The following is a 52,100-nucleotide window of genomic DNA, read 5'->3' as shown; positions in this document are numbered from 1 at the left end:
ATGGAGTGGGAACACACGAAACTGGACACCGATAGGAGCCGTGATGCTGAACCCAGAGCGGTCAGAACCAGAAGAAAAACAAGCGGCTTAAAACAGGGTTACGCGACAACTATCTTGAAAAACGCCGACCCTTGCATAGCGCACCTTGCCATCAGGGCTTGCTATCACTCCCCGAACTAAAAATGCCGACCCTGGGGTCGGCATTTTGCTTTTAGAGGCGCAGGTCTGGCGGCATATGCTCAGATCGCAGCTGACCAGATGCTCACACTCGCCATTTCGGCTGAACTTACTGGCTAAAGACCGTCTGCCCGCGAAAGACGGTGCGGGTGACCTTGGTATCGGCGATCTGCTCCGGTTTGCCGGCGGCGACCAGCTGGTAGAGATCCCGATCCAGCACGATAAAGTCGGCCGATTTGCCCGCTTCGATGGAGCCGCTGACGGCCTGCTGGCGCACCGCGCGGGCGCCGTTGATGGTGTAGGCATCCAGCATCTGGTCGAGGGTGATGCGCTGGCTCGCCCGAAAGTCATCGCCGCTCTGGGGTGCATGGTTGACCCCGGCGGCCATATTGGCGAAGGGGCGCGGATCGCGGCTATCGACCGGCGCATCGCTGCCAGCCACCAGAATGGCCCCCGCCTTGCGCGAGCTGGCCACCGGATAGAGCGCCTGCTTGAGATACCCCTTGGGATCGTACATCGCCTCGTGCAGGGATTGCCCCTTGCGGGTCGGCTGGATAAAGGGGGTGACCAGCATGTCGTATTCGGGCTGGGAGTTGGTCCAGGCGTAGGTGAAGGTGAGGTAGAGGCCAAGCTGGCCGAGCCGCTGCTGATCGTCCGGATGCACCACCTGCAGATGGGCGAGGGTGTGGGGAGTGCCGTGATCGCCGTTGCTGGCGCGGGCCGCCTCCAGCGCATCGAGGGCCATGCGGGTAGTACGATCGCCAATGCTGTGCATATGGATGCTAAAGCCCGCCTTGTCGAGCGCCCCCACGTAGCGGTTCAGATCGGCGGCGCGGTAGTTGACCAGCCCCTTGCTGCCGGCATCCTCGCTGTTGGCGGTGATGGTGACTTGCTCGCCCCCTTTATCCGCGGCGAGGTGGGGGGTCTGGTAGTTGGCCAACATGCCGGCGTTGGGCAGGAAGGGGGGCGTGCTGAAAGGGTCGCCTTCCAGTACCCCGTCGAGGAAGATCTTGACCGCATCGGCCTTGATCAGCGGATCGCCGGCAAACTGGTCGCGCACCCGGTTGGCCTTGGCCAGATGGCCGCCGATATCGAGCTTGCCGCTGTAGTCATCCTCGTGAAAACAGGTGGCGGCGGTGACCCGCATATTGAGCAGCCCCTTGTCTTCCATCTCCCGCAGGCGATCGCGGATAAAGTCGGTGGCGCAGGCATCCTGAATGCTGGTGATGCCGCGCGAGGCCATCAGGGTCGAGACGGCGGGCAGGATCTGGCGATACTGGTTCGCCGCCTGCTCGTCACGGGCGCTCAGCAGGCCGCTGTCGGGGGAGGGGATGGCGCTGCGGGCCCCCTCGCGAATGACGCCGCTATCGAGATCCACATAGGGTTTGAAAGGGGCAAAGAGGCCGCCCGGCGCCAGGGTGGCGGCGGTGAAGCCAACCTGTTTGCCGCTCTTGTCGGTCGCCAGCGCCAGTGCCCGCGAGTTGTAGGCGCTGGCGTGGCCATCGACCCCGGCCAGCACCACCGGATTGTCGGGGGCGGCGGCATCGAGAGCCGCCAGCACGGTTTTATAGGCGGCGGTGGGGGCGTTGCCCTCGTAGGGAGACCACTGGTTGATCACCAGCCAGTCGCCAGATTTGGGGGCGTAGCGGGGCAGGCAGCTCTTCACCTTGGCCGCCAGCTCGCCGAGATCGACCGGCTTGCCGTCGAGATCGCACATATCGAGCGCCACCGTGCCCAGCAGGTGGATATGGTTGTCGTGCAGCCCCGGCAGCACCATCTTGCCCTGCAAGTCGACCACCTGGGTGTCGGGGGTGGTGAGCGCCTCGGCGCCCTGCCGGTTGCCCACATAGAGAAACTGGCCGCCGCTCACCACCATGGCCTCTGCCACATGCCGTTGACCATCCTGAGTGTGGATCTTGCCGTTGAGATAAAGAGTGCGTGCGGCGGTGGGCGGCTGCCCCTGCTGGCAACCCGCCAGCGTGGCGGCCAGCAGCGGGGCGAGCAGCAAAAAAGTGCGGGAACGGGCGTGATGTGGTGCCTTGCAATCCATGCAGTGATCTCCTTGAGGGTCGGGTTTTGTGCAGTGTTTACTGCACATTTCGCGATCTCTTTATGGCTGCCCGGTCAAAAAATACCAGCAATTGCTGCAAATATTTAACGTTTTGTTTACCATGTCACATCAATCGGTGGCGAGCGGGGCGCAGTCCCCGCTTTGCTGAGGTAGCAAGATCTACCGCCAGAGCGCCTTGCCGATGGCCAACAACAGGGAGGAGTGATGTCAGAGGAGTCCGTGACCGAGGGGCCGTTACCCCAAGTGTTTGCCATGCGCCGCCAACCCAAACAGCAGCGCAGTCAGGCGGTGGCCAGCCGCATCGAGGAGGCGACCCTGAGCCTGTTGCAGGAGCAGGGCTTTGCGGCCCTTAACACCAATGCCATCGCCGATCGGGCGGGGGTGGGGATCAAGTCGCTCTACCACCTCTATCCCAACAAGGAGGCGATCATCGGCCGCCTCGCCATGGGGTGGCTGGCGGCGGTCTGCGAGGCGCAGGAGCAGATCCGCATTCAGGCGACCAGCTGGCCGCAGGCGCTGGTGCTGCTCGACGAGGCACTGGAGGCGCTGGAGCGCCGCTTTGTCGGCTATGGCGCCCTCTGGCATGCGATGGATCTTATCCCCGAGCTGCATGCGCTGGAGCAGCAGCACGAGCGGGGCCAGATTGACTTTTGGTCATCCCTGCTGCGTGACTTTGGCTGCCGCTGGCCAGAGCCCGAACTCACGACGCTGGTGCGCTACTTCTATCGCACTGCCGATGTTACCAAGCAGTGCACCCGGAGCGATGGGGATCTCGGCCAGCAGATGTGGCTGCTGCACCGCCACTGGAGCGAGCAGCTGATCGCCGCCGCCATTGCCGAGCCCGACCCCGAGCGGGTGTGGCAGGCAAGGCCAGCGCTGCTGCTGGGTACGGAAGTCCCGGCGGCCGACAAGTGGCGGCGATAAAGCGCGCACAAGCGTAGCGGGTTGGCGCTCTTTGTCCTGATCGGCGTGGCTCTCTCTGGCGCAATATCCCTGCAAGGCGGCGCCGTATCGGCCTGATTGTTACGCAAGTGAAATGATGTTTCTTGATAGTGTTTCGCTGGTGAAACAGTGCTATTGGCGGCAAGTCGAACACAGTGTTTGTCGCGCCTTGTTTATGCCCTCCGATCCGGGCGATGCAGCGCGGAGCTGATCGCAGGTTTTCGCCGCGCGGGATCAGCAGGCGCGCTGATGGCCGACGGCGCCAATAGCAAAGCGCCAACCCTTGGGTCGGCGCTTTGCTGGTTGCGGTCAGACGGGGCTGAACCGTGCGGAATTGGCATTACCGCGCTTACTTGTCTGCCTTGCCAGCGGCATCGGCAAGTTTGGCCAGCTGTTTGTCATACCAGGCCACCGGACGGTTCTCATCTTCCGCCCGCTCCTTGCGCCGGATGGCGTTGCGCACAGCCATGGCCCCCAGCCAGCGAAAGGGTTCGGGCGGAAAATAGCCGCGCGGGCCGCTGACCAGCGCGCAGTCGCGCCACGGCTTGTCCGCTTCCCGCACTTCATCGCGCACCAAAGCCGCCAGGATCTGGCCACCGATCCAGCTCTGCGCCACCCCGTTGCCAGAGTAGCCGAGGCCATAGACGATATTGGGCTGCCCTCGCCAGTGGCCGAAGAAGGGGAGGCCATCTACCGAGCGGTCGGAGGCGCCGCACCAGCTGGCGGCGATGGGCACCTCTTTGAGCGCCGGAAAGAATCGGCGCAGGGTGCGGGTGAGGGGGGCAAGATAACGGCTCGGCGCATCGAACTCGGCCAGATGGCGGTTGGCAAAGGCGAAGGTGTTGCCCCCCTTGCCCAGCATCAGCCGCCCTTGCGGGGTGGAGCGGTAGTAATGGACAAAGGTGCGGCCATCCACCACGGAGCGGCCGTGCGCAAGCTGCTGGGCGGCCAGTGCATCCGGCGCGGGGTCGGTGATCACCATATCGGAGGAGACCAGCACGATACTGCGGCGAAACTCGCGAAAGTGCGCCACCATGGCGCTGTTGAGGGCCAGCACCACCTTGCGGGCACGCACCTCACCCTGCGGCGTTTGCACCCGTGCTGGCTGGCCCGCCTCAAGGCGCTGCATGGGAGAGTGCTCATAAACCTCGACCCCCAGTTCCCGCGCTACCCGCAGCAGGCCGCGCACCAAGAGCGCCGGTTGCACCGAGCCCGCGTGGGGGCTGTAGAGCCCCTCCAGATGAACGTGGGAGCCGCTCTGGCTCGCCAGTTCACCCTCTTCAATCGCCTGCCACTGGTTAAGGTCGGCTCGCTGTAGCTCCCGCAATACCGGCTCCATCAGGCCGCGCTGCGCCTCGCTGGTGGCGGTGTAGCAGGTGCCCTCGACCCTCAGCTGCGCCTCTATGTTGTGCGTTTCGCAGAAGCGGGCAATCTCGTGCACCGCCTGCTCAGATCTTTGCACCAGCCAGGCGGCCTGCTTTTCGCCAAAGAGGCGCTTTAACGTCAGATATTTGGCCGACCAGGTGAGCAGGCAGCCGCCGTTGCGCCCGGAGGCGCCGCTACCGCAGCGATCTTTCTCCAGCACCGTGATGCGTAAGGCAGGCTCGGCCTGTTTAAGGGCGATGGCGCTCCACAGCCCGGTAAAGCCGCCACCGACGATGCAGACATCGGCCTCGTGGTGGCCGTGAAGGGGCGTGGGCGGCGCGGGCTGTTCGGCGGCGAGCGCCTCGGCCAGCCAGAAGGGGAGAGTGGACATGATGACTCCTCGATAAGGTTATTGGTGGCGCCAGCGCTGGGTGCGATCCAGCAGGGCGCGGCTCAAAAAGAGCTGGAGCAGCTTGACGGTGGCGGCGGCCAGCAGGATCAGGGTGGCCATGGCGGCGGCCGCGGCGGTATCGCCGGAATCCTCCATATTGAGCACGGCGATGGAGGCGAGCACGCTGTCGCTCGAATAGAGGAAGATCACCGCCGAGGTGGTGGTCATGGCGTTGACGAACAGATAGATAAAGATCTCCAAGAGCGCTGGCAGGGAGGCGGGCAGGGTGACCCGCAAGAACGCCTTCCAGAGCGGAATGCGCAATGAGATGGCCACCAGCTCCAGCTCCTTGGGCAGCTGCTTGAGGCTGGTCAGCGCCGTCATATGGCCCACCGTGTAGTAGTGGATGACGCAGGAGAGCACCATCAGCGGCAGAGTGCCATAGAGGCTGCCAAAGAGCGGATTGCCGTTGAAAAAGAAGATGTAACCCAGCCCCAGCACCATGCCGGGTACCGCCAGCGACAGCATGGCGAGCAGATGCAGCAGCTGGCGCAGCGGCGCGAAGTGGCGCCCCTTCTCCTGTGCCCAGGCCAGCACCATCACCAGCACGGTGCCGATCAGCGCGGTATAGAGGCCCAGCTGCAGGGTATTGGTAAAGGGCTGCCAGCCATAGACGCTGTTGCTGTCAAAGGCGTAGTGATCCAGCGTCAGAGCGAGGTTGTAGGGCCAGAACTGTACCAAGGATCCGTAAACCGCCATCCCCACCAGCGCCAGAAACAGCAGGGCCCAGAGCGTGCACCAGCCGAGCGCCAGCAGATCCCGCAGCCGATGGGGTTTGGGCTGATAGGGCACCGCCTTGGTGCTGCTCTGCTCCTGCATCTTGCTGCGCACTCTGTGCTCCAGCGCAAAGCTCAACAGTGCCGGCAGCAGCAGGGTGACGCTGGCAACGGCGCCCAGCGAGAAGTTCTGCATCCCGATCACCTGCCGGTAGATATCGGTGGCCAGCACGCTGTACTGGCCGCCAATCACCTTGGCAACCCCGAAGTCGCAGATGGTGAGGGTGAAGACGGCGATGGCGGCGCTGAGCAGGCCATAACGGGCGGTAGGCAGGGTGACGGTGACAAAGGTACGCCAGCCGCTGCTGCCGAGCACCCGGGAGGCTTCATAGAGGCGGGCGTCGCTCTGACCGAGCGCCGTGATAAGGATCATCAGGGCGTGAGGGAAGCACCAGAAGCCAAGACCGATGACGATGCCGATGGGGCCGTAGATGCTCTCGCCGCCGAGCAGCCCCTTGGCGATCCCCTGATTGCCAAACCAGTAGACCAGACTGATGGCGGGCAGCAGGGAGGGCATCAAGAGCGGAATAAGGCCGATGAGGCGAAACAGGGGCTTGCCAGGCATGCAGGTGCGGGTGAGGGCGTAGGCGTAGCCAAAGGCGATGGTCACCACCAGTGCGGTGATCAGTACCCCGAGCCAGAGGGTGTTGCCGATGGTGCGCCCCAGATGAGGGGAGTCGAAGTAGGCGCTGAAGTTGGCAAGGCCCACCCAGAGGCCGTTCTCATCCTGCAGGCTCTTTTGCAGCATGGTGAGCAGCGGCAGCAAGAGACCCCCCACCAGCAGAGCGATGCCGAGCGCAAGCAGGAACAGCTGCAGCAGCTGATCCCGGCTCCAGCCGCGACAGAGCCGCTGCCAGCGGCCGTCTTGCCGGGCTGTCGCTGGCGGCAACAGGGAGGAGGTTGCAAAGGGGGCAGTCATGGGCGCTCTCCTTCAAACAGCTGCATCGCTCCGGCGGGCCAGTGCAGCGAGCAGCGCATGCCGCTGCGCCAGCCACCCTGTTCGTGACGGGGCAACTCGTGGGTCGGGCGCTCCACCAGAATTTGCTGCGGGCCCAGATAGGTGTCGGCGGTGCAGATAAGGCGTTGGGCGGCGCCGAGAAACTCCACCTGATCGATGGTTGCTTCAATGCCATGTTGCCCAAGATACGGCTCGCTCGGCGCACTCAGGGTGATCGCCTCGGGGCGGATCGCCACCTGCAATTTGCTGCCGGCCGCGGCCCGGTTGGCAAGTGTCAGCGGCTGCTCGTTAAGGCGCACCTGAGTGGGGCTCAGCACCAGGGTGTCGAGGAAGTTCATGGTGCCGACGAAGCTTGCCACGAAACGGCTGGCAGGCTGGTGGTAGATCTCCTGCGGGGTGCCCACCTGTACGATGCGGCCGCCTTCCATCACCACGATGCGATCGGCCATGGTCAGCGCCTCTTCCTGATCGTGGGTCACCATGATGGTGGTAATGCCAAGACGCTGCTGCAGGGCGCGGATCTCGCTGCGAAGGTGGGTGCGCACCAGCGCATCCAGCGCGCTGAGCGGTTCGTCCAGCAGCAGCAGGCCGGGGGAGAGGGCGAGCGCGCGGGCCAGCGCCACCCGCTGCTGCTGGCCGCCGGAGATCTGGCTCGGGTATTTGTGGGACTGGGCCGTGAGATCCACCAGCCCCAGCCAGTGATCGACCCGCTCCTTGATGAGATCCCGTGCCAGCCCCTGATTCTCAAGGCCGAAGGCGATATTCTGGGCCACCGTCAGGTTGGGGAAGAGGGCGTAGGATTGAAACACGATGCCAAAGTCGCGCTGCTGGGGTGGCAGCCGGGAGATATTGCGCCCCCCTTGCCAGATCTCGCCGCTGTCCGGCAGATCCAGCCCGGCGATGGCTCTGAGCAAGGTGGTCTTGCCGCAGCCGGAGGGGCCGAGAAAGCAGATAAACTCCCCCGGCTCAATGGTCAGAGAGATCCCCTTGAGGGCCTGAAAAGCACCGAACTGCTTGTTGAGATGTTGAATGTCCAGATAGGGCTGGGTCATGGTTCGACTCGCTACTGATTTGGTATATACCAGTTTGAGTGTGAAGTGTGACGGTCAGGTGATCGGGGGATGACAGCTTGATGACAGTCAAATGACATCGGGTCACCAGCAAGTGGCTTGGCACTATGCGAATGGACTAAGCATCGCTAATTGAAGGCAATGCAAACTCGGGAAGTTAAAACCAAAAAGCGAAGGCCAACCCCTGTTGGCCTTCGACTGGCAGTTTATTGGCAGTGGTGTGTCTGGCGTGAACAAACTGCCGCCCTTCACGCTTACTGTTTGGCTTCGGTCTTGCCGTCGAAGCTGGCGCTCCACTGGGCCAGGATGGCGTTACGCTCGCGGGCTGCCCAGCTAAAGTCGTTGTCGATCATCTGGCCTTTGATATCCGCCGGATAGCCCGCTCTCGGTTGGGCTACATCGGGGATGGCGACCACTGCGAACGACTTGTTGTAGAGGGCGTTGGCCTGTTCGGTGGCGGCAAAGTCGATCAGCTGTTTGGCGGCTTCCAGCTTGGGGGTGCCCTTGATGATGGCGGCGGCTTCCATATCCCAGCCCGACCCCTCTTTCGGGAATACCACCTCGATGGGGGCACCCTTGGCCTTGAGGCTGGTAGCCGGGAAGTCGAAGGAGATACCGATCACCGTCTCGCCGCTGGCGGCAAGCTTGCAGGGGGCGGAGCCCGAGTGGGTGTAACGGTCGATGTTCTGGTGCAGGCCGTTCATGAATTGCCAGCCCTGCTGCTCGCCCATGGTCTGCAGCCAGCCAGCAACGCTCAGGTAACCGGTACCGGAGGAGCTTGGGTTGGGCATGATCACCTTGCCCTTGTAGATGGGCTTGGTGAGGTCGGCCCAGCTGGTGGGAGCCGGGATCCCCTGTTTCTCCGCCTCTACCTTGTTGAAGCAGATGGCGCTGAAGAAGGCGTCCAGACCGATCCAGTGCGGCTCGGCCTTGCTGTCGCGAAAGCGGCTGTCGAGCTTCTCCAGCCCTTTCGGTGCATAGGCATTGAGCATCTGCTGCTGATCGAGCTGCATCAGGCTGGTGGCGGCCAGTCCCCACACCACATCCGCTTTGGGCTGGGCTTTTTCTGCCAGCAAGCGGGCGGTGACCACGCCGGTGGAGTCACGCACCCACTTGATGTTGATGTCCGGATGCTGGCGCTCGAACGCGGTTTTCAGCTCGTTGAGCTGCTCCGGTTCGAAGGCGGTGTAGACGGTGAGATCGGTCGCGGCCAGTGCCGGGGCGGTCATGGCAGCCAGCACGGCGGCGGCCAGCAGATGGGTTCCCTGTTTCATCCTCTTCTCCATATAAGTTGGCTTGGTATAAACCAGATTGGTCGAGAGAGAGGCTAGGGGATCTTTATGACGTGACCGTGACAGCCCCGTGACGTTTTGCCGTTCCTGATTTGTCCGTGACTAATCCTGGGTATCCACCTCGATCTCCAGACTGTCGTGACGCCAGTACTCCAGATCGAAGTCGAGCACCCGGCCGTGCTGATCGAAGTTGAGTCGCTCAAGGCGCAGGGCAGGCAGGCCGGCGGTGGCCCCCAGCGCCTTGGCCACTTCGTCCGGCAGGGCGGTGGGAAAAAAGCGCACCTGCATGCGGGCGTAGTGGAGATCGTAATGGGCCTGGTAGATCTCGGTCAGGCTGCCGTTGAGATCCAGCTCCAGCAGGCCGGGCACCCGCTCTGGCAGGCAGTGGTTCTCGCAGTAGCAGATGGCGCGCCCGTTGGCGTAGCGCAGTCGCTTGAGCAAAAAGAGGCTGTCGAACGGCTTGAGCTGCAGTTGCGCCATCAACGCGGGCGGCACCGCCTGACGGCTTTTCTCCAGCAGCTCGGTGCGCGGCTCACCCCCTTGCTCCTGCACTATCTGGTGAAAGTTGGAGGTGCGTCTGGGGTTCAAGCGAAAGCGCGGCGGTGTGACGAACCAGCCGCGGCGATCCTCCCTATAGATAAGGCCGTTCGCCTCCAGCTGCACCAGTGCCTCGCGGATGGTAACCCGGGTGGTGCCATAGAGTTCCCCCAGCAGCCGCTCGGAGGGAAGCTTGTCGTTGGGGGCCAGACCCCCTGCCAGGATCTGGTTGGCGAGGGCATCCTTGATCTGCAGATATTGCGGTTTGCTCATGAAAATCCCTGGTTTTGCAATAAGTTGTGCAATGAGTTGGGCAATGGGCTGGGCACTGGGCAGGTCATCTGCCCGGTGGTTAAACGGCGACATCAACATGTATTGGTAGATACCAGTGCGCCCTCTGCTGTTCAGGCTTCCTAGATTATCGCGATCCCGGCGCTGAAAATGAATTTTTTGTTGCACGTAGCGCCACCCCTTTGACCTTGGCGGGGCAGTTACCCACAATGCGCTCATTCTGGTATATACCAAAAAGGAGCGAAGTCATGACCCATATTCCTGCGGCCCCCGCCGCTGTCGATTACCTGCTGCTGACCCCGGGCCCCCTCTCGACCACAGCCACGGTGCGCGCCGCCATGCTGCAAGACAGCTGTACCTGGGATGCGGACTACAACCAGGGTGTGGTGGAGCCCATCCGCCGCGAGCTGGTGCGCCTCGCCACCGGCCCTGAATATGAAAGTGACTACAGCGCCGTGCTGCTGCAGGGGAGTGGCAGCTATGTGGTGGAGAGCGTGCTGGGCTCGGCGATAGGTGTCGATGAGTGTCTGCTGATCATCAACAACGGCGCCTACGGTGCCCGCATGGGGGAGATGGCCCGCTGCCTTGGCCTGCGTCACCACGAGCTCGACTGCGGCGAGACAACCCGCCCGGAACCCGCCGCCATTGAGGCGATGCTGGCGCGCCACCCCGAGATCACCCACTTGGCCATGGTGCACTGCGAGACCACCACCGGCATGCTCAATCCGCTGGAGGAGGTGGCCGAGCTCTGCCAGCGCCGCGGCATTCGCCTTATCGTCGATGCCATGAGCAGCTTTGGTGGCATCCCCATCGACATGGGGCGCCTTGGCATCGAGTTTCTCATCAGCTCGGCCAACAAGTGCATTCAGGGGGTGCCGGGTTTTGGCTTCGTCATCGCCCGCCGCGCTGCGCTCACGGCCTGCGCCGGTCGCGCCCGCTCGGTCTCTCTCGACCTGCATGCCCAGTGGCAGACCATGGAGCAGCAGGGGGGCAAGTGGCGCTTTACCTCGCCCACCCATACCGTGCTTGCCTTTGCCCAGGCCCTGCGCGAGCTGGACGAGGAGGGGGGCATTGAAGCCCGCCATCGGCGCTACAGCGAGAATCAGCGCACCCTGGTGGTGGGGATGGCTGAGCTCGGCTTTGCGCCACTGCTGCCAGAACAGTGGCAATCCCCCATCATCACCGCCTTCTACTCTCCGGCCCACCCTGACTACCGCTTCGCCGATTTTTACCAGCGGCTCAAGGCGCAGGGCTTTGTCATCTATCCGGGCAAGGTCTCGCAAGCCGATTGCTTCCGTATCGGCAATATCGGTGATGTGACCCCTGAGCGGGTGCGCTGCCTGCTCGCCGCCATGGCCAGCGCCTGCTACTGGCAGGGGGCTGCGTGATGACCAGCATGGCGCCACACGGTTGCGTTCAGCACGACCATAAGCTGCACGGCAGCGGCCGCGCCGACAGCGAAGGGGATATCAACCTTGGCGAGGGGCGGGCGCGCTGGTGGGCGGGTCAGAGCGAAGATGTACAGGCCGGATTGGCGGAGGATAGCCGCTACTTCCTCCATCAGGCCCTCTCCACCCCCTGTCTGGATCTGATTGAGGGGGCGCAGGGGAGCTGGTTGACCAGTGTATCGGGTAAGCGTTACCTCGATTTTCACGGCAACAGCGTTCATCAGCTGGGCCACGGTCATCCCAGGGTGGTGGCCGCGATGCAGCAGCAACTCGCCGATCTGCCGTTCGCGCCCCGCCGCTACACCCATCAGGTCGCCATCGACTGCGCCCGCACCCTGGCCGAACTGGCCCCCGGCGATCTCAACCGGGTGCTGTTCGCTCCCGGTGGCAGCGAGGTAGTGGGGATTGCCCTGAAGCTCGCCCGTTTCATCACTGGCAACAGCAAGGTGGTGTCCCTGTGGGATGCCTTTCACGGCGCCTCCCTCGATGCAATCTCGGTCGGCGGTGAAGCCTGTTTTCGCGCCGGCATGGGCCCGCTGATGGCCGGAGTGGAGCGCATCCCGCCGCCCACCCGTTATCGCGGCGTCTGGTATCGCGGGGAGGGGGATGACCTGCACTACGCCGATTATCTGGAGTACGTCATCGAGAAGGAGGGAGGGATCGGCGCCTTTATCGCCGAGCCCATCCGCAACACCGACGTACAGGTGCCCTCGAAGGCCTACTGGCAGCGGGTGCGGGAGATCTGCGATCGCCACAAGGTGCTGCTGATCGCCGACGAGATCCCCAATGCTCTGGGTCGCACCGGCCACTGGTTCAGCTTTGAAGAGTTCGGCATCGAACCCGACATCATCTGTCTGGGCAAGGGGTTGGGGGGCGGGGTGGTGCCGTTTGCTGCGCTCATCACCCGCGACCGTTTCAATCAGGCGGCAGCTATTTCGCTCGGTCACTACACCCACGAGAAGAGCCCCATCGGCTGCGCGGCGGCCCTCGCCACCATCAGTACCATCCGTGAAGAGGGGTTGCTGGCCAAGGTGCGGGAGGATGGCCGTTTTATGGCGACAGAGCTCGCGGCGCTTGCCGAGCGTCACCCGCTGATCGGGCAGGTGCGCGGCATAGGTATGCTCTGGGCGCTCGATCTGGTGGTCGATCACCAGAGTCGCACCCGCAATAGCCAGGCCGCCGAGCGGCTGCTCTACCGCTGTCTGGAACTGGGGCTCAGCTTCAAGGTCTCTCAGGGCAATGTCATCCAGCTTTCGCCGCCGCTCAATATCGCCCGCGCCGATCTGGTGCGCGCCATCACCATTCTCGATCGCGCCCTTGGCGAGATCGCACTTTCACCGAAACAGGAACACCACCATGACTGACTTGCAGATTGCTGTAGACCCGACCACTGACGTAGAGGCGCTGATCCTCGACTGGGCCGGCACCGTCGTCGATTTCGGCTCCTTCGCCCCCACCTCCATCTTCGTCGAGGCCTTCGCCCGCGCCTATGACTTCCCTGTTACTCTGGATGAGGCGCGCCAGCCCATGGGGTTGGGCAAGTGGGATCATATCGCCGCGCTGGGCCGTCTGCCCTCGGTGGATGCGCGCTGGCAGGCCCGCTTTGGCCACCCCATGAGCCACGCCGAGGTGGACCACATTTATCACACCTTTATGCCGCTGCAGATTGCCGCGGTGACACGCTTTGCAGACTCGATCCCCGGTGTGCTGCCGGTGCTAGACGCGCTGCGGGGTCAGGGGCTGCGTATCGGCTCCTGCTCCGGTTACCCCCGTCCGGTGATGGAGGCGTTGGTACCTGCTGCGGCCGATCACGGCTATCGCCCGGATCACTGGGTCGCCACCGACGATCTTAAGGCAGGCGGTCGCCCCGGCCCCTGGATGGCGCTGGCCAACGTGATTGAGCTCGGAGTAAGCGCGGTGCATCGCTGCATCAAGGTGGATGACGCCGTGCCGGGTATCAGCGAAGGGCTTAACGCGGGTATGTGGACGGTGGGATTGTCGGTTTCCGGTAACGAATTTGGCGCCACCTGGGACGAGTTTGTCGCCATGAGCGAGGCAGAGATCGCCGCCCGGCGCGCACCGGCCGAGGCCAAACTGCGGGCGGCGGGGGCGCACTACGTGATTGATACCCTTGCCGACATCGCCCGGGTTATCGCCGATATCAACCGCCGTCTGGCCGCTGGCGAGCGGCCTTAAGCGCACGTCGAGATATACCTGCCAAGGCGAACCAATAACAAAACACCCCCGTATGGGGGTGTTTGCATCGATTGACATTGCGCAGGGCTTGGCAGGAAGAAGGCGCTAACGTCCTGAGAAGAAGCAACGGATCTGTCGGGCTAGCCCCCCATCATCCGCGCAGTCTGAATTGCCTCGATAAGCGCAGCCCGGTTGATGCGGGGTCGCTCTTCATCGAGCAGTTGCTGCCACAGCGCAATGGCCTGCCTGTAGCGACCATGCAGGAAGTGATCGGAGGCAAGCAGCATCAGGGCGCTCACCTCGCCTTTGTCCTGCTTGAGGGCGCTTTCCAGCAGGCGCTGTGCTTCCGGGGTCAGCTGCTGGCCCGCTCGGTAGTAGAGCACGGTCGCCTGAGCTGCTTGGGTCGCTGCGCTGGCGCCCCCTTCTTGCAGGGCGAGACGCTGGTAGGCGAGCAGGGCGTTGTCGTACTCGTTCCGATAGAGATAGAGCTGGCCGAGCGCCGCCCAAGCGTCGAGAGCTGCGGGGTTGGTTTGCAGGCGCTGGTGCAGGGCGCCCAGCTCCTTGTCCTGCAGATCCCGCGAGCTCAATCCCGCCAGCGGATCGGGGCGCGACTGATAAGCCTGCCATGCCTGATAGCGGCCGGTGCTGAGATAGACAGCGGCCACGGCTACGAATGTCATGATACCAAGCAGCAACAAGGCCTGCCCGTGCCGGTTATTGCGGCCGCGATTGTCATGCTGGCTGGCCAGTTGCGCGCGCAGGGCCAGCTCAGCTGCCGGGATGGCGTTGGCCAGGCGGGCGGCGCTTAGCTCCCTGTAGAGTGGCTGGTCGGGGGAGAGGCCTGCCTGCTCCCCGTGCATGATCAGCAAATTCAATTCGCTGCGCGGGTCGGCGGCGGGTTGAGGGGGGGCCTCAACGATGGCCTTAACGGCAGGGATGGGTTGCGCCTTTGTGCGCGTCAGGCGGCGAAACAGGATCAACAGCGCCAGCCCCAACAGCAGCAGGGGGCCGCCCCACAGCAGCGCCGTGCTGCTCTTGAAGGGGGGATCGTAGCGGACGAAATCACCGAAGCGCTCCGTCATCCGGGCGATCACCTGTTCATCAGACTGCCCCTCGTCTACCCAGCGGTATACCTCGAGTCGAAGATCCCGCGCGATGGGGGAGTTGGACTCCACCAGATTCTGGTTCTGGCACTGGGGGCAGCGCAGGGCGCGGGCCAGCTCTTGCGCCCGATTTTGCAGCTCGGGGTGGCGAAACTGATAGGTGTCGACCCCGCTGGAATATGCAGTTGCACTCAGCAGCATGCCGAGGGCCAGCAGGGCGCAGGCAAGAGAACGGCACATTATGGCTGTGTCTCCCGAGCTGATGTTGCAATAGATGGCGCAATTGCGGGTGCCGTTGTGGCGGCCTTCATTTGCGCGTCAGTTCGCGCCTTGTCGAGCAGGGGGGCAAACTGGCGTTGCCAGATCCCTTTGGTGAGTTCGCCGGTGTGGCGGGCGAGCAGGGTGCCATTGGCATCAAACAGATAGGTTTCCGGCGTGCCGTAGACGCCGAGCTCAAGGGCCAGTTTGCCGTTGGGGTCGGCCAGCACGGCGCGATAGGGGTTGCCCGCCTGGATAAGCCAGGCGCGGGCCGCATCCCCCTTGTCCCGGTAGTTGAGACCGTAGAGGGGCACTGTGCCCGCGAGCTCGCTGAGCAGCGGATGCTCGGCGCGGCAGTTGACGCACCAGCTGGCCCAGACGTTAAGGACAAAGGGCTCCCCCTTGAGGCTGGCGGTCTGGATCGGACGTCCGTCAAGCAGATTGTCGCTCTGCCACGCAGGCAGGGTACGTCCGAGCGTTGCCTCATCCTGGCTGTAGGGATTGTTGCCAAGGCCGAGCCAGAGCAGGGCGCCGAGGCCCAGAGTGAGCACGAGCGGCACGAACAGGCGCAGACGGGCGTTCATAAGGACTCCTGTTCAAGACGAGGGTAGGGGGCGGTCGCTGGCGCAGGATGGTTAGCCAGCAACGGCCGGCGGGCGAGCAGACGCAGGGTGCCACCCGCCATCATCAACAGGCCGCCGAGCCAGATCCAGCGCACCAGCGGCTTGTAGTGCAGCCGCATGGCATAGGCGCCGGGTCCCATCTTTTCGCCAAGCACCACGTAGAGATCGCCGAGCATTCCCCACGCGATGCCCGGCTCGTTCATGTTCATGGTGCGCACGCTGTAATGGCGCCGCTCCGGCGTCAGCCGCACCACCTCTTTACCGTCTTTATGCACGCTAAGCGTGATGCGCTCGGCGGTATAGTTGGGGCCGATCACCGGCTCGCGCCCCTCATAACGAAACTCGAACGCGCCGAGCTGGTAGGGCTGATTGGCACTTAGCACTGTGCCTCCTTCCTGACTTTGGTGACTCACCTGCGCGATGCCAAGGGCGCACACCGCCACCCCGAGGTGGGCCAGCAAACTGCCGAACCGATTGAGGGTGAACTCGCGCAGCGACGTCGGTTGCAAGAGCGGGAGCAGCAGGCTGGCTATCAGCCAGAGGCTCACCATATTGGCGACGATGCCAATCCAGCTACCGGAAAACGATCTCTGTTCCAGATAGGCAAGGCTAATGAGCCCGCCGCCAAGCAGGCCGAACAGGCATGGGAGCAGCACCTTGATACGGCACTGGGCTGCCAGATGCTGCCAGCGCAGGCGCGGGAGCTGGGTCATCAGCCCCATCAGGCAGAGGGCCAGCGGCACGAAGATGGTATTGAAATAGGGGGCGCCCACCGACAGCGAGCCCAGATGGAGCGACTGGAACACCATGGGGTAGAAGGTGCCGAGCAGCACGCTGGCGCAGGCCACGCAGAGCAGCAGGATGGCGGCGCCGAGCAGCCCCTCTTTTGACAGCAAGCCAAAGCGGGCATAGGGGGCGCGAATGTCTGCGCGCAGGGCAAACAGGGTGAGGGCGCAGGTCAATAGCAAACCGAGCAGCAACAAGAGGGTGAGGCCGCGGCAGGGGTCCACCGCAAAGGCGTGCACCGAGGTGAGCACCCCGGAGCGCACCACAAAGGTGCCGAGCAGGCTCAAGGCGAAGGTGAAGATGGAGAGCAACAGCACGGCGTGGCCGTAAGCGCCGCGCTTCTCGCAGACAATCAGAGCGTGCAGCAGGGCTGTGCCCAGCAGCCAGGGCAAGAGGGAGGCATTTTCCACCGGATCCCAGAACCACCAGCCGCCCCAGCCGAGCTCGTAGTAGGCCCACCAGGAGCCCAGCACGATGCCGGCGGTGAGAAAGACCCATGAGCCGAGCGCCCAGGGGCGACTCCAGTGGGCTACTGCGCCATCGAGCCGGCCCGAGTGCAGCGCCGCCATGGCGAAGGCGAAGTTGACCGCAAAACCGACATAACCGAGATAGAGCAGGGGCGGGTGGATGATAAGACCGATATCCTGCAGCATGGGGTTGAGATCGCGCCCCTCCAGCGGCCCCGGGAACTGGCGGTCAAACGGGCTGGAGAAGATCAGGGTATAGAGGCCGAACAGCCCGACGATCAGCCCCATGATGGCCAATACCCGGGTGCGGATGAGCGGATCGACCCGCTTGGAGCAAAGGGCCACCAGAGTGCCCCACAGCCCCAACGCAAAGACAAAGAACAGCATGGAGCCCTCGTGGCCGCCCCACACGGCCGCCAGCTTGAAGCCAAGGGGCAGGGCGCTGTTGGCGTGCTGGGCCACATAGCTGACGGTGAAATCATCCAGGGCAAAGCAGCTGGCGAGCAGCAGCAGGGAGGCCAACAGCAGGATGGCATTGATCAGCGCCAGTGGCTTGGCGCAGCGCAGCAGAGTTGGGGAGGCGAGCCGTAATCCCAGCCAGGGCAGCAGCCCTTGCAGCAGGGCTAGCCCGGTCGCCAGCAACAGTGAGAGATAGCCGAGCTCTGCCAGCACATAACCTCCGGTTCAATCTTTGATCTCATTCATGTCATGCCACACACGCCGCGTCGTCTCCCTTTGGGGGAACACATTGCCAAGCAACGGGTGTGGCATCACCAGAAATTTATTGGGCCAGCAACAAACCAGCGCCAGTCACCAGAAGGTGGCTGGCGCTGGTGATCATACCTTTAAACTACCGTCATCTGGCCGGCATAAAGCACGAAGTAGCGCAGCAGCAGGATCCCCACCAGGGTCAGGCTGCAGGCCAGTACCAGATAGCCGTTTTTGGCCCGCAGCGGCGCGGGGGCCAGCAGGGCCAGCAACTGGGGCAGCAGCATGCCGATGCCCACCACCCCGAGCCAGAACACCTGAGCCCAGAAGCCGCTGCCGATGGCGGCCCACATGGCTGCCTCCTTCTGGCCGCCACCGAAGTAGAGGCCGGTAAAGAAGCAGACCAGCAGCAACACCTCCACCGCCAGCACCGGCCGCTCGAAGCGGTGAACAAAGCTCACCCCCTGGCTGTGATGGTTCTCCTTGAACAGGGTGACCGCCAGCAAGATGGTGGAGGCGATGCCGGAGCTGACGCCGGAGATGAGGAACAGCACCGGCAGCACAGGGTTGTTCAACAGCGGATAGGTCTTGAGCGCCGACAGCAGAAAGCCGGTGTAGGCCCCCAAGAGCACGGCGAGCAGCAGCAAGAGCGGCGCCAGCAGCCGCTCGATGCGGGCGAGCCAGCCAATCAGCCCATCCACAAAGGCGAACTTCTCTTGCAGCAGGTGACGGCGCAAGGTCTCGATCTCGGAGCGAAACACCACCGCCAGCCAGGCGAACAGCACCGCCATGTAGACCTGGAACAGCATGACCCCCATCGACATCACGGAGTCGAACTGGTAGTGGAACATCAGCTTCCAGAAGGTCCAGGGGCGGGCCAGATGGAAGATAAGGATCAGTAACCCCAGCACCACGCTCACCGGCGCCAGAATGGCGGTCGCCTTGATGATGCCGCTCTCGCTGCCGGCCCCCTTGCGGCGCAACAGCACCGAGAGGGTGGTGGCCCCGGCGGAGATGCCGAGCAGAAAGAGATAGATGGCGATCGGCCAGTCCCACACAAGTGAAGGGAAGTGAAATGCCTCTTGCATGGTCATGACTTTATCTCCCCTTTGGGCACGCGGTACATCTTGGGCGAGGTGCCGAGTGCCTGCTTGTAGCGATAGGTGGTCTCCTTCACCAGCCGTTGGGCGATGGGGCTGTCCGGGTCATCCAGATTGCCGAACACCAGCGCCTTGGTGGGGCAAGACTCGACACAGGCGGGCTCCTTGCCCGCCGCCAGATTGGTCTTGCGGCAAAAGTCGCACTTGTCGGCAACCTTGGTCACAGGGTTGATAAAGCGCACCTGATAGGGGCAGGCGGCGAGGCAATACATGCAGCCGACGCAGAGATCAGCGTTGACGTCGACGATGCCATCCTCCTTGCGGATATGGGAAGCACCGGTCGGGCAGACGTGTACGCAGGGGGCGTTGTCGCAGTGCTGGCAGGACTTGCGAAAGAAGTGGTACTCGGCATCGGGGAATTCACCGATAGGGCCGGAGCGGATGATCTCGAGGCGCGAGACCCCTTCTGGCACTTGATTCACCTCCCGGCAGGCATCCATGCAGGCGGTACAGCCGATGCAGGCCGTCTCGTCGTGGAGCATGCCATAGCGTACCCCGTCGATGGTCTGGCTGTGGGCGAGGGGGGTGGCAAGGGCGCGGGTGTTGGCACGAGCAGCCCCCGTCATCATGATGAGGGCCCCCGCGCTCATCCCCGCCATAAAGTGACGGCGAGAGCAGCTCATTGTGCCTCCTTGCCCGAGGTGGTGTTCGCCCTGGCCTTGACGGCCTCATGCTGCTTGCTGTGGCAGTCAACGCAGAGCTTGATGCGGGACTTTTCCGGGATCTCCACCATGGGCTCTTTGGCCGGGTGCAGCTGGTGGCAGCTGGTGCAGGTGAGCTTGGTGGCGTGCACGTCGTGCGCCCAGAGTGCCTTGCGAAGCTCTTTGGGCTCGTGGCAGCTCATGCATACCCCGTTCTGCTCGCTGATGGGGTAAAGCTTGATGCTCTCTTTATCCTTCAGGCTGTGGCTGAAGCGCATCACATCCTTGACTCTTTCCCTGTGCTGGGGGGAGGGCTGACCGTGGCAGTTGGTGCAGGTGACCGGCGCCAGATTGTTGGGGTTGGTCGCCTGGCCATGCTTGCCGTGCATGCCATACTCCTGCTCCTTGTGGCAGTCGGTACAGGCCTTGTCGGGATTGCGTAAAAACTCCACCTCCTGTGTGGCTGAGACAGCAGTGGTCGGAACAGGGGCGGCAGCAGGCTCGGCCGCCTGGCCCTGCAGGCTGGTCAGCAGCATGGCTGCCATCAGCATTAGTCGTAAGAAATCCATCGTTAAATCACCCATAGGAAGCCTCCATCCGCTGCGGGCCCGACTTGGGGGCCGGACCCGCAGGCGCCGTTACTGTGCCAGCCGTCCGGCCGCTTTGGCCTCGGCATCCCAGGCGGGGACCGTGGTCTTGAGGAACTGGGCCTTGTCGCTCTTGAACTGCTTCATATCCATGCCAAGAGCAGCCTGCGCCTTCTCTTTGCTGGAGATGTCGGGAATGGCGATCTCGTGGGTTATTCCCTTGGCAGCCAGCAGACGAGCCAGCTTGGTGCGGGCGTCGGCAGCCTTGTCCAACGCAGTGCCAAGCACCTTGATCGCCACTTCCGGGGCGTGCATCTGCACCCCGTGGGAGGCGATGGCGTAGTCCCAGCGCCACTGGGCGTGACGGATGTCTTGCAGGATATTCTTCATCTCGGCCTCGGTGGCACCGGCATCCCAGGCCGCCTTGGCTTCAAAGTGGGTGTGAACCAGCTGTTTCTCGACTTTCAGCTTGAGCTCGTGTACCGCCTCTTTGCGCTGCTTGACGATCCCCTGCAGCATCTCCTTGCTCTGGGTATGACAGTTGCGGCAGGTCTGCTCGAAGCGATCGAAAGGGTTGCCCACCTTGTGATCGGTGTAGACCTTGCCCTGCTCGTTCTGCACCTTGGGCATGTGACAGTCGACGCAGGCGACGTTGTTCTGGCCGTGAATGCCGGCGCGCCAGGTCTCGTACTCGGGGTGCTGGGCTTTCAGCATCGGTGTTTTGGAGAGGGCATGGGTCCAGTCGGCGAAGCCCAGCTCGTCATAGTAGGCTTCCATTTGCTCGACGCTGGTGCCCTTGTCCCAGGGGAATTTCACTGCCTTGGTAGGGCCACTGAAGTAGTACTCCACGTGGCACTGGCCGCACACCTGGGACTGCTGATCAAAGCGCCCCTGCTCCTTGAATGGTTTGCCGATGGCACTCATGGCCCGGTCTGCATAGGGACGGGAGAGGTGCAGGGCGGGCTTGCCCTCCTTGAACTCCTGCGAGGCGGTATCGTGGCAGTCGGCGCAGCCGATGGTGTTGACGATCTCGGGGCCGCCTTTTGCCCACATCCCCTTGAAGTAGCCATCCTCACCCTTCTCGTCGATGACGCGGGCCACATCCGGGCCTTTGCAGCTCCAGCAGGCCATGGGTAGCGGACCATCTTCGGCGGTCTTGGGGGCGCCGGTACGCAGGGTTTCCCGCACGTCGGTCAGGGCATAGAAGTGGCCGCGCGGTTTGTTGTAATCCTTGGAGAAGGGGTAGCCGGCCCAGAGCACCACCATCTGCGGATCTTCCGCCAGGGCGTCGGTGCGCTCCTTGCTCTCGCTGGTACCTTTCCAGCTGGTGAACTGATCGGCGTGATCTTTGGCGAACAGCTCGCTGCGCGCCTCGATCTTGCCCTTGCTTTGTGCCTCGTCGGCCGCCTGTGCCCAGCTGCCGGTGCCAAGGCAGGTGGTCAGCAGCAGGGCGGCAAGTCCCAGTCTGCTCTGTCTGTTGTGTGAACTCACCATCATCACTCCCCATCATTGTCCTTGTCTGGCCTGACCGGCTCCCTTTTGTGATGCGGAGATCGATACCCCGAGCGGGGTGGCAGGCCTGTTGTTATTACCGGTGAATAAACCGGATTTATGCATTTTCAGAGAGTGACGTTATCAAACTGGTAAACAAAATGATGAATTATCGGGAGGGGAGTTGCGCCAGATCAATTGGCAGCACGAGCAAAACACAGAAATGAGATCTGGGTAGAATTTTACGAAAAGTCAGGCTGTTGTGACGGTCTTGCCAAGAAAAATCAGCGGATTTTACGAAGCTGGGTAAAGGGCGTTGTGGAGGTCAGCTCACTCCTTGGCCCTATGGCCATCTCTTCTTCGTCGCTCGGCAAGAGAAATGGCTATGCGCAGCCTTAAATTTTTATTCACTTTATTGTCGATAAGCGCTGTTGTTTGGCTGCACTCATTTGCACTGCCTGTTTGTCGCTGGGGCTCGCTTGAAACCCGGATTTACCAGGGATTACGAAGCGAGTCTGCCAAAAGAACTATTTTTTCTTGAATAGGCATATCAGCAAAGGGTTGCAGCAATATTGCGTCACAGGCTATCGCACAAAAGGCGATGCCTGCATGACATTTATTGTACGAAATACCCTGTTTGCGGTCTCTTTTGTCGAAAATTGAGAAAAGACCCTTCAACTTGGTTGCGGTAAGATAGCTAATCCAGTCAGGTGTGCTGTTGATAATGTCGTTAATCAGGTTGTGCCGGAGGTTGTATGGCAGAGTTGCAAATTGAAAAGTCCACGGTGGTGACCCGCATAGAGGGCTCCGTGTTTGTCATCAGTGCAGATGGAGCTGTCGTACGAGCAACCGTGGGGATGGTGCTCCATCCCGGTGATCGGCTGCAAGCCGCGCAGGGGGGGCAGTTTGCACTGGCTGATGCCGATTCGCAGCCAACCGGACAACAACCTGAACCGGCCAATCCTGTTCCGGCCGATGGCAGCGAGGCGCTGCCTGATCAGGAGCTCGCTTCCCTGCAGGAGGCCATTCGCCAGGGGGTTGACCCGACCAAACTCTTTGCCGAGACCGCCGCAGGCAACGCCGCGCCAGCTGCCGGCAATATTGGTGGCGTTGCGGGTTCCAGCTCTGGCGGTTTTGTTGTGGTCGATCGCACCAATGACGCCACCCTGGCCGAGGCCGGTTTCGATACGGATCACAATGCACCGATCGTAAACGATGAGCTGCGTTTTGCCGAAGTACGCGACTTCTTTGCCGCCATCACCATCACCGAGCCGCAGACCAGCGACAACATCATCAACGCTGACGAGGCGGCTGGCGTCATCATCCGCGGTACCGTGCTAGATGTAGAGGTCGGTCAGCCGGTCACCGTGACCCTGATTGACCAGGCAGGCAACCGGCTCACCGTCACCACAGTGGTGCTGCCCGGTCTGGTCTGGGGGGCCAATTTTGGCGACGTCACCGGCAAGCTGGTGGATGGCCCCCTCACCATTCAGGCCGATACCCAGGATGCTGCCGGCAACCGTGCCAGTGATCTGGGCCAGACCCTGCTCGATACCATCACCACCATTACCCTGGATCTTGCCGATGAGAGCGACACCGGTGCCAGCCAGAGCGATGATCTGACCCGCGACAATACCCCGCTGCTGCAGGGCAAGGGGGAGCCCGGTGCCACAGTCACCCTCTCCCTTGGTGGCAGCGTGCTCGCCGTGCTGACCGTCGATGGCAATGGCAACTGGCAATATCAGCTGCCCGATACGCTGGCAGACGGAGCTTATGATTTTCGGGTCGACTCGGTGGATATCGCCGGCAACCGAGCCAGCGATACCCTCACTATTGAGGTTGATACCCAGGCCGCCATCGATATCGATGATCTCTATGCGGTGGAACTCTTTGGCAGCGACAATGCCACCCTGAGTGGTACCACCGCCAATGTCGAGGCGGGACAGAAGGTGACCATCACCCTGCTAGGCAGCGATGGGCAGATCCTGCTTACCACCTCTGCAGTGGTCGGTGCGGATGGCCGTTGGCAGGTATCAGGTCTTGATCTCTCCGGTATCACGCAATCTTTCGAAGTGCGTGCCAGCGTCACCGATCTGGCGGGTAATTCTGCCTTGGACGGTGCGCCGCTGATCGGCAAGAGCGAGACCTTGACCCTCTCCGAAGCCGGACTGGCCAATGGCCCAGTCACCGCGACCGGCAGCCTCAATACCGGCGCCGGGATTGATGGCAGCCTGCAGGTCACCTTCGCCGCTGACCAGAGCGGCCTTGAAGGGCTGAAACTTACCAGTCATGGAGTGGCACTCGATTACGTCTGGGGCGGCCAGACCCTGACCGCCACTGCCGGTGGTGTCACCGTCTTTACCCTGACCCTCAACAATAACGGCAGCTATCGCATCGTCTGGAGCCAGAGCCTGGATCACCCCGAGAGCAAGGGGCAGACCCTGCTTAACACTCAGGAAACCTTGAGTTTGCCGTTCAACCTCGAGTACCGCGACAGCGACGGTGATCTGGTGAAAGCGCCGCTGGTGATCAATCTGGTGGACAGCACTCCACCGAGCTTCGAGATCCCGGCCATTACCCTGACCGAGGATGCCTTTACCAACAGCGCCGCCGTAGTCGGGGAGAGCAGCTTTGTGGTCAAGCACACCGCCGATCCCCTGCTGGTGGATTCGCTGGTGTTCAGCAATCAGAGTGGCACCCTGGCGACCCTCAACAGCTCGGGTCTTGCCAGCGATGGCCATCCGCTGACGTTTGAATTTACCGATGATCGCACCCTGCTGGGCTACTACCTCGATGACAATGGTCAGCGGGTAGAGGTATTGCGCGCCCAGCTGCTGGCTGAACAGCAGGGGAGCGATGTGGGTGGTCGGGTGGTGATCACCCTTACCGGCCCGCTCGATCATCAGGGTAGTGACAGCCTCTCGCTGGGGTTGCAGGTGAGTGCCAAAGAGATCGATGGCGATGTCACCAGTGCCGATCTGGCTCTGACCATCAACGACGGCAGTGATCCTTCGCTTGGTCTCGACAAGGGCGTTTCGCTGCAAGAAGGGGGCAACCAGCGCATCGATGGTCAACTGCCGGTCACGGTGGGTAGCGATCGTCTGGTCTCCCTCAACTTTGAGGCGAGCCAACCAGCGCTCGCTGGGCTCACCAGCCAGGGGCATCCCACCAGTTATGAGGTGCAGGGCAACCAGCTGACCGTCAAGGATTGGCAGGGCAATACGATCCTTACCGTCGCCATTGGGCTGGATGGCAAATACAGCGTCTCCCTGACCGGCGTGTTTGACGAACCGGAAGCGACCAACAGCCTCAACCTTGGCTTGAAGGTACAAGGTTCAGATTTTGACGGCGACAAGAGCAACCTCGGCACCCTCAATATCACCATTACCGATGGTGCCTTGCCGCAGGTCGATCCTGTCTCCCTGACGCTCACGGAAGATAGCAATTGGCAGCAGGAGCAGACCCTTAACGGTGATTTGACCATCACCGCGGGCAGCGATCCGCTGGCCAGCATCACCTTCGATGCCAACCAGCCAGGACTGCAAGGGTTCACCTCGGGCAAGCAGGCCGTGACCATCACGGTGGCCGATCATCTTATCGAGGGGCGTACCCCCGATGGCACGCTGGTGTTTAAGCTGACCCTTGGCAACGATGGCAAATACAGCTTTACCCTCCATCAACCGCTGGATCAGGGCAGTGCCGACAGCCTGCTCAAGGCGGGCTTTACTCTGCTCGACAGCGATGGCGACAAGGTCTCCTCCACTATCACCGTGGCGGTAGGTGATGGCGCCAACCCGACCATCTCTGCCGTCAGCGGCACCGCCATCACCGAGATGGCGCAAGGGGAGGCGGCCGCGGTCAGCAACATGAGTTTCACGGTGACCCACGGCAGCGATGCCCTTGATCCCGCATCTCTCGGTTTTGATATCGCCACCATCCAGAGCACCCTGACTGGGCTCACCAGCCATGGCAGCCCGATCAGTTTCTCCCTCGACGCCAACGGCCAGCTGGTTGGCACCACGGCAGATGGTCGCGAGATCCTGCGCGCCGAGCTGAGCTTGGTCGATAACAACGGCAACTGGAGTGTGAACGCCAAGGTCACCCTGAGTGGTGAGCTGGATCACAAGGGGAGCGAATCCCTCAACCTGCCGTTGGCGGTCACCCTGGCCGACAAGGATGGCGATCGCATCGGTACCACGCTGCCGCTTACCATCGCGGATGGCAAGGCACCTAGCTTTATCCCGGGCAAAGGCGTGTCCCTGGATGAGGGGGACCTCACCGGCAGCAACAGTCTGAGTCAAACCGGTCACTTCGACGTGCAGGCAGGGTCGGATCGGGTGGTCGAGGTGGCGTTTGCCGATGGCAGCCAGCAACCGGCACTCACCGCACTCGGTCAGCCGGTGCAGTACCAGCTGGTGGATGGTGACCCGCTGATCCCGGGCAGCCAGCTGCTCAAGGGCTATGTGATGGTCGATGGCCAGCGCGTCGAGGTGTTTGAGGTGCGGCTGGTTGGCACGCTGGATCAGGCGGGCAAGAACGGTTTTGACTATCAGGTGACCCTCTATCAGGGGATCCATCAAGGCGCCAACGCCGTGACCGAGCTGCCCATCAAGGTGATCGTCAACGACTACGACAAGGCGGGCGGCAACAACGATAGCACCAGCGGCACCCTCAATATCCAGATTGGGGAAGGGGATAAACCGACCCTCACTCTGACAGGTGTAACCCTCAGCGAAGGGCGTTTCGATGGTGCCAACTCGGCCGTGGATGACCAGCAGGCGAGCGGCAAGATCACCATCAAGGCTGACTCGGATCCGGTGACCGATGTGCGACTGACGCTCTCCGGTCAGGTTATGGATGCCAGCGGCAAGCCCATTACCCACAATGGCGAAGCCTTGACCTGGAAAGCGGTTGGCACGGATGGTCACACCTTCCAGGCAGTGACCAGCTCTGGTCTGGTGGTGATGACGGTGTCCATCCCCACTGTGCCCGCCAGCATTGCCGCTCATACCACTGCAACCATCGACTATCAGGTAACGGTGCATACCAACCTGGATCACGGGGCGGATGACAAACTCAACCTGACCTTGCCAATCAAGGTAACCGACAGCGATGGCAGCGTGATCACTGGCAGTACTACTGCCGTAATCACCGATGCTGACAACCCCGTGATCACCGCTATCGAGGGAGTCACCGTCAAGGAGTCGGATCTCAACGGGGGCAATGGCCAGCATGGAGGCACCAGCCCGTCAGGCACGGGAGAGGTTGCCATCGGTCAGGTGACGATCGCCGCCGGGAGTGACCGGGTGGCTTCTCTGCAACTGGATGTGGCTCGCTTCAACGCCCTCAACACCCTCACGTCGGGGGGCAAGGTCGTCACCATTGGCGCCGATAGCCAGCCGGGTGTGTATCTTGGCAAGGACAGCGCAGGCAAGCTCATCTTCAAGCTGACGTTGGATGTCTCCGGCCGCTACACCTTCGAGCTTATCGGCAATCTTGATCACAGGGCTCAGGGCAAGGATCTGCTGGATATCCAGCTGCCGTTACAGGCGCGGGACAGTGACGGAGACCTCAGTGCCGAAGTGATTGGTCATGTGAGCGTGCAGGATGATGTGCCCGTCGCCGTGGATGCGAACAAGACCCTGAATGAAGGAGCGAAAGTGACCGGCGATCTGCTGGCCACCGCCAGTGAGGGGGCGGACGATGCGGTAGTGAAATCGGTCACCATCAATGGCACCGAGCACCCCATCGCCGCAACGGGCAATACCACCATCTCGGTAACAGATGGCACAGGACAAGTCATCGGCACTCTGGTTATCAATGCCGAGGGTAACTACAGCTTCACTGCCAGGTCTGGCATTGATCACAGCAACAGCACTCTGGTGCAGCAGATTGAGTTCCACCTGGTGGACGGTGACGGAGATACCGATGATGGGGTTCTGACCCTGACCATCCGGGACGAAGCTGGCATGCTCAGCGTGAGCGCAGTCACCGGCCTGGAGGATGCCGGAGCAACCGATCCTGGCCAGGGGATCCCCATCACCATGAATCTGGATGTGGGGGATTTCGATCGGGGCGAGCATGTGGAGCAGCTGCTTATCCAGGCACCTGCCAATGCCCAGGGAACCTTCTATTTCAACGGTGTCGCGCTGACCACCATCACCCTGGGTGGCAAGACCTGGTATGAGGTGCCGCCTGCGGCCATGGTGGCGGTGGCCAACACCAACGACAAGTTCCAGCTCACCGGTGTCACCTTCGTGCCTAACCACGACTACTCGAGCTACAACAACGGAGGCAATCCGCTGCGCTTCCCGGTGCAGTTGCAGGTGGGCGTCACCGAGGGGAGCAAGCCCCCGGTGCTCACCGGCAATCTGGACATCACGGTGCAAGGTATTGCCGACAAACCACTGTGGGATGCGGGTAGCACGCACCAGCACTACACCACCAACGAGGACAGCAGCGGCATTGCCCTCAATGTACAGGCGAGCCTCACCGATACGGATGGCTCCGAGGCCCTGACCTACCAGATCAAGTGGGAGTCGGGTCAGGGGACTCTGACCCTTGACGGCAAGGTGCTGACCCCGGGGGCAAACGGCCTCTATACAGTGGCTGGAGGCGACATCAACAAGGTGACCGTGGTTCCGGCCAAGGATTTCAGCGGTGACATCAAGCTGTCGGTGACCCCGATCAGCACGGAGCAGAACCCGATCGCTCCGGGTCAGGGTACGGCGCAGGGAGACAAGATTGAGCTGGTGATCAACGTCAATCCGCAGGCGGATGATGCCAAACTCACCGTGCGCGATATTCAGGGCAAAGAGGATACCTTGCTCGATCTGGGCAGCAAGATTGGCCTAGCCCACCTGGGTGACACCACCGATGGCTCCGAGCAGCTTTTTGTGCGCATCAGCGGCCTGCCCGCCGGGGCGACGCTGCTGCTGGGGGGCGTTGCCGTCAGCCAGAATGCTGCCGGGTACTACGAGGTGCCCTTTGATCGCATCAATGAGCTCAAGCTGCTGCCGCCCAAAAACAGCAACGTCGATTTCGATCTGACCATCAAGGGCGTGGTCAAAGACAGCGCCACCCTGACCGATGCCAATGGCCAGACCCACATCGTGGTGAACGAGAAAGAGACCGGCTCCCAGACCATTCATGTGGATCTGGTGGGGGTGGTGGATCAGCCTCACTTCGAGCTTGGCAATACCGGCTGGGAGGCCGAAGGGACAGGCTATGCCATTACCGTGGGTGAAGATGGGCGGGCGCCGCTCAACTTTACCCTCACCTCGGGCGAGTGGGTCGATACCCCGCACGATACTTCCGAGAGCCTCAACGTGGTGCTGCAAGGGTTGCCGGAAGGGGCCCGAGTCTTTGATGCCAGCGGCAAGGAGCTGACCCTCACCTTTGCCGGACTCGATGCCAGCGGCAAGCCAACCTATCAGGTCAATGTCTCCGATTTTGGCAATCTGCTTATCCAGCCGCCCCACAACAGCACGGCGGATCTTCATCTCGTCGCCAGGGTGGTGGTCACCGAAAACGACGGTGACAGCAAGAGCTTCGAGGTGCCGCTGCATATCAAGGTGGAGCCGGAGATCGATGCGACCGACTACAGCAAGACCAGCCACGGTCTGGAAGATCAGTTCACCGTGCTGGACTGGCATCCGACCCTCACTGACGGCGCCGAGAAGGTCACTGCGCTGAGTCTCTCCGGGGTGGAGGATGGCTACCAGATCTGGCTGCGAGTTGGCGGCGTGGAGAGCCAGCTGACCGTGGTGGCTGGCAAGGTCACCCTGACGGCCGCCCAGCTCGACAGCCTGCTCAACGGGGGACAACTGCTGGTGAAGGGGCCGGAGGATAGCGATCGGGATACCAGTATCCAGAGCCATGTTACTGTTACCCAGCACGATGTGGATTCGGGCGCGGTGGCCGAGAAGGTGATCGATGGCAACCTGCACGTCGATATTCAGGCGGTAGTGGAGCCCGATGGCGTGCTGACCCAGACCGGCGGCGCACTCGTGGGGCAGGGCGGTGCCGATATCGACCTGGCAGGGCGTTTCCTCTTTACCGACCTCGATCCCTCCAGCGTGGAGGAGATCGACTATCTGGTGATTAACCTGCCGGTGTTGAACGGTGGCGCAGGCGATCAGTTTGTGGTGATTGGCGGTATCAACAACGGTAACGGCAGCTGGATCGTACCGGCGGGCAACCTCGGGAGCTTCAAGCTGCATGCGCCCGACGGGTTTGTCGGCAAGGTTCAACCGATCCGTATCGATGCCATGGTGATCGACCGTGGCGATGATGGAGATGCCAGTGCCCATGTCAAGGTGAGCCTGAACACGGATGCGACCTTCGAGGCGACGCCGACGACCAACAAGGAAGCTGCGGCGACCGTCGATATCGACGACAACGAGGTGCTGGTGGGCAAGGAGGATATCCGGGTTGATTTTGGTCAGCAGCTCAAAGGCGTGATCCATATCGGCGACGCCGATCAGGCCAGCGACGAGGTGACCATAGTCCTCAAGGGGCTGCCGGCGGGTGTCACCATTAGCGGCGCCGAATACAACATTTCGACCGGTGAGTATGTCATCAAGGTACCGCCGTCACTGGCTGGTCTGGAAGGGCTGACCCTCGGCTTGCCGCAAGACTTTGCCGGCTCGCTCAATATCGAGGTGAAGGTGGTCAACACGGATACCGCCAGTGGCGATATCAAGGTCGACAGCAGCACGGTACGGGTCGATGTGGCCCCCGTGGTCGATGTAAATGGTGGCCGTGGCGAGCATCCGGAACTGACTTTGAACGTGCTGGATACCAACCATGACGGACAGCCGGACAATCTGGAAGATAGCGAGATCCACCTCGATCTCTCGGTGAAACTGGCCGATATCAGCCCCTCCATCGCCAATGGTGGCCTTGAAACCGTGGAGCGGGTCAACATCACGGTGGATGCCAAATATGGCTACTTCCTTGATGGCAGTGGCAAGCCGGTCAACACCCTGGTGGTCAGCGATGTGGCTGCCCTCAAGGACTTGGTGTTTGTGCCCAAAGAGCACTTCAGCGGTCAGGTACCGCTCGACATCAAGGTCGATATCGTCGATACCGCGCTGGTCGGCGGCCAGCTGGTGACCGACAGCGGCAGCTGGAGCGGGCAGGTCGGCTTTGAGGTGAGACCGGTCAACGATCCGGCAGCGCTGACGCTGCACGATGTATCGGGCAATGAAGATGGTGCCATCAGCCTGGCTGGCTTTGGTGCCGCCCTCATCGATAACGACGGTTCCGAGAAGATAGTGGCGTTGCAGATCAAGGGGGTGCCGGATGGTTTCACCCTCTCGGCCCCTGCCGTGAATAATGGTGGTGGTGTCTGGCAAGTACCCGTAGGCACCGATTTTGCCAAGCTGACCCTGATCCCGCCGGCCGATTTCAGCGGCAGCGTGGATCTGTCACTCAGTGCCTTTACCCTCGACAAGGGGCTCACTATTCCCCTTGAAACCAGCGGCAGCTTTACCGTGACCGTCAATCCGGTGGGGGATGCCCTCATCAGCGATCTGGTGCCCAATGCCAGCGGGGTAGAGGGCGACAGGATCCTGCTCAATCTGGGGCTGGAGACCCGCGATACCCACGCCACCGGCGGGAGCGCAAGCAATGTGCATGAAAATGGCGCCGAGCAGGTGCGGGTGACTATCCGCAACGTGCCGGAGGGAGCATCCATTGAGCTGCCGGACGGAGTGGCCGGTCAGGTAGTCAGATTGCCAAACGGTGATTGGCAGGTGACCACTGTGGGTGGCAATCTGGCGGATCTGGTGCTGGTGACCAACGACGTTAACGGTACCCTGAAACTCGAGGTGATCGCCCAGAGTCTGGACAACGGCGCGCTGGGGCCAGAGGTGAAGGGCCGCATCGATGTCACCATAGAGGCGGTCAACGACGCGCCCGAAAACATTCTGCCCACAGCACCGCTGGTAGCCGAAGAGGATGTGCCTTACCGCATTGATGGCCTGCAGGTCAAAGATGTGGATGCGGGTAACAGCCCCATCGAGGTACGCCTCTCGGTTGGCCACGGCACCTTGACCCTGGCGGCCGGCAGCGGCGTGACCGTGACCGGCAGTGGCACGGGCTCGCTGGTGCTGAGTGGCTCGCTTGCAGCCATCAATGCGCTGCTGGCGGGCGGGGTGACCTATCAGGGGGCACAGGACTTCAATGGCCAGGATCAGCTCACCATGGTGACCAATGATCTTGGCAATACCGGTAGCGGTGGAGCCCTCAGCGACACCGATGTGGTACCGATCGAGGTACTGCCGGTCAATGATGCGCCGGTCAATCAGCTGCCGGGCAGCATGACGGTCAAAGAGGATGGCTCTCTGTCGCTATCCGGCATCAGCGTGAAGGATGTGGATGCCGGCAGCGCACCTGTCTCCATGGTGCTGCGGGTCGAGCATGGTGTGCTGACCCTGCTGGGCGCAACCGGCGCCGTGATGGTGCAGGGGGCGGGTACCAGCGAGATCACCCTGGTGGGGTCGCTGGCCGATCTCAACCAGTTGCTGGCAAGCAGCCTGCACTATGAACCAGCCAAAGATTTCTGGGGAGAGGATACCCTGACCGTCACCACCTCGGATCAGGGCAACAGCGGTGCGGGCGGCCCACTGAGCGACACTGATCAAGTGACCATCAATGTCACGCCCGAGCCGGACATGCCGAGCCTGACGCTGACCCAGCACGAGATCCATGCCCTGCAGGGGGCGCTGGTGCCCCTGAGTCTGCAGGCCAGTGTGGTCAATCCGGCAACCGGCGAGCTATCCATTCGGATCAGCGGATTGGGGAACGCTCAGGTGCAGGATGAACATGGCCTGACCGTGGGACATCAGGAGAGCAACGGTGACTGGCTGATCCCGGCGGATCACTCGGTACCGCTCTACTTTAACGGCCTGAGCGATGGGGATCATGTGCTGGGGATCTCTGCCGAGTCGAGTGTCGGCGGTTCCACCATCAGCACGCCACTCGATACCCTGACCATCCACAGCCAGAGCGGTCATGAGCTGTTGGGTTCCGAGCATGACGACATCCTCTTTGGCTCTTCAGGCGATGATCGTCTGGTGGGAGGGCTTGGGAACGATGTGCTCCATGGCGGCAAAGGCAACGATATCCTCACCGGCGGTGCCGGCAGCGATCTCTTTGTCTGGCAGAAGGGGGATGAGGGTAGTCAGGGGCAACCTGCAGTCGATACCATCACCGACTTCCATCCGGAACAGGGGGACCGGATCGATCTGGCCGACCTGTTGCGGGGCGGCCCGGGAGCCAGCGTCGAAAGTCTGCTAAGCAACCTCTCGGCGTCGGTGACGACCGGCAGCAATGGTCTGAGCGATGTGAATCTCTCGGTGACCTCGGCCAGTGGTGGTCAGGTGACTCAGCAGATCACCCTGAAGGATGTGGATTTGAACAGCTGGAATCTCACCAGCACCTCGTCCCACGACATCCTGCAGAGCATGCTGGATAACCACAGCCTGATCATCCAGCATCCCTGATAGCGGGAGTGAAACGTAAAAGGAAGAGCCGGCAATTGCCGGCTCTTTGTTTATCTCTGCGTGGATTGTCTTTTGTTATCAGCCGATCAGGCCAGTGCCTGGGCCAGTAGATGGATGGGATGTTCGCAGCGAAACGCCGTGCTCATCTCGATCTGCCATTTGCAGGTTTCGCAATCGGTGATCACCAGATCGGGGGCCAGGCGGTTGATCTGATCGAACAGCCCCTCGCCGATGGTCTGGCTGGTCTGGTAGTTCTCCGACTTGAAGCCGTAGGTGCCGGCGATGCCGCAGCACTGGGACTCCAGTACCGTCACCTTGACCCCGGGAATGGCGCGCAGCAATTCGAGGGTGTAGATGACACCCCCCATCTTCTCCATGTGGCAGGGGGTGTGGTAGGCGATGTGCAGATTGAGCGGCTTCATCGCCGGTTTGTTGCCCTTGTAGAACTCGTTCCACAGGAAGCGGGTCACCAGCGAGATGCGATCCCGTACCTTGTGGTTGTCCTGCTCCAGCAGGTGGGGATATTCATCGCGCAGGGTGAAACCGCAGGTGGAGGAGGTAGCCAGCAGCGGCATCTCGTTGCCGAGCAGGGAGTTCTCCATCTGCTTGATATTGAAGGCCGCCTGCTGCTTGGCCTTGTCCATGAAGCCGTTGGCAATGAGTGGCACGCCGCAGCACTTCTCCCGCTCCAGCAACTGCACGCCGATGTTCATGGCGTTGAGCACTTGCACCAGCTCCTTGCCAAGCTGCGGATGGTTGTAGTTGACGTAGCAGCCGTGGAAGTAGGCTATTTGGCGCTCATAACGGGCCTGAGCTTCTTTTTGCTTCTTGTACCAGCCGCGGAAGGTGCCCTGGGAGTATTTGGGCAGGTCGCGATGGGATGAGACCCCCAGCGCCTTGTCCAGCACCAGTTTCATCGGTTTGAGGCCGGTGGTGAAGTTGACCACCGGCGCCATCAGGGTAGACATGCTGCCCATCAGGTCGGTGTGAGAGAGCACGAACTCGCGGATCCCCGGTTTGAAGCCGCTGTACTTGTCTTTGGCCTTGGCGATGATATCGCCGATGCGTACCCCGCTCGGGCAGGCCACTTCGCAGCGCTTGCAGTTGGTGCAGTGCTTGAGGGCGCTGTCAAACAGCTCCGGGCTCTTGATCCGCAGCCGCTCGCCATCCGGGCCGGCCTGTTTCGGGCCGGGATAGGCGGGGTTGGCCTTGGCCACCGGACAGTAGGCGGTACAGACGGTGCATTTGATGCACTGATCGAAAGTTTGGTTGGCATGATCCAGTAGCATGTCAGTTCTCCTCCCGTAGGGTGTGAAGGCACGGGATATGGGACAAAATCATCATTGGGCTGAACTCAAAATGTGACCGGCGGCCTGCCAGCCGGTGGCAACCGCGACACCGGAACCTGATCCCTCTTTGATGGGGTCATAGTGAGCCAGCACGCTGCCGGCGCCGTAGAGGTTGGCGAGCGGCTTGCCACCGCGCAGCACTCTGAGCTTGTCGTCGGTCTTGACCCCGAAACCCATGAAAGGGTGGTGGTCGAACAGGCGACGACCGGCCCAGGCGTCGCGCTCCTCCAGACTCAGCACATCGGCATCGAAGATGGGTTCGCGAATGCCGCGCAGACGGGACTCCAGCCCGCGGCTGAAGAAGCTGCCGGAGGCGAGCACGAAGTTGTCGGCTTCAAACAGCTGATCATCGCCATTCTGGGTGTGAACGCCGACCACCCGATCCCCCTTGTAACGGGCGCCCAGCACCCGCTCGCTGGTGAGGAAGGTGCCGCCAAGGGCCATGAAGCGGCGCTTGAGCGCCTCCTGCATCCGCATCCCTATCAGCGATGGCGGCATGGTCGCCACCTCCTTGATGGTGCAGCCGGTGCGCTGCTCCAGCTCCGCCAGACGCGGGCCAACCAGCCCCAGCGACAGGCAGGCGGGTAGCACGATATGGCGGCAGTCGGGCACGCCGTTCTCCTGCACCATTCGACAGATCTCGCTGGCCAGATCGGCCACCAGATGGTGCTTGTCACACAGGCGCGCGATGTCGGCAGAGCGAAACTCATGGGGATTGCGGCTGAATTCGGCCAGCTGGGGCAGGCGGATTTCGCCAGTCAGAATGCGGCAGTGGGCAAAACGCGGATGGGTCGCCAGATTGGCCGCCGCCAGTGCCGGATGAAAGTCGCGAAAGCCTTCGAGGGTGGCCAGCAGTAGCACGTCCGGGATCGGTGCATCGGTGACGCAGGCGCAAGTATCGGGGGAGAGCCAGGTACGCTTGAGGGTGCCGATGGGGGTCAGGCGCTGGTGATTGGTCTCGTGGCGCACCAGCGGCAGCCCCTGCTCGGCGCAGTGGCGCTGCAGATCGGCCAGACTCGCCTCGATATTCTGCATTCCTACTTTGCTGTAGGGGTGATCCGGATGGGCCGCCATAAAGGCGGGCAGGGCGGCGCGGGGATCTCCTTCGCTCTCCAGCAGGTCGACCGAGCCGGAGGAGAAGTGCAGGGCACTCTGGCCTGAGGCCATCAGCAGGGTCTTCTGGCCCGCCTCCACCAGACGCAGGGCGGCCGAGAGACCCGCCATGCCGCCGCCGATAACGATATTGTCAAACTTCATGACGGCTCTCCTTCTCAGTGGCGTGAGTGGCATTGTGCTGCCCGGGGGCGCGTGACGCATCGGTGACCAGCTGCGGTGTGGTCCACTCGCCAAGGCCAAACAGCCCCTCGTAGATCCAGTAGGTAAACTCGGCCTCGCGCAGGGCATCGCCCCACAGCACCGGGCGGGTGCCCTTGTAGCGCTCTTCCAGGAACTGGCGCAGCATGACGCAGGCCTGACGGCCGTCGGCCTTGCCGTACTCCTGCATCAGGCCGGCGGCGCGGTAGGCGCACAGCTCGCCCTGACAGGGCCCCATCCCCAGACGGGTGCGGCGGCGCAGGTCGATGAGGTTGTCCACATCGAGCTCGCGCAGGGCGTATTCGATTTCGCCGGCGGTGACCATTTCGCACTCGCAGATGAGGGCGTTGGCTTTCGGATTGTCACGGAAGAAGGCGATGACCCGCTCGCCGTGGCGGTATTGGGCTGACCCTTCGGCAGGCACCGAGAGCCCGGGGGCGGAGACCTTCTCCGGATCCCGCGAGCCGGGCAGATTGAGCTCGGCTGTGCGGCAGGGCTTGTTGTTGCCGAGTTTTTTGGCCAGCAGATCGGTGGCCCACTCGGCCATCAGGCGGTAGGTCATCAGCTTGCCGCCGGTGATGGTGTTGAAGCCCTTGAGGCCGTCGCGCTCGGCGTGATCGAGCAGCACGATGCCGCGGCTGATATTGCGGCCGCTCTCGTCGCCATCCACCGCTACCAGCGGGCGAACGCCTGCGTAAGCGCGCAACAGACGGGTGCGCGCCATGATGGGGGCAAGCTTGATCCCCTCGCGAAGCAGCACCTCCACCTCTTCGGGCTCGACGGTGAGCTGGTCAATCTTGTTGTAATCGATACGGCTGGAGGTGGTGCCGATGAGGGAGATGGTATCGCCCGGCACCAGAATGTCCGCATCCGCCGGTTTGCGGGCGCGGTTGAGCACCAGCTGGTTGATGCGGTAATCCATGATGAGCAGGGATCCCTTGGCAGGGAACATGCGGATGCCGAGATCGGCGTATTCGCAAATTTGCTGGCCCCAGATGCCGGCGGCGTTGATCACCTCCTGACACTCCACCTCGAAGGCTTCGCCGGTGCGGGTGTTGATCGCCTTGACCCCGTGTACCCGATCCTGAGTGCGCAAGAGTCCCAGCACCTTGCAGTGGGTAAAGATGCGCGCGCCGTGCTCTTTGGCGTCCAGCACGTTGGCGGCGGCGAGGCGGAACGGATCGACCGTGCCATCCGGCACGTGGATGGCGCCGATCATCGCCGGGTTGGCGTTGGGCTCCATACGCAAGGCTTCGCGGGGATCGAGCTGACGGGTTTCGATCCCGGCGCGGGCGCAGGCATCCATGAAGGTGGTTTGGAAATTGATGTCATCTTCCGGCAGGGTGAGGAAGAGGCCGCCAGTATCCTCGACACAGTGGCTGGCAATCCGCTTGAGGATGCGGTTTTCCTGAATGCACTCGCGGGCGGACTCTTGGTCCGTCACCGCGTAGCGTGCTCCCGAGTGGAGCAGGCCATGGTTGCGCCCCGTAGTGCCGGCGGCGATATCGTCCCGTTCGAGCAGAATGCAGTCAATGCCGCGCAGTGCGCAATCGCGCATGATGCCTGCCCCGGTGGCCCCGCCGCCTATGATGACGACTTGTGTAGTTATTCTTTGCATTGGTGCCGGTCTCGCTACTCACATTGATGAGAAGTTTGACGTTAACCGTGAGTAAAATGTTTGATTCAGACCAAATAAATGAGCGTGATCGAACATTTTCGACCATTAATGCTCAGAAGTGTGATCGGGATCGGCCTGACAATAGCCCCTTTCAGGGGGCGGAGTGGCCCATGGCGATGTTCGCAACGGCGCCAGCTTGAGTGCGAACGACCATTTGATGGCCATTGAATTCGAGGTGTTTCAAAAAGGTTTCGCTTTGCTGCAAGCCGGCTGCGTCGAATTGCATGCCGTAGACGGGGTAGTTGTTGATCTGGCGCTGGTTGCGCACTGTGCCGGTCAGCTGGTAGGGCATCCCGTTGGCGCTAGAGGCATCGAGACGTAGCTCAAGCGAGTGGTTGAGGGGAATGGTCGGTGCCTGATGGTGGGTGCTGAAGGCGCAACCTGCCAGCGAAAAGTCGACCAGATGAATGTTGAGCGGATGCTGGGCAAAAAGAGCGACTCCTGTGCAACTGATTGGGTAGCGGATCTCCTTGCGGATCTTGAACAGGGTCATGCTCTCTGGCTGGCGCATGGTGAAGAGCTGGGGCTGCTTGTTGAACTGCTCGATAAAACCCTCGAAGCAGAGCATGGCTCCCACGCCTCGCTCGCAGATGATGGCCGCAGTGAGCCGGTAACCCGGCTGGCAGTAGAGGGCGGCATCCGCCGGGGTGGTGGCGGGCAGGCTGAAATAGATGATACGCGCCTTGTCGGCGCCGATCAGCACGGCAGGCAGGGAGCGCAGCTGACCGGTCGGAGTGATCACCTCGATCCCCACCTTGCTGGCGGGATAGAGATAATCCATGACATCGGGCCCCTGGATGGAGATGCCCTTCTCCTTATTGGCCTTGATGCGATCCTTGATTGATTTGAAGGGTGACTGCTGAGTCTGTTGTGTCATGGATCATGGTCCCGATGCTCCCGCGTTACAGATTCATTTAAGTAGTCAGCCTCAATTGCCGCAACACTTCTTGAACTTCTTGCCGCTGCCACAGGGGCAGGGATCATTGCGCCCAATGCGGAGCGGGACGGGATCTATCTCGCCGTCGGTGTAGACCCAGCGCCCCTCATGACGTACGAAGCGGGAACGTTCATGCAGGCAGTGACGAGTCTCGCCTTCCACGAACCAGGCTTTGAACTCCACCATGCCGAGTATGTCGTCGGGGCCGCCCTGGCTGGCGATGATCTCGAGGCCATCCCATTGGGTATCGGTCTGGGAGAGCAGTTCTGCTGTCAGATCACCCAGATAGTCGGGGTGCCAGCTATGCACCAGATAATTCCCCAGACCCAGCACGAAGGCACTGTAGCGCGAGCGCATCAGCTGTTCTGGGGTGAGAGCGGGAGCACCGCCGTGGAGTGATCCGCAGCACAGATCGAGAGAAAGGTTGGAACCGCAAGGGCAAAGAGTCATGTTTTTCGCTAATTGGCCGATTTATTTTAAGGGAATTGTAACGAAAGCGAGCCGCGAACTGCCAGCACCTATACTGATGATTGGGCAAGGAATTCCAATAAAAACAGCTGCAAGGATGTGAAAAATGACGTTAAAGCAGAAAATCCTGTTACTCGGAGCGCTCCCCGTGCTGTTGATGGCACTGGCGGTCAATCTCAGCAACTACATGCTCTCCAGAAGCGATCTGGAGTCTGATCTGGTGGTGGCGCGGGAGAAGGCGATCAAGGATCGCAAGGCGCTGCTCAGCAGTTACATCATGATGGCCCAGACTGCCATCAACGCGGTCTACTCCTTGCCTGACTCACCGGAGAATCGGCAAAAGGTCAAAGAGTTGCTCAGACCGCTGCGCTACAGCAGCGACGGTTACTTCTTTGTCTATGACTTTGAGGGCAATACCATATTGCTGCCGGTTCGCACCGAACTGGAGGGGAAAAACCGCTGGAATGACAAGGATGCCAAGGGCAAGTTCCTTATTCAGGAGATCCTCAAGTCGGCCCGTCAGGGGGATGGCTTTACCGAATACTGGACCGCCAAGCCCTCCATTGGCCGTGATGCGCCCAAGCTGGCCTTTACCCTGGTGCTGGACAAGTACCAGTGGATCATAGGGACCGGCTTTTATATCGATGACATCGACAACGAACTGGCCACCCTGCGTGCCGAGCGGGAGAGCAAGATGAACAGCTCGCTGCAGGTCGGGGTGCTGGTGATCCTGGTGATTTTGGGCGTCACTCTGGTGGCAACCGTGATTGTCGGCAACCGGGTCAGCAAACCGCTGGCAGATGCGGTGCTGGCATTGAACGATATCGCCAACGGCGAGGGGGATCTGACCCAGCGGCTCAAGGTGCAGAGCAAGGATGAGATTGGTCAGCTGGCCAGCGCCTTCAACCGCTTCGTCGAGCGGATCCAGTCGGTGGTGAGTCAGGTCGGGGAGACCAGCAACCACCTCTTCAGCGCCGTCGACAAGCTGCATCACCTGAGCGAGCACTATGACCAGCAGATGCACGGTCATAGCCGGGAGACCGATCAGGTGGTCACCGCGGTGACCGAGATGAGCTCGACCGCGCAGGAAGTGGCGGCCAGCGCCTCCAATGCGGCCAGTGCTACCAGCGATGCGGCCCGCGAATCCGACGCGGCGCGCGGCGTAGTCAGCACCGCCATCAACAGCATCAACCGGCTGGTGGGCGAGGTACATACCGCCTCCGGCGTTATCGAGCAGCTGGCGCAGGAGACCGGCAAGATCGGTTCTGTGGTTGAAGTCATTCGCGGCATCGCCGAGCAGACCAACCTGCTGGCGCTCAACGCAGCCATTGAAGCGGCGCGGGCCGGTGAGCAGGGGCGGGGCTTTGCGGTGGTGGCGGACGAAGTACGATCCCTTGCTGGCCGTACCCAGCAGAGCACCAAGGAGATCAACGAGATGCTCCAGCGTCTGCAGGGCGGGGTGAAGCAGGCGGTGGATGTAATGCAGGCGAGCGAGGAGCGCAGTCAGGAGACAGTGCAGGAGGCGAGCCACATCGCCAGCTCCCTCGACAGCATGGTGATGGCGGTCAGCACCATCAACGACATGAACATCCAGATCGCCACGGCCGCCGAGGAGCAACACGCGGTCTCTGAGGAGATCAACAAGAACCTGGTGGCCATCCAGCAGATTGTCAGCGAGCTGACCAGCGCGGCGGTCGAATCCAACAGCACCACCCGCGATCTGGCCAATACCGGCGACAAATTGCGCAAGCTGGTCTCCCAGTTCCGCTATTGATCCTGCCTTGTCAGGTGACGAGTGCCACAAGATGCGGTCTGAACCCCGGTTCAGGCCGCACTTTATTTGGGGATTGACCAATAATGTGTGAAAATTGCCGCCCTCTGTGTCTGCGTTTGCCCCATAGCCTATGAATGAGATCGTGAAAGGTAGTATCGACTTGATCCGCCAGCTCAACTACGGCCTGGTTTATGCCAGCCTGGAAGAGCACAAGGAGTTGTCGCGCACCGATCTCTCCCGTTTGACAGGTCTCTCTCCCGCCAGCATTACCAAGATCACCCGCGAGCTGCTCGACAGCGGGCTGGTGGTCACCTGTGGTGAAAGCTCGGTGGGGCGTGGCCGTCGCCAGACCTTGCTGCGCATCAACGAGCGCCGCTTCCAGTTTCTCTCCATGCGGCTGGGGCGTGGTTATGTAGACATGGCGTTGTTCGACTTCACCGGTCGTTCGCTGGCGCGCCATCGCCATATTTTTACCGAGGCCGAGCGCGGCGAACTGCTGGATAGCCTGGTTCACGCCATTCGCAGCTTCTTGCCGAAAAAGGCCCTCAACCTTGCCTGCATCGCCCTTTGTCTGCCGGGTCAGGTAGAGCGCCACTCCGGCATGGTCAAGCACTTCCCCTTCTACGATCTGCGCAACTGGCCGCTGGGGCCGACCCTGCAGGAGGCCTTCGCGGTGCCGGTGCTGGTGAGCGGCGACGTGCGCACCTGGATCCAGGCCGAGCGCGAGTGGGGGGCCGCCAAGAATTGTGCCGATGCGGTGCTGGTGTTCGTTCACAACGACATCGGGGTCGGCATGGTGGTCAATGGCCAGCTTATCGAGAGCGAGAATGCGCTGCTCGGCGATCTCAGCCATTTGCAGCTCGAACCCTATGGCCAGCGCTGTTACTGCGGCGGCTTTGGCTGCGCCTGCACGCTAGTGACCAATCAGGCGCTGGAGGCGCAATACCGGGATCTGCGCGAGCGGATGCAGGAGCACGATCTGCCGGAGAGCGTCACCATTCGCGAGCTGTGCGAGCTGGCGCTGGCGGGCAACAGCCTCTGTCAGGATATCCTCCATCAGGCGGCGGGGCGCCTGTCGCGGGTGCTCTCCAATCTCATCTGTCTGCTCAATCCGGGCAAGCTGCTACTGGGGGGCGAGATCACCCGCGCCGATCGGCTGCTCTTCCCCATGTTGCATCAGTCGCTGGCGAGCCAGCTGCCGGCCGAATATCTGGTGCGGCTGCAGATTGAATCCACCCACTTCTACGAAGATCCCACCAAGCCCACCTCGGTGCAGGTGCACAAGGCGCTGCGCGACGGCAGCCTGTTGCTGGAGCTGCTGCGCACCTGTCAGGAGTCCTGAACCCTTTTTACAGGGCAGTGGGCAAGGCGTTTGGCGAAAGGGGCAGTGAATGCTGTTCCATCGCCGCGCAACTGGGTACAATCCAGCCCCTTTGTGGCGGGCCGCTGGCGCCGCCGTTGATGATCTCCCTCTGTTTGTGACACAAGATGAAGCCTGTTCCTGATCACGCCGTCAACCGCCTGCGGGCCTGGCGCAAGAGTATCTCTACCCGACCGTTTCTCGCCCGTGGCGGCACCCTGGCTCGTTGTCCAGCCTGCCAGCTGCGCGAGGACTGGTGTGCCTGCGAGTGGCGCCCCGAGCTCAAAGCGGAGGCGGGCTTTTGCCTGCTGATGTATGACAGCGAACCGATGAAGCCCTCCAACACCGGCCGTCTCATCGCCGATGTGTTGCCGGATAGCACCTGGGCCTTTCTCTGGTCGCGCACCGAGCCCCATCCCGAGTTGCTGGCCCTGCTGGCCGATCCCGCGTGGCAGCCCTATGTGGTCTTTCCTGCCTGTGAAAAGGAGCCGGCCCGTTTGACCGGCGAGGTTGTGCTTGCGCCCGGCAAGAAGCCGCTCTTTATCCTGCTCGACGGCACCTGGCCCGAGGCGCGCAAGATGTTCAACAAGAGCCCCTATCTCGACGGTTTTCCGGTGCTGGCCATCAAACCCGATGCGCTCTCCACTTACGGTATGCGGGTGGCCAACAGCGAGGAGCACCTCTGCACCGCCGAGGTAGCGGCCTGTGTGCTGGAAGTGGCGGGGGAGCTCAGGGCCGGGCAGGCGCTGCAGCACTGGTTCAATCTCTTCAGCCGCCGCTACATGGCCGGTCGGGTCAGCCGTTTCCCCGGTGATGACGAGGCGCCGCTGCTGGCGGCCCTGAGCGCCATCAAGGGATCGGAAGCGGAGTCACCGGCGCCACAAAGCGCCGCCTGAGCCGAGGGGCAGGGGCGCGTGAGCCCAAATTAGTGAAAATCAGGAATCAATTGGCTGCCACTGTTTCGTTAGATTCATGGACTTTGGCCCGTTAGGATAACCGACAGTCAGTGCAGCCCCTCTGCCCGGCGTGTTTATTCTCCCCCCGGTTGCCCTTGTGTCGGGCAACCCAATCCCGTGAGGTCTATGGATGGAATTGGAACTGGTTACCCTGTTTGCCCTGTTTGGCGTGGCGCTCATCGCCGGCTTTATCGATGCCATCGCCGGTGGCGGCGGCCTGTTGACGGTGCCGGCCCTGCTGGCTACCGGCATGCCCCCCGCGCTGGTGCTCGGCACCAACAAGTTGCAGAGCAGTTTCGGCTCCTTCTCCGCCACCTGGTTCTATGCCCGCAGAGGATTGCTGGAGTGGGCGATGATCTGGCCTGCGGTGATCTGCACCTTTATCGGCGCCGCCGTGGGTACGCTGGCGGTGCAAACCATCGACGCCGCCGTGCTGGAGCGCTTGCTCCCCTTCCTGCTGATGGCCTTTGCCTGTTACTTCTTCTTCTCGCCGCGGGTGAGTGATGCCGAGAGCTCCCGCCGCCTGACTCCCATGCTGTTTGCGCTGCTGGTGGGGGGCGGGGTCGGCTTCTATGACGGCTTCTTCGGGCCGGGGACCGGTTCATTCTTTGCCATCGGTTTCGTGGCGCTTGCTGGTTTTGGCATGGCGCGGGCCACCGCCCATACCAAGCTGCTCAACTTCACCTCCAACATCGCCTCCCTGCTGTTCTTTGCTCTCGGTGGCAAGGTGGTGTGGAGCGTCGGCTTCTGCATGGCGCTGGGGCAGTTCATCGGCGCCCGTTTTGGCTCCAAAATGGTGTTGAAAAAAGGGGTGAAGCTGATCAAGCCGTTGCTGGTGACCGTCTCCCTGCTGATGTCCGCCAAGCTGGTGTGGAGTCAGTATCCCGAGCTGTTTGCCTGGATCTGATGTGCGCCTTGCTTGCCGCATCGCAATTGTTAACGGGGCCTTCGGGCCCCGTTGTCATATCTGCGGTTTTACAGCGTTAGCGCGGTGTGTCGCTGTAATGGCTGAAGTGTTTGCGCAAGGCATTGACCAGTTTGGCAATGCGCTCGCGCTTGAGGCTGTTTGGCCGGTAGACCAGATGGAGCGGGCGGGCGAGTGTCGGCAGCAGGCGGGCCGTTTCTCCCTGCTCTCCCACCAGCGCCAGCAGACCGGCAGGTAGCAGCACCGGGCCGATACCTGCCTTGGCCAGCTCGATCAGCGCCAGATAGGAGTCGAGCTCCATGGCGGGCTCCAGGCCGAGGGCGGCGAGGGGCTCGCGCAGATAGCGATTGGCGGGGTTCTCCAGATCCATGGTGAGGATCTTGCGCGCGCCGCCCTGAGCGGCAGGGGGCAGGCTCTGCTGCGCCTCTCCCACCAGATAGAAGGGCTCCTCCAGCAGCAGCTCGGCGTCGAGGCCATGGCCGGGCGGGAGGCGACCGGCGCAGATGCCGAGCAGGGCATCGCCGCTGCGCACCCGCGCCAGAATGACCGGGGTGTGGTGGGTGGAGAGGGCGAGATGCGGGTCGCGGCCAAGGTAGCCACGCATGAAGTGGGCGAGATAACCGGCCAGCAGGGTCTCGGAGCAGGCGATGGGGAGGGGGCTGTGATCCGCCAGATCCTGGCTGTCGGCCAGCACTCCCTTCATCTCGGCCAGGCTCGGCGCTACCCGCTCCAGCAGCTCCAGCGCCTGCGGAGTGAGCCGGATCTGGCGCCCCTCCGGCTCGATCAGCTTCTTGCCAAGGCGCTGCTCCAGCTGGGCAATCCGCTTGCTCACCGCCGACTGGCTGATATAGAGGCGGCTGGCCACCTTGGCCATGGTTCCTTCACTTGCCAGCAGGCTCAGCGTCTCCAGCCCTTCCAGTAACATCTCGCCCCCTTGCCATCGACAGATTGGATCTGCGTTACCTTAGGGGCTGGTCGCTTCAGGAGCAAGTGTCGTTTGCCGCCTTGAACGGGCCAATGCGCCAGCTCTTCAAGGGCGGTGCGAAGATCACCAGATTGCCGATGAGGCTCACCACCACCCCGACCACCGACACCGGCTGCCAGACAAATCCCTCATAGAAGGTCGAAAGGGTGAGCGCTACCAGCGGAAAGAGCACGGTCGCGTAGGAGGCCTTGCTGGCCCCGATGCGCCCCACCAGGGTCAGGTAGGCGGTAAAGGCGATGACCGAGCCAAACAGGGCGAGGTAGACCATGGCCGCCAGATAGTGGCTGTCGGTCGGCACCACCAGCTGCTGACCGAGCAATGTAACCCAGCCCAGCAACAGCACGACGCCGTAAACCATGCCCCAGGGCACCATCTGCAACACGTGGTAGCCGTGGCGCTGACCGCGGGCCGAGACCAGATTGCCCAGCGAAAAACAGAGGGTGCCGCCACAGGCGAACAGCAATCCCTTCCAGCCGTTTGCACCCAGTTGCGCATCTGCCAGCACCGGCCAGAACAGCAGCAGGGTGCCAAAGAGCCCCAGTAACGACCCTTGCAGCCAGCGCAGGCCCGGCCGTTTGCCCTCGAACAGCCAGAGGTTGAGGCCGTTGAAGATGCTGGCACTGGCGAAGATCACCGCCGACATGCCGCTCGGGATATAGCGGGTGGCGTGGTAGAAGCAGAGAAAGTTGGTGGAAAAGAGCAGGGCGCCGAGCAGCGCCGCGTAGCGCTGGCCGTGCCACGGCAGGCGCGGAAAGCGGCCGCTGGCGGTGAGCAGGGCAAACAGCGCCACCGCCGCCAGCAAGAAGCGATAGAGCACCGACACCTCGATGGGTATGGGGCCAAGCTGCCAGGCGATGGCGATCCAGGTGCTGCCCCAGATAAGGACGGTGGCGAGATAGAGCAGAAGGTTCATCGGTTGTTCCACAAGCAGGTAGGTTTGTATTCCAGCATGGGGTGGGCAGGGGCTTGCTGGCTTGCACCATCTTGCGGTTTTTGTTTGTGGGCCGCTGTCATCCCGGGCGTCAGTCGGTAAGATGAGCGGACGGCAGGATGGGCTTGCCGGGAGCGTCAGGGAGAAGCGGGGTCAGATGAAAACGGCAGGGGTATTCGATGCACTGGTCAGCACCGGCGCCCGGCTGGAGGACTCCTGCTGGCTGGAGCCCGGACTTGGCGTCGCCAGCTGGCGCAACTGCTACGATCAGACCCGCTACCACAAGCCGGGCCACCACACCCTGAGCGTCTATCTGCAGGGGGGCGAGCAGACCGAGCGGCTCGACGGGCCGGGCGGTTGTGGCGGCACCGGCAAGGTGTGCATCATGCCGGATCACCACAGATCCGAATGGCTGGTGCGCGAGGAGTTTCGCTTCTTCCACCTCTACTTCACCCCGGCCCACCTGACCCGTATCGCCGAGGAGGTGTGCGACCGCGAGGGGCGCCACCTGCAACTGCTGGACAAGACCTTTATCGACGATCCGAAGGCCGCATTGCTGGTGCAGAGTCAGCTGATGCAGCTTGAGTGGCAGCACGGCATCGACCGCCTGGCGCTCTCTCACGGTGCCTGGATGTTGATCCTTCACGCCTATCGCCACCATACCGAGGCGGCGCCTGCGCTGCCGACGGTGCGTGGCGGGCTGGCTCCGGTGGCGATCCGGCGGGTGCAGGAGTACCTCCATGCTCATCTGGCCGAACCGGTGACGCTGGCCCAGCTGGCGCAGCAGGCGGGTCTGAGCGAGTATCACTTCGCCCGCATGTTCAGCCAGAGCCTGGGTTGCCCGCCACACCGCTACCTGCTGGAGCTGCGCCTCAAGCGGGCCAAGCAGCTGCTGGCGGGGAGTGAGCCGCTGGCGACGATCGCCAGCCAGTGCGGTTTCTCCTCCCAGGCTCACTTTGGCAACCGCTTTCGCGAGGCGTTTGGTCTGACGCCGGGGCAGTGGCGTGCCCGGCTGTCATCCTCCTGTCACAGTTAACCGCGAGACTCAATGCGTTCCGGTGAGTTCGCTCATCCCGTCATTTCGCAGTGCCACAAACAGGAGCCGCCATTGAATCATCGCAAGCGCCAGATCCGTACCCGCCACCTCTGGTTCAACCACTGGAATGCCCCGCAGGGGCGCCTGACAGAGCCAACTCCGCCCGAACCTGCCATTCCTCACAGTTCCCGTTGAAAAAGGGCGCTGCCCGATAGGATTTTTCCGGCAACTTTGCCACTATTGCTCCATCAGAGTGACGTGGACATGGCTGGATGTATCTGGAACGTATTGAAGTTAAAGGATTTCGCGGCATCAATCGGTTGTCGCTCGGGCTCGACCATACCACAGTGTTGATCGGTGAAAACACCTGGGGGAAATCGAGCCTGCTGCGCGCCCTCTGGTGTCTGCTGGGGCAAAATGCCGAGCCTTATCAGTTTGGCGCCGAGGATTTCCACCGGCCGGAAGATCCCGAGCTTGCCCCGGCGCGCCATCTGCAACTGGTGCTCACCTTCTGTGAGCATCGACCCCAGATGTGCCAGCACTCCCGCCGTCTGGCCCGGCTTTGCCCTGCCTGGGTGCTGCACAAGGACAAGTTCAACCGCATTCACTATCGTGCCAGCGCCGAGCAGCTGGAGGATGGCACGGTCGCGACCCTGCACGATTTTCTCGACGGGGTGGGCAAGAGCCTGCCCATCGCCAATGCTCACGAGCTGGTCTGCATGCTCATCACCATGAACCCGGTCTTTCGCCTGCGCGATGCCCGCACCGCCCGCAACGGGGTGGAGACGTTGCAGTGGGGCGATCTCTCCGAGCATCGTCTGAACGAGCTGGCCGACAAGCTCATCGACGAGCCCCAGCGCATTGGCGAGCCCGAGCTCAAGGAAGCGCTGCAGGCGGTGCGCCAGCTGATGGATCACTACTTCAACGCGCTGGCGCCCATCAAGAACAAGCCGCGCAGCCAGCGCGACATCATCAATCGCCCCATGACATTGCGCAATCCGGGCAACCTGCACACCCTGCTGCGTCAGGCGGACAATCGCGCTTTGCAGCTGGCGATGGCGGGGATGGCGGCGACTTTGTTGCAGGCGCGCGGCAACCGGGAGCTGGAGGAGGGGGCTCGCCCCATCATGATCCTCGAAGATCCCGAAAGCCGGCTCCATCCAACCATGCTGGCACTGGCGTGGGGACTGCTGGAGCAGTTGCCTGGCCAGAAGCTGCTCACCACCAACTCGGGGGACCTGCTCTCCTCCCTGCCGCTCAATCAGGTGCGCCGGCTGGTGCGGCGCCAGCAGGATATCCTCTGCCACCAACTGGGTGGCGAGCGCTACAGCAGCGACGATCTGCGCAAGATTGCCTTCCATGTGCGGATCAACCGGCCCATGTCGCTGTTTGCCCGTTGCTGGCTGCTGGTGGAAGGGGAGACAGAGATCTGGCTGCTCTCGGAGCTGGCCCAGATCTGTGGCTACAGCCTGCGGGCCGAGGGGGTGCGGATCATCGAGTTTGCCCAGTGTGGCCAGTCACCGCTGATCAAGGTGGCGCGCGACTTTGGCATCGAGTGGCATCTGCTGGCCGATGGCGACGAGGCGGGAGTCAAGTATGCCGCTTCGGCCCGCGGTCAGCTCAAAGGCGACAGGGAGAGGGATCGGCTGACCCAGCTGCCTGCGGTCGACATCGAGCACTACCTCTACAACAACGGCTTTGAGGGGGTGTTCCGGCGCGAAGCCGGTGTCGGTGGCCGCGCCATGTGGAGTGCCAGCCATATCATCAACAAGGCGATCCATCATCGCAGCAAACCGGGCATGGCGCTGGCGGTGGTCGAAGAGGCGGAGCGGCTCGGCGCTGAGCACATACCACCGGTGATCCGCCAGATGTTTGCCAGGGTGGTGGCGCTGGCCCGCGGTCAGCGTTAAGGCCGCCACTTATGATGTCAGGCGTTGGGGATGGCGCCGGGTTTGGGTATACTCGGCCCCTCTCTGGCGCCACCACGGCGCATTTCGACACCCTTTGCTGGAGGCGCCATGTTCGTCCAACTCCCTTTCTGGCTTTTTCCCCTGACCGGCCTGATGGCGCTGGGAGCGCTTGTTGCCCTTGGCATCGTGCTCTGGCGCGGTGATATCTGCCCGGGCCAGCGCTCGCGTATCAGCCAGCAACTCTTCTCCATCTGGGTCATTACCGCCCTCTCGCTGATGCTGGCGGTAGAGGCCAAGGCGGCCAGCTGGCTGATCTGGAGCGGCGGCGCGGCGCTGGTGCTGGGCGTGGGCCTTTCGCTTGCCCAATCTAGGCTGGAGGGGAAACGTTCCATCCCATCTTCCCTGCTCTGGCTGCCGGCGTTGCCGCTTTCAGTTTATGGTGTGGGCCTGCTGCAACTGCAGGGCTGGGTGAGCGGTTTGCTGCAGATGGCGATGCTGGGAGCGGCCTTTGCCCACCTGATGCTGCTGCGAGCGCGTCACCGCCTGCAGGCATTCAATACCCTGCTGCCACTGGCTGGTCTGGTTGGAGCCATGGCCAGCCTTATCTGGCTGGGCGTGCTGGTGGGCTGGCAAGGGGGTGAGGCCAATCTCGATGCGCTGATCCCGGCTGTGGTGACCCAGGCTGTATTGCTGGTGGCCTCCCTGCTGCTCTGGTTCAGCCCGCTCTATCTTCAGCGTGACACTGCGCCGGTTGTGGTTTCAACTTCGTTGTGTGGTCTGCTCATCGCCCAGATCGCCGCCACCAGCGTGCTCCATCAGCTGGTGTGACGCAAACGGGTTTACTGTGATCTCTGAAATAGAAAGCCCCCGGATTTGTCCGGGGGCTTTTGTTTGCAAGAGACGGCATCAGTAGAAGTCGTCGGCCCCGCAGATAAAGAGGCAACTGCTGCGCGGCTGGGCCAGATATTCGCGGGTCAGCCCCTCCAGCGGCATGCCGAAGGTGCAGATATCCTGCGGCGAGGGGAGGGCGGTATCGAGGATCCGCCGCCAGTAGCCACCGACCCCTTTGGGGGGGCTTGGCAGGTTGAAGGTGAGGGGCTCCCAGTAGGCGTTGAACAGCACGTAGAGTGCCAGCCGGGTTTCGCTCGAGAGGGCCGACATGGCGATGGCGTGGGAGTGGGGGCTGAAGTCCGGCTGCATGGCGTTGACGCCGTGCCAGCAGATCTCACTGTGGCGCAGGATTTCGGTCAGTGACAACGGCATGCTCTCCTGCTCGGGGCGCTGGAACAAATGTTTGCGATACTGGATCAGCTCCTTCATGAAGCGGAACATCTCCTGACTGCGGGCGCTGGGTTGCCAGTCCATCCAGCAGGTGGGGTTATCCTGACAGTAGCCATTGTTGTTGCCATGCTGGGTGCGCAGCAGTTCGTCGCCCATCAGCAGCATGGGGGAGCCCACCGAGAGCAGGGTAGCCACCATCATGTTCTTGGCCTGACGCATGCGCAGGGCGTTGATCTGGGGATCTTCCGTTACCCCTTCGTGGCCGTGGTTCCAGCTGAAGTTGTGATCACAGCCATCGCGGTTCTGCTCGCCGTTGGCTTCGTTGTGCTTGTGGTTGTAGCTGGCCCAGTCCCACAGGGTAAAGCCATCGTGGCAGGTGACGAAGTTGATGCTCTTCTCGGGGTCGGCATGGTGATAGTGGTAGATATCGGGGCTGCCGCAGAGTCGCTCGACAAAAGCGGTCACGCTGTTATCGTCCCCCCTCAGAAAACGGCGCACATCGTCGCGGAACTGACCGTTCCATTCACGCCAGCGCGCGCCGGCGAGTGACCCCACCTGATAGAGCCCCCCCGCATCCCAGGCTTCGGCAATCAGCTTGATATCGGCGATGTTGGGATCGGTGTCTATGGTGCGCAGGGTGGGGGCGTTGGCCTGCGGTTGGCCCGATTCATCCCGCGACAAAATGGCCGCCAGATCAAACCGGAAGCCATCGACGTGCATCTCCTGCCGCCAGAAGTGCAGGCTGTCCATGATCATCCGCAGCACCACCGGGTGGGCGCCGTTGAAGGTGTTGCCGCAGCCCGAGTAGTTGGTGTCCTGCTGGTTGTTGTCGAGGATGTAGTAGGCCTCATTGTCGATGCCGCGAAACGAGAAGGTGGGGCCATCATTGCCCCCTTCCGCCGTGTGGTTGTAGACCACATCGAGGATCACCTCGATATTGGCTTTGTGCAGTGCCTTGACCATGTCGCGAAACTCGGTCAGCGGATCGTCGCCGCAGGCGTACTGGGCGTGGGGAGCAAAAAAGGACATGGGGCTGTAACCCCAGTAGTTGGAGAGCCCTTTGGGCGAATCCTGCGGATCAAACTGGAACACCGGCAGCAACTCGACGGCGGTGACGCCGAGGGATTGCAGATAGGGGATCTTCTCGATGAGACCCAGATAGGTGCCGCGCAGTTCAGGCGCAACCCCGGAGCTTGGTGAGTTGGTAAAGCCTCCCAAATGGAGTTCGTAGATCACCGAGCGCGAGAGGGAGTGGGCCGGTAGCTTGTCACCCTCCCAGTTATAGTGGCGGGTATCAACCACCCGGTTCTTGGCACAGCTGGCAATGTTGCTGCCCGGGAGTGCAGCAGCCCAGCGATCGTAGTTGGGGCCGAGCTCGATACTGCGGCCATAGGGATCGAGCAGCACCTTTTCCCCATCGAAGCGGGTACCGCAATAGGGGCGCCATGGGCCCTGAATACGATAGGCGTAACGCTGCCCGATGGGCAGGCCTTCAATATGGATATGCCAGTAATAGGCGGTACGGTTGAAACGGGGCGAGAGCGGGATCACCTCCGGGGTGCAGTCTTCTGCACTGGAGAAGAGCAGGAGTTCTACCCGGCTGGCCAGGCGTGCCCAGATCGCGAAGTTGACGCCGTGACTGTCGGGTGTAGCCCCCAACTGACGGCAATGTCCGGCGGAGATGCGCATATCATACCTACCCAAAATGAGGAGTGTTCAGCTTATTGAGTGTAGTGCCGGATGCCTTTCCCAGATCCGTTTGCCTGAAAAAACAGCATGATGCTGATAAAGACCGCACTCTTTGTCGTATAAATCTACGAATAAACTTTTTTTGATATATTTACTTGCAATCTGTGCGCTGGCGCCTATTATTGGCCACCTCGGACGCGGGGTGGAGCAGCTCGGTAGCTCGTCGGGCTCATAACCCGAAGGTCGTCGGTTCAAATCCGGCCCCCGCAACCAACTTTTTCGTCAGCCTGCGATGTGTAAACCATCGAAGGCAGACAAACGCCACAGACTTCTGCTCGGTCTGGGGTGACAATTCGGACGCGGGGTGGAGCAGCTCGGTAGCTCGTCGGGCTCATAACCCGAAGGTCGTCGGTTCAAATCCGGCCCCCGCAACCAACTTTTTCGTCAGCCTGCGATGGTGTGAACAATCGATGGCAGACAAACGCCACAGACTTCTGCTCGGTCTGGGGTGACAATTCGGACGCGGGGTGGAGCAGCTCGGTAGCTCGTCGGGCTCATAACCCGAAGGTCGTCGGTTCAAATCCGGCCCCCGCAACCAA

Annotated in this window: 34 protein-coding genes and 3 tRNA genes; 16 read left to right on the top strand and 21 right to left on the bottom strand. The window is 62.0% G+C overall.

All coding sequences use genetic code 11. The annotated features are described in order from the left end of the window. Window positions 1-286: 286 nt before the first annotated feature. On the bottom strand, window positions 287-2,227 hold the full coding sequence (locus AAHA41_RS21310) for an amidohydrolase family protein (RefSeq protein WP_323071408.1): 1,941 nt from the start codon (window positions 2,225-2,227) through the stop codon (window positions 287-289). A gap of 225 nt (window positions 2,228-2,452) precedes the next feature. On the opposite strand from AAHA41_RS21310, the gene AAHA41_RS21305 reads away from it, so the two are divergent. After that, the gene (locus tag AAHA41_RS21305) at window positions 2,453-3,172 is read left to right on the top strand and encodes a TetR/AcrR family transcriptional regulator (RefSeq protein WP_323071406.1); all 720 of its coding nucleotides are present in this window, start codon (window positions 2,453-2,455) and stop codon (window positions 3,170-3,172) included. Between the two features lie 367 nt (window positions 3,173-3,539). Here AAHA41_RS21305 and AAHA41_RS21300 read toward each other — a convergent pair whose 3' ends face one another. The 5 genes from AAHA41_RS21300 to phnR all read right to left on the bottom strand — a co-directional run bounded on the left by AAHA41_RS21300 (window position 3,540) and on the right by phnR (window position 9,912). Further along, window positions 3,540-4,946 (bottom strand): FAD-dependent oxidoreductase, encoded by a 1,407-nt coding sequence (locus AAHA41_RS21300; RefSeq protein WP_215801162.1) that lies wholly within the window; start codon window positions 4,944-4,946, stop codon window positions 3,540-3,542. Window positions 4,947-4,964: 18 nt separating this feature from the next. Next, on the bottom strand, window positions 4,965-6,701 hold the full coding sequence (locus tag AAHA41_RS21295) for a putative 2-aminoethylphosphonate ABC transporter permease subunit (RefSeq protein ID WP_215801163.1): 1,737 nt from the start codon (window positions 6,699-6,701) through the stop codon (window positions 4,965-4,967). Then, window positions 6,698-7,792: a putative 2-aminoethylphosphonate ABC transporter ATP-binding protein gene (locus AAHA41_RS21290; protein ID WP_215801164.1), complete on the bottom strand. Its 1,095-nt coding sequence runs from the start codon at window positions 7,790-7,792 to the stop codon at window positions 6,698-6,700. Before AAHA41_RS21290 ends, AAHA41_RS21295 begins: the two co-directional genes overlap by 4 nt. Before the next feature lie 272 nt (window positions 7,793-8,064). Next, entirely contained in the window at window positions 8,065-9,084 is a 1,020-nt protein-coding gene (locus AAHA41_RS21285) for a putative 2-aminoethylphosphonate ABC transporter substrate-binding protein (protein ID WP_323071401.1), read from the bottom strand. Window positions 9,085-9,204: 120 nt separating this feature from the next. Then, window positions 9,205-9,912, bottom strand: a complete 708-nt coding sequence (gene phnR / locus AAHA41_RS21280; RefSeq protein ID WP_235465732.1) for a phosphonate utilization transcriptional regulator PhnR — start codon at window positions 9,910-9,912, stop codon at window positions 9,205-9,207. Between the two features lie 266 nt (window positions 9,913-10,178). Between phnR and phnW the strand changes: the two genes are divergently transcribed. Genes phnW through phnX form a run of 3 tightly spaced genes read left to right on the top strand, consistent with a single transcriptional unit; the run spans window position 10,179 to window position 13,574 of the window. After that, window positions 10,179-11,318, top strand: a complete 1,140-nt coding sequence (gene phnW, locus AAHA41_RS21275; protein WP_323071397.1) for a 2-aminoethylphosphonate--pyruvate transaminase — start codon at window positions 10,179-10,181, stop codon at window positions 11,316-11,318. After that, complete coding sequence (locus tag AAHA41_RS21270) at window positions 11,318-12,742, top strand: aspartate aminotransferase family protein (RefSeq protein WP_342697343.1); 1,425 nt, start codon at window positions 11,318-11,320, stop codon at window positions 12,740-12,742. Before phnW ends, AAHA41_RS21270 begins: the two co-directional genes overlap by 1 nt. Next, window positions 12,735-13,574: a phosphonoacetaldehyde hydrolase gene (gene phnX / locus AAHA41_RS21265; protein WP_323069595.1), complete on the top strand. Its 840-nt coding sequence runs from the start codon at window positions 12,735-12,737 to the stop codon at window positions 13,572-13,574. Before AAHA41_RS21270 ends, phnX begins: the two co-directional genes overlap by 8 nt. Window positions 13,575-13,714: 140 nt before the next feature. Here the strand turns inward: phnX and nrfF are convergent, their stop codons facing one another. The 7 genes from nrfF to nrfA all read right to left on the bottom strand — a co-directional run bounded on the left by nrfF (window position 13,715) and on the right by nrfA (window position 21,404). Next, window positions 13,715-14,920 (bottom strand): heme lyase NrfEFG subunit NrfF, encoded by a 1,206-nt coding sequence (nrfF, locus tag AAHA41_RS21260; RefSeq protein WP_323069603.1) that lies wholly within the window; start codon window positions 14,918-14,920, stop codon window positions 13,715-13,717. Then, window positions 14,917-15,519 carry a DsbE family thiol:disulfide interchange protein gene (locus AAHA41_RS21255; protein ID WP_323069593.1) on the bottom strand — a complete coding sequence of 201 codons (603 nt, stop codon included), beginning with the start codon at window positions 15,517-15,519 and terminating at the stop codon, window positions 14,917-14,919. The genes nrfF and AAHA41_RS21255 overlap by 4 nt, the downstream gene beginning before the upstream one ends. Next, a complete protein-coding gene (nrfE, locus tag AAHA41_RS21250) occupies window positions 15,516-17,483 on the bottom strand; it encodes a heme lyase NrfEFG subunit NrfE (protein ID WP_323069591.1) in 1,968 nt (655 codons plus the stop codon). The genes AAHA41_RS21255 and nrfE overlap by 4 nt, the downstream gene beginning before the upstream one ends. Before the next feature lie 173 nt (window positions 17,484-17,656). Continuing rightward, complete coding sequence (nrfD, locus tag AAHA41_RS21245) at window positions 17,657-18,613, bottom strand: cytochrome c nitrite reductase subunit NrfD (RefSeq protein WP_323069589.1); 957 nt, start codon at window positions 18,611-18,613, stop codon at window positions 17,657-17,659. Then, complete coding sequence (gene nrfC / locus AAHA41_RS21240) at window positions 18,610-19,302, bottom strand: cytochrome c nitrite reductase Fe-S protein (protein WP_323069586.1); 693 nt, start codon at window positions 19,300-19,302, stop codon at window positions 18,610-18,612. The genes nrfD and nrfC overlap by 4 nt, the downstream gene beginning before the upstream one ends. Further along, window positions 19,299-19,904 carry a cytochrome c nitrite reductase pentaheme subunit gene (gene nrfB / locus AAHA41_RS21235; RefSeq protein WP_201931443.1) on the bottom strand — a complete coding sequence of 202 codons (606 nt, stop codon included), beginning with the start codon at window positions 19,902-19,904 and terminating at the stop codon, window positions 19,299-19,301. The genes nrfC and nrfB overlap by 4 nt, the downstream gene beginning before the upstream one ends. 54 nt (window positions 19,905-19,958) lie before the next feature. Next, the gene (gene nrfA, locus AAHA41_RS21230; protein WP_201931442.1) at window positions 19,959-21,404 is read right to left on the bottom strand and encodes an ammonia-forming nitrite reductase cytochrome c552 subunit; all 1,446 of its coding nucleotides are present in this window, start codon (window positions 21,402-21,404) and stop codon (window positions 19,959-19,961) included. 749 nt (window positions 21,405-22,153) lie between these two features. On the opposite strand from nrfA, the gene AAHA41_RS21225 reads away from it, so the two are divergent. Beyond that, window positions 22,154-32,908 (top strand): retention module-containing protein, encoded by a 10,755-nt coding sequence (locus tag AAHA41_RS21225; RefSeq protein ID WP_323069580.1) that lies wholly within the window; start codon window positions 22,154-22,156, stop codon window positions 32,906-32,908. 86 nt (window positions 32,909-32,994) lie between these two features. On the opposite strand, the gene glpC is transcribed toward AAHA41_RS21225, so the two are convergent. The 5 genes from glpC to AAHA41_RS21200 all read right to left on the bottom strand — a co-directional run bounded on the left by glpC (window position 32,995) and on the right by AAHA41_RS21200 (window position 38,636). Then, on the bottom strand, window positions 32,995-34,197 hold the full coding sequence (gene glpC, locus AAHA41_RS21220) for an anaerobic glycerol-3-phosphate dehydrogenase subunit GlpC (RefSeq protein WP_323069578.1): 1,203 nt from the start codon (window positions 34,195-34,197) through the stop codon (window positions 32,995-32,997). Between the two features lie 51 nt (window positions 34,198-34,248). After that, window positions 34,249-35,514, bottom strand: coding sequence for a glycerol-3-phosphate dehydrogenase subunit GlpB (glpB, locus tag AAHA41_RS21215; RefSeq protein WP_323069576.1), 1,266 nt, complete (start codon window positions 35,512-35,514; stop codon window positions 34,249-34,251). After that, window positions 35,504-37,189, bottom strand: coding sequence for an anaerobic glycerol-3-phosphate dehydrogenase subunit A (gene glpA, locus AAHA41_RS21210; protein WP_323069573.1), 1,686 nt, complete (start codon window positions 37,187-37,189; stop codon window positions 35,504-35,506). The genes glpB and glpA overlap by 11 nt, the downstream gene beginning before the upstream one ends. 151 nt (window positions 37,190-37,340) lie before the next feature. Further along, window positions 37,341-38,126 carry a PilZ domain-containing protein gene (locus AAHA41_RS21205; RefSeq protein ID WP_041210283.1) on the bottom strand — a complete coding sequence of 262 codons (786 nt, stop codon included), beginning with the start codon at window positions 38,124-38,126 and terminating at the stop codon, window positions 37,341-37,343. A 51-nt stretch (window positions 38,127-38,177) separates the two neighbouring features. Next, window positions 38,178-38,636 (bottom strand): YchJ family protein, encoded by a 459-nt coding sequence (locus AAHA41_RS21200; protein ID WP_321150136.1) that lies wholly within the window; start codon window positions 38,634-38,636, stop codon window positions 38,178-38,180. Between the two features lie 124 nt (window positions 38,637-38,760). Here AAHA41_RS21200 and AAHA41_RS21195 point away from each other — a divergent pair, with 124 nt between their 5' ends. The 4 genes from AAHA41_RS21195 to AAHA41_RS21180 all read left to right on the top strand — a co-directional run bounded on the left by AAHA41_RS21195 (window position 38,761) and on the right by AAHA41_RS21180 (window position 43,651). Next, complete coding sequence (locus AAHA41_RS21195) at window positions 38,761-40,428, top strand: methyl-accepting chemotaxis protein (RefSeq protein WP_033116114.1); 1,668 nt, start codon at window positions 38,761-38,763, stop codon at window positions 40,426-40,428. Between the two features lie 130 nt (window positions 40,429-40,558). Next, window positions 40,559-41,770: an ROK family transcriptional regulator gene (locus AAHA41_RS21190; protein ID WP_033116113.1), complete on the top strand. Its 1,212-nt coding sequence runs from the start codon at window positions 40,559-40,561 to the stop codon at window positions 41,768-41,770. A gap of 146 nt (window positions 41,771-41,916) precedes the next feature. Further along, window positions 41,917-42,684: a tRNA-uridine aminocarboxypropyltransferase gene (locus tag AAHA41_RS21185; protein ID WP_203976068.1), complete on the top strand. Its 768-nt coding sequence runs from the start codon at window positions 41,917-41,919 to the stop codon at window positions 42,682-42,684. Between the two features lie 190 nt (window positions 42,685-42,874). Continuing rightward, window positions 42,875-43,651, top strand: a complete 777-nt coding sequence (locus AAHA41_RS21180; protein WP_255933574.1) for a TSUP family transporter — start codon at window positions 42,875-42,877, stop codon at window positions 43,649-43,651. 76 nt (window positions 43,652-43,727) lie between these two features. Here the strand turns inward: AAHA41_RS21180 and AAHA41_RS21175 are convergent, their stop codons facing one another. Further along, window positions 43,728-44,594, bottom strand: coding sequence for a LysR family transcriptional regulator (locus tag AAHA41_RS21175; RefSeq protein ID WP_323069570.1), 867 nt, complete (start codon window positions 44,592-44,594; stop codon window positions 43,728-43,730). Window positions 44,595-44,649: 55 nt separating this feature from the next. Then, the gene (locus AAHA41_RS21170; RefSeq protein ID WP_042032103.1) at window positions 44,650-45,567 is read right to left on the bottom strand and encodes an EamA family transporter; all 918 of its coding nucleotides are present in this window, start codon (window positions 45,565-45,567) and stop codon (window positions 44,650-44,652) included. 175 nt (window positions 45,568-45,742) lie between these two features. Between AAHA41_RS21170 and AAHA41_RS21165 the strand changes: the two genes are divergently transcribed. The 4 genes from AAHA41_RS21165 to AAHA41_RS21150 all read left to right on the top strand — a co-directional run bounded on the left by AAHA41_RS21165 (window position 45,743) and on the right by AAHA41_RS21150 (window position 49,359). Beyond that, window positions 45,743-46,621, top strand: coding sequence for an AraC family transcriptional regulator (locus tag AAHA41_RS21165; protein WP_033116108.1), 879 nt, complete (start codon window positions 45,743-45,745; stop codon window positions 46,619-46,621). Between the two features lie 72 nt (window positions 46,622-46,693). After that, window positions 46,694-46,816, top strand: coding sequence for a hypothetical protein (locus AAHA41_RS21160; protein WP_255933577.1), 123 nt, complete (start codon window positions 46,694-46,696; stop codon window positions 46,814-46,816). Window positions 46,817-46,893: 77 nt separating this feature from the next. Further along, window positions 46,894-48,531 carry an ATP-dependent endonuclease gene (locus tag AAHA41_RS21155; RefSeq protein ID WP_323069565.1) on the top strand — a complete coding sequence of 546 codons (1,638 nt, stop codon included), beginning with the start codon at window positions 46,894-46,896 and terminating at the stop codon, window positions 48,529-48,531. A 108-nt stretch (window positions 48,532-48,639) separates the two neighbouring features. Beyond that, window positions 48,640-49,359, top strand: a complete 720-nt coding sequence (locus tag AAHA41_RS21150; RefSeq protein ID WP_323069563.1) for a hypothetical protein — start codon at window positions 48,640-48,642, stop codon at window positions 49,357-49,359. Window positions 49,360-49,437: 78 nt separating this feature from the next. Here the strand turns inward: AAHA41_RS21150 and glgX are convergent, their stop codons facing one another. Continuing rightward, a complete protein-coding gene (gene glgX / locus AAHA41_RS21145; RefSeq protein ID WP_041210273.1) occupies window positions 49,438-51,501 on the bottom strand; it encodes a glycogen debranching protein GlgX in 2,064 nt (687 codons plus the stop codon). A 196-nt stretch (window positions 51,502-51,697) separates the two neighbouring features. Here glgX and AAHA41_RS21140 point away from each other — a divergent pair. The 3 genes from AAHA41_RS21140 to AAHA41_RS21130 all read left to right on the top strand — a co-directional run bounded on the left by AAHA41_RS21140 (window position 51,698) and on the right by AAHA41_RS21130 (window position 52,099). Then, window positions 51,698-51,774 (top strand) — tRNA-Met (locus AAHA41_RS21140). An 85-nt stretch (window positions 51,775-51,859) separates the two neighbouring features. After that, window positions 51,860-51,936: transfer RNA gene (locus AAHA41_RS21135), tRNA-Met, on the top strand. A gap of 86 nt (window positions 51,937-52,022) precedes the next feature. After that, window positions 52,023-52,099 (top strand) — tRNA-Met (locus AAHA41_RS21130). Window position 52,100: the final 1 nt, after the last annotated feature.

Source organism: Aeromonas sp. SER (assembly GCF_038739615.1).
Classification (GTDB): domain Bacteria; phylum Pseudomonadota; class Gammaproteobacteria; order Enterobacterales; family Aeromonadaceae; genus Aeromonas; species Aeromonas jandaei.
This window is presented reverse-complemented; position numbering and strand designations above follow the sequence as displayed.

Coding starts and splice junctions, on each gene's coding strand:
- AAHA41_RS21180 (WP_255933574.1), top strand. CDS start 42,875: ATGGAATTGGAACTGGTTACCCTGTTTGCCCTGTTTGGCGTGGCGCTC.
- AAHA41_RS21310 (WP_323071408.1), bottom strand. CDS start 2,227: ATGGATTGCAAGGCACCACATCACGCCCGTTCCCGCACTTTTTTGCTG.
- AAHA41_RS21205 (WP_041210283.1), bottom strand. CDS start 38,126: ATGACACAACAGACTCAGCAGTCACCCTTCAAATCAATCAAGGATCGC.
- AAHA41_RS21255 (WP_323069593.1), bottom strand. CDS start 15,519: ATGAACGCCCGTCTGCGCCTGTTCGTGCCGCTCGTGCTCACTCTGGGC.
- AAHA41_RS21200 (WP_321150136.1), bottom strand. CDS start 38,636: ATGACTCTTTGCCCTTGCGGTTCCAACCTTTCTCTCGATCTGTGCTGC.
- AAHA41_RS21165 (WP_033116108.1), top strand. CDS start 45,743: ATGAAAACGGCAGGGGTATTCGATGCACTGGTCAGCACCGGCGCCCGG.
- AAHA41_RS21225 (WP_323069580.1), top strand. CDS start 22,154: ATGGCAGAGTTGCAAATTGAAAAGTCCACGGTGGTGACCCGCATAGAG.
- nrfA (WP_201931442.1), bottom strand. CDS start 21,404: ATGATGGTGAGTTCACACAACAGACAGAGCAGACTGGGACTTGCCGCC.
- AAHA41_RS21305 (WP_323071406.1), top strand. CDS start 2,453: ATGTCAGAGGAGTCCGTGACCGAGGGGCCGTTACCCCAAGTGTTTGCC.
- nrfB (WP_201931443.1), bottom strand. CDS start 19,904: ATGGGTGATTTAACGATGGATTTCTTACGACTAATGCTGATGGCAGCC.
- AAHA41_RS21195 (WP_033116114.1), top strand. CDS start 38,761: ATGACGTTAAAGCAGAAAATCCTGTTACTCGGAGCGCTCCCCGTGCTG.
- AAHA41_RS21175 (WP_323069570.1), bottom strand. CDS start 44,594: ATGTTACTGGAAGGGCTGGAGACGCTGAGCCTGCTGGCAAGTGAAGGA.
- AAHA41_RS21300 (WP_215801162.1), bottom strand. CDS start 4,946: ATGTCCACTCTCCCCTTCTGGCTGGCCGAGGCGCTCGCCGCCGAACAG.
- AAHA41_RS21190 (WP_033116113.1), top strand. CDS start 40,559: ATGAATGAGATCGTGAAAGGTAGTATCGACTTGATCCGCCAGCTCAAC.
- phnX (WP_323069595.1), top strand. CDS start 12,735: ATGACTGACTTGCAGATTGCTGTAGACCCGACCACTGACGTAGAGGCG.
- AAHA41_RS21185 (WP_203976068.1), top strand. CDS start 41,917: ATGAAGCCTGTTCCTGATCACGCCGTCAACCGCCTGCGGGCCTGGCGC.
- glpB (WP_323069576.1), bottom strand. CDS start 35,514: ATGAAGTTTGACAATATCGTTATCGGCGGCGGCATGGCGGGTCTCTCG.
- nrfC (WP_323069586.1), bottom strand. CDS start 19,302: ATGAGCTGCTCTCGCCGTCACTTTATGGCGGGGATGAGCGCGGGGGCC.
- AAHA41_RS21295 (WP_215801163.1), bottom strand. CDS start 6,701: ATGACTGCCCCCTTTGCAACCTCCTCCCTGTTGCCGCCAGCGACAGCC.
- AAHA41_RS21170 (WP_042032103.1), bottom strand. CDS start 45,567: ATGAACCTTCTGCTCTATCTCGCCACCGTCCTTATCTGGGGCAGCACC.
- glpC (WP_323069578.1), bottom strand. CDS start 34,197: ATGCTACTGGATCATGCCAACCAAACTTTCGATCAGTGCATCAAATGC.
- AAHA41_RS21150 (WP_323069563.1), top strand. CDS start 48,640: ATGTTCGTCCAACTCCCTTTCTGGCTTTTTCCCCTGACCGGCCTGATG.
- glpA (WP_323069573.1), bottom strand. CDS start 37,189: ATGCAAAGAATAACTACACAAGTCGTCATCATAGGCGGCGGGGCCACC.
- phnR (WP_235465732.1), bottom strand. CDS start 9,912: ATGAGCAAACCGCAATATCTGCAGATCAAGGATGCCCTCGCCAACCAG.
- phnW (WP_323071397.1), top strand. CDS start 10,179: ATGACCCATATTCCTGCGGCCCCCGCCGCTGTCGATTACCTGCTGCTG.
- glgX (WP_041210273.1), bottom strand. CDS start 51,501: ATGCGCATCTCCGCCGGACATTGCCGTCAGTTGGGGGCTACACCCGAC.
- AAHA41_RS21270 (WP_342697343.1), top strand. CDS start 11,318: ATGACCAGCATGGCGCCACACGGTTGCGTTCAGCACGACCATAAGCTG.
- AAHA41_RS21155 (WP_323069565.1), top strand. CDS start 46,894: ATGTATCTGGAACGTATTGAAGTTAAAGGATTTCGCGGCATCAATCGG.
- nrfD (WP_323069589.1), bottom strand. CDS start 18,613: ATGACCATGCAAGAGGCATTTCACTTCCCTTCACTTGTGTGGGACTGG.
- AAHA41_RS21290 (WP_215801164.1), bottom strand. CDS start 7,792: ATGACCCAGCCCTATCTGGACATTCAACATCTCAACAAGCAGTTCGGT.
- AAHA41_RS21285 (WP_323071401.1), bottom strand. CDS start 9,084: ATGAAACAGGGAACCCATCTGCTGGCCGCCGCCGTGCTGGCTGCCATG.